Source organism: Streptomyces sp. MI02-7b, from assembly GCF_033793585.1.
Taxonomy (GTDB): domain Bacteria; phylum Actinomycetota; class Actinomycetes; order Streptomycetales; family Streptomycetaceae; genus Actinacidiphila.
Genome location: NZ_JARAWX010000015.1, coordinates 112,940 through 169,230, shown reverse-complemented (window position 1 = coordinate 169,230; position 56,291 = coordinate 112,940). Strand labels below are relative to the sequence as shown.

At 71.9% G+C, this 56,291-nt stretch carries 53 protein-coding genes and 2 tRNA genes; 24 read left to right on the top strand and 31 right to left on the bottom strand.

The genetic code is table 11. From position 1 onward, the window contains the following. Positions 1-183 precede the first annotated feature (183 nt). The 4 genes from PV364_RS24645 to PV364_RS24630 are packed head-to-tail and all read left to right on the top strand — an operon-like array spanning position 184 to position 4,222. Positions 184-2,700, top strand: a complete 2,517-nt coding sequence (locus tag PV364_RS24645) for an ATP-binding protein (RefSeq protein WP_319662431.1) — start codon at positions 184-186, stop codon at positions 2,698-2,700. Then, positions 2,697-3,158: a roadblock/LC7 domain-containing protein gene (locus PV364_RS24640; RefSeq protein ID WP_319662430.1), complete on the top strand. Its 462-nt coding sequence runs from the start codon at positions 2,697-2,699 to the stop codon at positions 3,156-3,158. The genes PV364_RS24645 and PV364_RS24640 overlap by 4 nt, the downstream gene beginning before the upstream one ends. Before the next feature lie 37 nt (positions 3,159-3,195). Continuing rightward, positions 3,196-3,633 (top strand): DUF742 domain-containing protein, encoded by a 438-nt coding sequence (locus PV364_RS24635; protein ID WP_319662429.1) that lies wholly within the window; start codon positions 3,196-3,198, stop codon positions 3,631-3,633. Next, the gene (locus tag PV364_RS24630; RefSeq protein ID WP_319662428.1) at positions 3,620-4,222 is read left to right on the top strand and encodes a GTP-binding protein; all 603 of its coding nucleotides are present in this window, start codon (positions 3,620-3,622) and stop codon (positions 4,220-4,222) included. Before PV364_RS24635 ends, PV364_RS24630 begins: the two co-directional genes overlap by 14 nt. Positions 4,223-4,303: 81 nt before the next feature. On the opposite strand, the gene PV364_RS24625 is transcribed toward PV364_RS24630, so the two are convergent. The 4 genes from PV364_RS24625 to PV364_RS24610 all read right to left on the bottom strand — a co-directional run bounded on the left by PV364_RS24625 (position 4,304) and on the right by PV364_RS24610 (position 7,832). After that, positions 4,304-4,972, bottom strand: a complete 669-nt coding sequence (locus PV364_RS24625) for an ABC transporter permease (RefSeq protein WP_319662427.1) — start codon at positions 4,970-4,972, stop codon at positions 4,304-4,306. Continuing rightward, entirely contained in the window at positions 4,969-5,622 is a 654-nt protein-coding gene (locus PV364_RS24620) for an ABC transporter permease (protein WP_319662426.1), read from the bottom strand. Before PV364_RS24620 ends, PV364_RS24625 begins: the two co-directional genes overlap by 4 nt. Further along, positions 5,619-6,767, bottom strand: coding sequence for an ABC transporter ATP-binding protein (locus tag PV364_RS24615; RefSeq protein ID WP_319662425.1), 1,149 nt, complete (start codon positions 6,765-6,767; stop codon positions 5,619-5,621). Before PV364_RS24615 ends, PV364_RS24620 begins: the two co-directional genes overlap by 4 nt. A gap of 156 nt (positions 6,768-6,923) precedes the next feature. Then, positions 6,924-7,832, bottom strand: a complete 909-nt coding sequence (locus tag PV364_RS24610) for a LysR family transcriptional regulator (protein WP_319662424.1) — start codon at positions 7,830-7,832, stop codon at positions 6,924-6,926. A gap of 529 nt (positions 7,833-8,361) precedes the next feature. Here PV364_RS24610 and ssuE point away from each other — a divergent pair. The 3 genes from ssuE to PV364_RS24595 are packed head-to-tail and all read left to right on the top strand — an operon-like array spanning position 8,362 to position 11,299. Beyond that, positions 8,362-8,919: an NADPH-dependent FMN reductase gene (gene ssuE / locus PV364_RS24605; RefSeq protein ID WP_319662423.1), complete on the top strand. Its 558-nt coding sequence runs from the start codon at positions 8,362-8,364 to the stop codon at positions 8,917-8,919. Next, a complete protein-coding gene (locus PV364_RS24600; protein WP_319662422.1) occupies positions 8,916-10,112 on the top strand; it encodes an SfnB family sulfur acquisition oxidoreductase in 1,197 nt (398 codons plus the stop codon). The genes ssuE and PV364_RS24600 overlap by 4 nt, the downstream gene beginning before the upstream one ends. 26 nt (positions 10,113-10,138) lie before the next feature. Further along, a complete protein-coding gene (locus PV364_RS24595; protein ID WP_319662421.1) occupies positions 10,139-11,299 on the top strand; it encodes an LLM class flavin-dependent oxidoreductase in 1,161 nt (386 codons plus the stop codon). Between the two features lie 28 nt (positions 11,300-11,327). Here the strand turns inward: PV364_RS24595 and PV364_RS24590 are convergent, their stop codons facing one another. Then, positions 11,328-11,810: a MarR family winged helix-turn-helix transcriptional regulator gene (locus PV364_RS24590; RefSeq protein WP_319662420.1), complete on the bottom strand. Its 483-nt coding sequence runs from the start codon at positions 11,808-11,810 to the stop codon at positions 11,328-11,330. Positions 11,811-11,871: 61 nt separating this feature from the next. Between PV364_RS24590 and PV364_RS24585 the strand changes: the two genes are divergently transcribed. Continuing rightward, a complete protein-coding gene (locus tag PV364_RS24585) occupies positions 11,872-12,759 on the top strand; it encodes an alpha/beta fold hydrolase (protein WP_319662419.1) in 888 nt (295 codons plus the stop codon). A gap of 629 nt (positions 12,760-13,388) precedes the next feature. On the opposite strand, the gene PV364_RS24580 is transcribed toward PV364_RS24585, so the two are convergent. Continuing rightward, the gene (locus PV364_RS24580) at positions 13,389-13,610 is read right to left on the bottom strand and encodes a hypothetical protein (protein WP_319662418.1); all 222 of its coding nucleotides are present in this window, start codon (positions 13,608-13,610) and stop codon (positions 13,389-13,391) included. Between the two features lie 57 nt (positions 13,611-13,667). On the opposite strand from PV364_RS24580, the gene PV364_RS24575 reads away from it, so the two are divergent. After that, positions 13,668-14,915 carry a hypothetical protein gene (locus PV364_RS24575; protein WP_319662417.1) on the top strand — a complete coding sequence of 416 codons (1,248 nt, stop codon included), beginning with the start codon at positions 13,668-13,670 and terminating at the stop codon, positions 14,913-14,915. 39 nt (positions 14,916-14,954) lie between these two features. Here the strand turns inward: PV364_RS24575 and PV364_RS24570 are convergent, their stop codons facing one another. Both PV364_RS24570 and PV364_RS24565 read right to left on the bottom strand, forming a co-directional pair. Then, on the bottom strand, positions 14,955-17,243 hold the full coding sequence (locus tag PV364_RS24570) for a hypothetical protein (RefSeq protein ID WP_319662416.1): 2,289 nt from the start codon (positions 17,241-17,243) through the stop codon (positions 14,955-14,957). A 3-nt stretch (positions 17,244-17,246) separates the two neighbouring features. After that, positions 17,247-17,318: transfer RNA gene (locus PV364_RS24565), tRNA-Pro, on the bottom strand. 245 nt (positions 17,319-17,563) lie between these two features. Between PV364_RS24565 and PV364_RS24560 the strand changes: the two genes are divergently transcribed. Then, on the top strand, positions 17,564-19,774 hold the full coding sequence (locus PV364_RS24560; RefSeq protein WP_319662494.1) for a HelD family protein: 2,211 nt from the start codon (positions 17,564-17,566) through the stop codon (positions 19,772-19,774). A gap of 13 nt (positions 19,775-19,787) precedes the next feature. Here the strand turns inward: PV364_RS24560 and PV364_RS24555 are convergent, their stop codons facing one another. The 4 genes from PV364_RS24555 to ribB form a co-directional block, all read right to left on the bottom strand. Further along, positions 19,788-20,081, bottom strand: a complete 294-nt coding sequence (locus PV364_RS24555) for a hypothetical protein (RefSeq protein WP_319662415.1) — start codon at positions 20,079-20,081, stop codon at positions 19,788-19,790. Positions 20,082-20,438: 357 nt separating this feature from the next. Continuing rightward, positions 20,439-20,512 (bottom strand) — tRNA-Met (locus PV364_RS24550). A gap of 178 nt (positions 20,513-20,690) precedes the next feature. Next, positions 20,691-21,383, bottom strand: coding sequence for an HAD family phosphatase (locus PV364_RS24545; protein WP_319662414.1), 693 nt, complete (start codon positions 21,381-21,383; stop codon positions 20,691-20,693). A 4-nt stretch (positions 21,384-21,387) separates the two neighbouring features. Beyond that, positions 21,388-22,044, bottom strand: a complete 657-nt coding sequence (gene ribB, locus PV364_RS24540; protein ID WP_319662413.1) for a 3,4-dihydroxy-2-butanone-4-phosphate synthase — start codon at positions 22,042-22,044, stop codon at positions 21,388-21,390. Positions 22,045-22,347: 303 nt separating this feature from the next. Between ribB and PV364_RS24535 the strand changes: the two genes are divergently transcribed. Continuing rightward, a complete protein-coding gene (locus PV364_RS24535; protein ID WP_319662412.1) occupies positions 22,348-22,725 on the top strand; it encodes a nuclear transport factor 2 family protein in 378 nt (125 codons plus the stop codon). Between the two features lie 165 nt (positions 22,726-22,890). Here PV364_RS24535 and PV364_RS24530 read toward each other — a convergent pair whose 3' ends face one another. Then, positions 22,891-25,056: an OmpL47-type beta-barrel domain-containing protein gene (locus PV364_RS24530; RefSeq protein ID WP_319662493.1), complete on the bottom strand. Its 2,166-nt coding sequence runs from the start codon at positions 25,054-25,056 to the stop codon at positions 22,891-22,893. A gap of 47 nt (positions 25,057-25,103) precedes the next feature. Further along, the gene (locus PV364_RS24525; protein ID WP_319662411.1) at positions 25,104-27,401 is read right to left on the bottom strand and encodes a ThuA domain-containing protein; all 2,298 of its coding nucleotides are present in this window, start codon (positions 27,399-27,401) and stop codon (positions 25,104-25,106) included. A gap of 7 nt (positions 27,402-27,408) precedes the next feature. On the opposite strand from PV364_RS24525, the gene PV364_RS24520 reads away from it, so the two are divergent. Together PV364_RS24520 and PV364_RS24515 are read left to right on the top strand one after the other, a co-directional pair. After that, the gene (locus tag PV364_RS24520; protein ID WP_319662410.1) at positions 27,409-27,579 is read left to right on the top strand and encodes a hypothetical protein; all 171 of its coding nucleotides are present in this window, start codon (positions 27,409-27,411) and stop codon (positions 27,577-27,579) included. A gap of 217 nt (positions 27,580-27,796) precedes the next feature. Continuing rightward, positions 27,797-28,810, top strand: coding sequence for a multicopper oxidase domain-containing protein (locus PV364_RS24515; protein WP_319662409.1), 1,014 nt, complete (start codon positions 27,797-27,799; stop codon positions 28,808-28,810). A gap of 234 nt (positions 28,811-29,044) precedes the next feature. On the opposite strand, the gene PV364_RS24510 is transcribed toward PV364_RS24515, so the two are convergent. Then, positions 29,045-29,572: a GNAT family N-acetyltransferase gene (locus PV364_RS24510; protein WP_319662408.1), complete on the bottom strand. Its 528-nt coding sequence runs from the start codon at positions 29,570-29,572 to the stop codon at positions 29,045-29,047. A gap of 268 nt (positions 29,573-29,840) precedes the next feature. Then, positions 29,841-30,401 carry a hypothetical protein gene (locus PV364_RS24505; RefSeq protein WP_319662406.1) on the bottom strand — a complete coding sequence of 187 codons (561 nt, stop codon included), beginning with the start codon at positions 30,399-30,401 and terminating at the stop codon, positions 29,841-29,843. A gap of 167 nt (positions 30,402-30,568) precedes the next feature. On the opposite strand from PV364_RS24505, the gene PV364_RS24500 reads away from it, so the two are divergent. Both PV364_RS24500 and PV364_RS24495 read left to right on the top strand, forming a co-directional pair. After that, complete coding sequence (locus PV364_RS24500; RefSeq protein ID WP_319662405.1) at positions 30,569-32,071, top strand: MFS transporter; 1,503 nt, start codon at positions 30,569-30,571, stop codon at positions 32,069-32,071. After that, entirely contained in the window at positions 32,068-32,631 is a 564-nt protein-coding gene (locus tag PV364_RS24495; protein WP_319662404.1) for a TetR/AcrR family transcriptional regulator, read from the top strand. Before PV364_RS24500 ends, PV364_RS24495 begins: the two co-directional genes overlap by 4 nt. Positions 32,632-32,677: 46 nt before the next feature. On the opposite strand, the gene PV364_RS24490 is transcribed toward PV364_RS24495, so the two are convergent. Further along, positions 32,678-33,175, bottom strand: a complete 498-nt coding sequence (locus PV364_RS24490; RefSeq protein ID WP_319662492.1) for a signal peptidase II — start codon at positions 33,173-33,175, stop codon at positions 32,678-32,680. Positions 33,176-33,280: 105 nt separating this feature from the next. Next, positions 33,281-33,769: a hypothetical protein gene (locus PV364_RS24485; RefSeq protein ID WP_319662403.1), complete on the bottom strand. Its 489-nt coding sequence runs from the start codon at positions 33,767-33,769 to the stop codon at positions 33,281-33,283. Between the two features lie 348 nt (positions 33,770-34,117). Between PV364_RS24485 and PV364_RS24480 the strand changes: the two genes are divergently transcribed. Together PV364_RS24480 and PV364_RS24475 are read left to right on the top strand one after the other, a co-directional pair. Further along, positions 34,118-34,573: a MarR family winged helix-turn-helix transcriptional regulator gene (locus tag PV364_RS24480; protein ID WP_319662402.1), complete on the top strand. Its 456-nt coding sequence runs from the start codon at positions 34,118-34,120 to the stop codon at positions 34,571-34,573. Then, positions 34,570-35,448 (top strand): aldo/keto reductase, encoded by an 879-nt coding sequence (locus PV364_RS24475; RefSeq protein ID WP_319662401.1) that lies wholly within the window; start codon positions 34,570-34,572, stop codon positions 35,446-35,448. The genes PV364_RS24480 and PV364_RS24475 overlap by 4 nt, the downstream gene beginning before the upstream one ends. Here the strand turns inward: PV364_RS24475 and PV364_RS24470 are convergent. Beyond that, the gene (locus PV364_RS24470) at positions 35,442-36,023 is read right to left on the bottom strand and encodes a helix-turn-helix domain-containing protein (protein WP_319662400.1); all 582 of its coding nucleotides are present in this window, start codon (positions 36,021-36,023) and stop codon (positions 35,442-35,444) included. The two genes, PV364_RS24475 and PV364_RS24470, sit on opposite strands and share 7 nt — an antisense overlap. Positions 36,024-36,173: 150 nt before the next feature. Here PV364_RS24470 and PV364_RS24465 point away from each other — a divergent pair, with 150 nt between their 5' ends. Together PV364_RS24465 and PV364_RS24460 are read left to right on the top strand one after the other, a co-directional pair. Next, a complete protein-coding gene (locus PV364_RS24465; RefSeq protein ID WP_319662399.1) occupies positions 36,174-37,082 on the top strand; it encodes an NmrA family NAD(P)-binding protein in 909 nt (302 codons plus the stop codon). 101 nt (positions 37,083-37,183) lie between these two features. Next, complete coding sequence (locus PV364_RS24460) at positions 37,184-37,942, top strand: SDR family oxidoreductase (protein WP_319662490.1); 759 nt, start codon at positions 37,184-37,186, stop codon at positions 37,940-37,942. Positions 37,943-38,072: 130 nt separating this feature from the next. Here the strand turns inward: PV364_RS24460 and PV364_RS24455 are convergent, their stop codons facing one another. Then, the gene (locus PV364_RS24455; protein ID WP_319662398.1) at positions 38,073-38,960 is read right to left on the bottom strand and encodes a helix-turn-helix transcriptional regulator; all 888 of its coding nucleotides are present in this window, start codon (positions 38,958-38,960) and stop codon (positions 38,073-38,075) included. A gap of 194 nt (positions 38,961-39,154) precedes the next feature. Here PV364_RS24455 and PV364_RS24450 point away from each other — a divergent pair, with 194 nt between their 5' ends. Further along, on the top strand, positions 39,155-39,982 hold the full coding sequence (locus PV364_RS24450; protein ID WP_319662397.1) for an SDR family NAD(P)-dependent oxidoreductase: 828 nt from the start codon (positions 39,155-39,157) through the stop codon (positions 39,980-39,982). A gap of 123 nt (positions 39,983-40,105) precedes the next feature. Here PV364_RS24450 and PV364_RS24445 read toward each other — a convergent pair whose 3' ends face one another. After that, positions 40,106-43,276 carry a discoidin domain-containing protein gene (locus PV364_RS24445; RefSeq protein ID WP_319662396.1) on the bottom strand — a complete coding sequence of 1,057 codons (3,171 nt, stop codon included), beginning with the start codon at positions 43,274-43,276 and terminating at the stop codon, positions 40,106-40,108. Between the two features lie 361 nt (positions 43,277-43,637). On the opposite strand from PV364_RS24445, the gene PV364_RS24440 reads away from it, so the two are divergent. Both PV364_RS24440 and PV364_RS24435 read left to right on the top strand, forming a co-directional pair. Then, positions 43,638-44,228 carry a TMEM175 family protein gene (locus PV364_RS24440; protein WP_415924601.1) on the top strand — a complete coding sequence of 197 codons (591 nt, stop codon included), beginning with the start codon at positions 43,638-43,640 and terminating at the stop codon, positions 44,226-44,228. Between the two features lie 43 nt (positions 44,229-44,271). Beyond that, positions 44,272-44,772, top strand: coding sequence for a DUF6082 family protein (locus PV364_RS24435; protein WP_319662394.1), 501 nt, complete (start codon positions 44,272-44,274; stop codon positions 44,770-44,772). On the opposite strand, the gene PV364_RS24430 is transcribed toward PV364_RS24435, so the two are convergent. From PV364_RS24430 to PV364_RS24420, 3 genes are all read right to left on the bottom strand, one after another. Continuing rightward, entirely contained in the window at positions 44,720-45,166 is a 447-nt protein-coding gene (locus PV364_RS24430) for a nuclear transport factor 2 family protein (RefSeq protein ID WP_319662393.1), read from the bottom strand. The genes PV364_RS24435 and PV364_RS24430 overlap by 53 nt on opposite strands. Positions 45,167-45,592: 426 nt before the next feature. Continuing rightward, the gene (locus PV364_RS24425; RefSeq protein WP_319662391.1) at positions 45,593-47,737 is read right to left on the bottom strand and encodes a PQQ-binding-like beta-propeller repeat protein; all 2,145 of its coding nucleotides are present in this window, start codon (positions 47,735-47,737) and stop codon (positions 45,593-45,595) included. Between the two features lie 535 nt (positions 47,738-48,272). Beyond that, on the bottom strand, positions 48,273-49,058 hold the full coding sequence (locus PV364_RS24420; RefSeq protein WP_319662390.1) for a GNAT family N-acetyltransferase: 786 nt from the start codon (positions 49,056-49,058) through the stop codon (positions 48,273-48,275). Between the two features lie 146 nt (positions 49,059-49,204). On the opposite strand from PV364_RS24420, the gene PV364_RS24415 reads away from it, so the two are divergent. Next, positions 49,205-49,561, top strand: a complete 357-nt coding sequence (locus PV364_RS24415; protein WP_319662389.1) for a hypothetical protein — start codon at positions 49,205-49,207, stop codon at positions 49,559-49,561. Between the two features lie 55 nt (positions 49,562-49,616). Here PV364_RS24415 and PV364_RS24410 read toward each other — a convergent pair whose 3' ends face one another. Then, positions 49,617-50,801 carry a serpin family protein gene (locus PV364_RS24410; RefSeq protein ID WP_319662388.1) on the bottom strand — a complete coding sequence of 395 codons (1,185 nt, stop codon included), beginning with the start codon at positions 50,799-50,801 and terminating at the stop codon, positions 49,617-49,619. Between the two features lie 265 nt (positions 50,802-51,066). Between PV364_RS24410 and PV364_RS24405 the strand changes: the two genes are divergently transcribed. Then, positions 51,067-51,270, top strand: coding sequence for a cold-shock protein (locus PV364_RS24405; protein WP_319662387.1), 204 nt, complete (start codon positions 51,067-51,069; stop codon positions 51,268-51,270). A 400-nt stretch (positions 51,271-51,670) separates the two neighbouring features. On the opposite strand, the gene PV364_RS24400 is transcribed toward PV364_RS24405, so the two are convergent. The 6 genes from PV364_RS24400 to PV364_RS24375 form a co-directional block, all read right to left on the bottom strand. Then, entirely contained in the window at positions 51,671-52,030 is a 360-nt protein-coding gene (locus PV364_RS24400; protein WP_319662385.1) for an STAS domain-containing protein, read from the bottom strand. Then, on the bottom strand, positions 52,027-53,298 hold the full coding sequence (locus PV364_RS24395) for a PP2C family protein-serine/threonine phosphatase (protein ID WP_319662488.1): 1,272 nt from the start codon (positions 53,296-53,298) through the stop codon (positions 52,027-52,029). The genes PV364_RS24400 and PV364_RS24395 overlap by 4 nt, the downstream gene beginning before the upstream one ends. Beyond that, positions 53,298-54,107 carry an alpha/beta hydrolase gene (locus PV364_RS24390; RefSeq protein ID WP_319662383.1) on the bottom strand — a complete coding sequence of 270 codons (810 nt, stop codon included), beginning with the start codon at positions 54,105-54,107 and terminating at the stop codon, positions 53,298-53,300. Before PV364_RS24390 ends, PV364_RS24395 begins: the two co-directional genes overlap by 1 nt. An 80-nt stretch (positions 54,108-54,187) precedes the next feature. After that, complete coding sequence (locus PV364_RS24385) at positions 54,188-55,231, bottom strand: iron-containing redox enzyme family protein (protein WP_319662382.1); 1,044 nt, start codon at positions 55,229-55,231, stop codon at positions 54,188-54,190. Then, positions 55,228-55,491, bottom strand: coding sequence for a CDGSH iron-sulfur domain-containing protein (locus PV364_RS24380; RefSeq protein ID WP_319662381.1), 264 nt, complete (start codon positions 55,489-55,491; stop codon positions 55,228-55,230). Before PV364_RS24380 ends, PV364_RS24385 begins: the two co-directional genes overlap by 4 nt. After that, positions 55,475-56,149 (bottom strand): HemK2/MTQ2 family protein methyltransferase, encoded by a 675-nt coding sequence (locus PV364_RS24375; RefSeq protein WP_319662380.1) that lies wholly within the window; start codon positions 56,147-56,149, stop codon positions 55,475-55,477. Before PV364_RS24375 ends, PV364_RS24380 begins: the two co-directional genes overlap by 17 nt. Positions 56,150-56,291: the final 142 nt, after the last annotated feature.

The window sequence follows — 56,291 nt, the reverse complement described above, 5'->3', positions numbered from 1 at the left end:
GCCTCCTTGGTACGCAAATGTGGAGAGTGGACGGTCGCCTTGTAACGAACTCTTGACATGGGGCGTGGCGAACGCGGCTTCGAAGGCGCGATACATTCACCGCTGTTGCATCGGCCACAGCTGTGTGCGGGCGCCGCTTCGATGTCGTCGCGCATCATCGACCACCCCCATGAAGGAGGCCAGGTGTCCACGGTGCAGGTGGACGTACCCACCCGCCCGGCTGCCCCGCCGCGGGGCGACGGGCCCTTGGGGTTCGCCGACCGCTGGCCCTTCCGGCGCAAGCTCAACCTCCTGGTCGGTGTCCCGCTGGCCGTGGTGGCCGTGCTGCTCAGCTACCTCATCGCCGACCAGGTGGGACGGGCGCGGGACGCGGCGTCCGCGGCCCAGCTGGTCCGCGACAGCGCCCAAGTGGCGGCCCTGGCCGACCGGGTGGAGGCCGAGCACCAGCAGGCCATTCTGCTGTCGGTGCGGTACGAGGCCGCCGGCCGCGGCGCACGGCCCTCGATCGAGGCGTACCGCAAGGCGCAGCGTTCGGTGGACACCCAGGTGGCGACGGTGCGCCGGGCCTTCGGCGACCGGCTGCCGGACACCGAGGCGCAGTCCCTGCGCGAGATCGAGGGCCTGACCAGCCTGCGCGAGACGGTGGAGCAGAGCTATCTGCCCGCCGACAACATCGACCCCGCCTACACCGGCGTGGCCAAGGGTCTGATCGACGGCCTCGGCCTGGACCGCAACGCGGCGCTCGCTGCCACCTTCACGGGCAATCTGCTCGACTCCCTGCTGCGGGCCGACGCCGCGCACAGCTCCTTCGAGACGAGCGTGTTCTCGGCGACGACCGGTGACGCCAACGCCCTCATCGAGTTCAACGCCGCGGTCGGTTCGTACCAGCTGTACACCTACCAGGCCGACCGCTTCGCCCGGTTCGCCACCGTGGAGCAGGCCGACGAGCTGTCCGGTATCGAGCACAGCGACCCCCAGGGCCGGATCGCGCAGGCCTACGCCGAGCTCCAGATCGACCCCAGCTCCCTGCAGGCGGACACCCCGGCCGAGGTCCACCGGGCGTTCAGGGACGCGCTGACGGACTACCCGGCCTACCCCGCGCAGGCGGCGAACCGGCTGCGGATCACCTCCTCGCTCATCGACCAGATCGCCGACCGCGCCGACGACGCCTCGGGCGACGCGTGGTGGCGGGCCGCGCTGCTGCTGGCCGTCGCGCTGTTCGGCTTCCTGGTGTGGCTGGCGCTCTCGGTCGTGGTCCGGCGGTCGGTGGTCCGCCCGGTGCAGGCGCTCACCGCGGCCGCACAGGAGGTCTCGGCCGCCACCAGCCGTGAGCTCGCCCGGGTGGCCGACGACGACACGGAGGACTCCGGACCGCCGCGGGTGCGCGAGGTGCCCGTCACGGCCCAGGACGAGATCGGCGAGCTCGCCCAGGCGTTCAACCAGGTGCAGACGACCGCGACCGCGCTGCTGGAGCGCCAGGTGCTCAGCCGCCGCAACGTCGCCGAGATGTTCGGCAACGTGGGGCGCCGGGTCAGCAACCTGACGACCCGTCAGCTCGCGCTGATCGACTCGGTCGAACGCGGCGAGACCGACCCGGCGCTCCTGGAGCGGCTGTACTCCATCGACCACATCGCCGTGCGCCTGCGCCGGAACGCCGACAGCCTGATGCTGCTGGCGGGCATCCGGGAGACCGTCCTGGACTCGGGTCCCACCGCGCTCACCAACGTGGTGCGGGCCGCGCTCGGCCAGATCGAGGGCTACCAGCGGGTGCGGCTGTACGCCGAGACCGAGGCCATGGTCGAGCCGGACATCATCGGCGACCTCACGCTGATGGTGGCCGAACTCGTCGAGAACGCCGTCTCGTTCTCCCCGGCGGGCAGCCCCGTCGAGGTGACCGTGCGCTCCGGCGACGGCGACGCCCTGATCGCGGTGGCCGACCACGGCCTCGGCATGAGCGCCGAGCGGCTCGAGGAGGAGAACGCCCGGCTGATCCGCCGCGAGCGCCTGGACCTCGTCCCGACGAAGGTGCTCGGCCTGTTCGTGGTCGGTTCGCTGGCGCGTCGCTGGGAGGTGGGGGTGACCCTCTCCCGTACGCCGGGTGGCGGTGTGACCGCCGAGGTCGCGATCCCGGCGACCCTGCTGCTGAGCATGAGCGCGGTGGGCGGATCGGGCGGCGCGGCGACGAGCCCGGCCACCGGCGCCCCGGAGCCCTCGCCGGCCGCGCCGGGCCCCGAAGCCGCCGCCCCCGTCGCGGACACCGTCCCGTCCACGGGCCCCCACTCCGCCACCACCCCGGCCGCCGCCGGGGAAGGGGCGCCGCTCCCGCGGCGCGTGCCCCGGCGCGAGGCGGGCGGATCCGCCGGACAGCGGCCGCTGGTGCCCGGGCCCCGCAAGGAGGTACCGGCCGGCGACTCCGCCGGGCAGCCCGCGCTGCGCCGCAGGGTCCGCGGTGCCACCTTGCGGACGACCACCGGCGCGGCCGCCCAGCAGGCAGGCCTTCAGGACGCGCCCGCGCAACCCGCGGACGCCGATGCCGTACGGTCCGCGCTGGAGGAGTTCGAGGCCGCCGTCGAGCGTGCCCACCGCGACAGCGACACCGGAACCCACGCCACAGCAGACCTCCGCACCGCCACCGGTGCGGACCCGGTAACCGGGACCTCGCACCGCCCGAACGACCTCCCAGAAGGAGCCGAGCAGTGAGCACGCCGACAGGTGACACTCCGACGACCGACCTGCAGGCCGCCGCAGCCGACTTCAACTGGCTGCTGAACCGTTTCGCCACCGAGACCGCCGGCGTTGTCGACGCCATCGCGGTCTCCTCCGACGGGCTGCTCATCGCCGTGTCGGAGCTGCGCGAACGCGCTCACTCCGAGCGGCTGGCCGCCATCGTCTCCGGCATCACGAGCCTGGCCGCGGGCGCCTCGGGCAACTACGGCCTCGGCGGCCTGAACAAGGTCATCATCGACCTGGAGGGCGGCCACGTCATCGTCTCCGCGATCGGCAGCGGCGCCGTGCTCGGCGTCGTCACCGACAAGGAGGCCAAACTCGGCAACATCGCCTACGAGATGACGCTGTTCGCCAACCGCGCCGGCACCGCGCTCAGCCCACAGCTGGTGCTCGAACTCAAGAACACCGTCGGCGCCGCGTCGGCCCGCTGACCGGGCGCCCCCGGGTCCGGAGAGGAAGACACGACTTATGGCGGACGGCCGCACACCGGCCGGCGAGGACGGCGTGACGCCCGCGGGATCCGAGCCGGTCGGCCCCGCCTCTGCCGTGCGCCCGTTCCTTCTCACGGCCGGCCGGGTGGCGCCCGCGTCCGGCCGGCCGGTGCCGGTGGAGACCCAGGTGGTGGCCACCGCCGCCGGGCTCAAGACGCTCGACAAGCTCGCCTTCGAGCAGCACGACATCGTTGCCGCCTGCCGGCAGCCGCAGTCCATCGCGGAACTCGCGGCCCGGCTGCGGCTGCATCTGAACGTGGTGCGGGTCCTCGCCGAGGACCTGCGCGCCGCGGGACAGCTCACGGTCCATGTGCCCGACACCGGTGCCACCCATGACGCGTCCGTCCTGCGAAGGGTTATCGATGGCCTGCGGGCCGTCCCCGACTCCCGGGGGGTACTCCGTGACACCGACTGAACCGCTGCTCGGCGCCGGCCCGGCCGCGCAGGCCGTCGTACGGCCGCCGCTGCCGGTCAAGATGGTGATCGCGGGTGGCTTCGGCGTGGGCAAGACCACCGCCGTCGGCTCCATCTCCGAGATCGAGCCGCTGACCACCGAGGCCGCCATCACCGAGGTGGCCGCCGGCGTGGACGACCTCAGCCAGACCCCGCGCAAGACCACGACCACGGTGGCCATGGACTTCGGCTGCCTCACCATCGACCCCACCTTGAAGCTCTACCTGTTCGGCACGCCCGGGCAGGAGCGGTTCGGCTTCATGTGGGACGACATCGTGGAGGGCGCGGTGGGCGGTCTCGTCATCGTCGACAGCCGCCGCCTGGACGACTGCTACGCCGCGGTCGACTACTTCGAGCACCGGCGGATCCCCTTCGCCGTCGCCCTCAACGCCTTCGACGGACACGTCGAGCACTCGCTGGACGAGGTCCGCTGGGCGCTGGACGTCGCCGAGCACGTGCCGGTGGTGGTGTTCGACGCCCGCGAGCGCGGCTCGGTGCGGGACGCCCTGCTGGTGGTACTGGAACTGGCGCTGGAGCGCACCGGCGGCTGAGCCGCGGGCCGGCAGCGGACGGAAGGGCCCGGGGCGATCCGGCATCGCCCCGGGCCCTTCCGTCGGCCACCGCCGCGCCCGTCAGGCGGCGCGGCGCACTCCCGGGGACACCGTGAGGCGGGCGACAGCCCAGAAGACCGCGAGCGTCACCAGCGCCATCACGGCCACCAGCGTGGCGCCGCCCACGACCTTCTCGTAGTTGCGCTGGTAGAGGCCGTCGATGATGTACCGGCCCAGGCCGCCCAGGCCCACGTACGCGGCGATGGTGGCCGTGGAGACGATCTGGATGGCGGCCGAGCGCAGTCCGCTCAGGATCAGCGGGAGCGCGGCCGGGAGTTCCACGTGGAAGAGGATGCGCGACTCCTGCATGCCCGTGCCCCGGGCCGCGTCGACCGACGAGGGATCGACGGAGCGGACCGCTTCGTACGTGGTGACCAGGATCGGAGGCACGGCGAGCACGACCAGCGGGATCATCACGGGCCCCAGGCCGAAGCCCAGCCAGGTGACCACCAGCACCAGCAGACCGAAGGTGGGCAGTGCCCGGGCGGCCGTGGCGGTCATCGCCAGCGTGTTGCCCCCGCGTCCGTAGTGACCGGTGACCATGCCGATCGGCAGCCCGATGACGGCGGCGAGGGCGAGCGCCTCCAGGGAGTACCGGATGTGCTCGACGACGCGGGTGGGGATGCCGTCGTAGCCGTGCCAGTGGGCGCTGTCGCTGAAGAAGGCGTTGATGAAGTGCAGTACGTTCACCGGGCCGCGCTCTCCTTCGGCATCCAGGGGGTCAGCAGCAGGCGCAGGGCGACGAGGACCGCGTCGACCACGACCGCCAGCACGGCCGTCGTCACCACGGAGTTCACCGCGAGCTCGGGCCGGTGGTAGATCTGGGCGTCGTTGAGCAGATTGCCCAGCGCGCCCTGGTTGCCGATCAGCATGCCGACGCTGACGAGGCTGATGCTGGAAACCGTCGCGACCCGGAGCCCCGCGATGATCGCCGGTACCGCGATGGGCAACTGCACCTGGACGTAACGGCGTACGGGTCCGAAGCCCATGGCGGTCGCCGCGGCCAGGGTCTCCTGCGGCACCGAGCGGACGCCGTCGACGATGGCCGGGACCAGTACGACCAGGCTGTAGACGGCGAGCGGGATCATCACGGTCAGTTCGGTCTGGCCGGTGTAGTCGATGAGGACCACGAAGAAGGCCAGCGACGGGATGGCGTACAGCACGGTCGTCACGCCCAGCGTGGGGGCGTAGACCCAGCGGTACCGGACGCAGAGCTGCGCGATGGGCAGGCTGATCACCAGGGCCGCCAGTACCGGCAGCAGCGCCTCGCGCAGATGCAGTCCGATCAGGCCGAACCAGCTGTGCTGGAGGTCGCTCGGGATGTCGAAGAAGCCACTCATCCTGCGGCCTCTGCTCCGGCGCGGACCTGGCCGTCCTCGTGGAGTTCGGCGTGCGCGCTGCGGATGGCCTCGCCGATGGCGCGCTCCGAGACGACGCCGACCACCCGGCCGGTACCGTCCACGCCGACGGCCCAGCCGGTCGGCGACAGCACGGCACCGTCGAGTGCGGCCCGCAACGACTCCCGGCCGTGCTCGAACGGCCGCCCGAAGGGCAGCAGGCGAGCGGGATCGATGGTGCCCGCGGTCAGCAGCCCGGGCTCGCTCCAGCCCAGCGGCCGGCCGTCCAGGTCGGTGACGAGGAGGTAGGGCACGTCCGCGGTGGTGCGGGCGGCGATCTGCTCGGCGCCTGCGTCCACGGCGACGACCGGCTCGCTCCTCAACTCCAGCCGCGAGGAGGAGAAGAAGGACAGCCGCCGGATGCCGCGGTCGGCGCCGAGGAAGTCCTCGACGAACTCGTCCGCCGGTGCGGACAGCAGTTCCGCGGGCGGCGCGAACTGGGCGAGCCGGCCGCCGGTGCGCAGTACCGCGACCGTCGTGCCGAGCTTGATGGCCTCGTCGATGTCGTGGGTGACGAAGACGATGGTCTTGCCCAATTCGTCCTGGATCCGCAGCAGCTCGTCCTGAAGGCCCTTGCGGACCACCGGGTCGACGGCGGAGAACGGCTCGTCCATGAGCAGCACCGGCGGGTCCGCGGCGAGCGCCCGCGCCACGCCGACGCGCTGCTGCTGGCCGCCCGACAGCTGGTACGGGTAGCGCTTGGCGAGCGAGGTGTCGAGCCCCACCCGCTCCATCAGCTCCGCCGCCCGTGCCCGCGCGCGCCGCTTGTCCCAGCCGAGCAGCCGGGGCACGGTGGCGATGTTGTCCAGGATGGTGCGGTGCTGGAAGAGCCCGGCGTTCTGGATGACGTAACCCATCGACCGGCGAAGGGTGTTGACGGGTTGCTCCCGGATGTCGACACCGTCGAGGAGAATCGTTCCCTCGCTGGGTTCGACCATCCGGTTGATCATCCGGAGCGTGGTGGTCTTGCCGCAGCCCGACGGTCCCACGAGCACGGTGATGGAGCGGTCCGGTATCTCGAGTGAGAGCCGGTCGACTGCCACCGTGCCGTCCTGGTACCGCTTGGTAACTGAGTCTATCCGTATCAAAACGCCGAATACCCTTCGGGTCTGGCAGAAGCTGCCCGCTCTCGGCCACGGTCGCGCGGGCCGTTGCGGGGAGAGTGTAGACGCCCTTTGTTGCGGCACTTCGGCGCGGATACCCGTGCGGGCCGTCCGTACGCCCAGGGCGGAGACCGCGGCGGCTCAGGAAGCGGCCTCGTACGCGGCGGCGTTGCGCACGAACAGCTCGTGGAGATCGCGCACGGCCCGCGGTACGGCACCGGAGTGGCGGCGCAGCAGGACCAGCAGCACCTCGGTCGTGTCCCCGGCGAGCGGCCGTACGGTGATCGCGCCGCGCCGCTCCAGCGGGTCGCCGACGACACTGAAGTCCGGGAGCACCGTGGCACCCAGACCCTCGGCGACCATCAGCTTGCCCATCTCCGCCCCGTCGGTGGAGTACGAGAAGGCCGGTGTCCGGCCGCCCAGCAGACGGTGCACGAAGCGGTGCATGACGTAGCCGGACCGCATCACGACCAGCGGCCCGGCCAGCAGGCTGTCCGCGTCCACCGCCTCCAGGGCCGCCAGAGGGCTGTCGGGGCGCACGCACACCACGGGCCGGCCCCGCAGGAGTTCGGTGCTCTCGAAACCGGGCGGCATGTCGTCGCCCTGGAGGTGGTTCACCATCCCCAGGTCGAACGCGCCCTCCAGCAGTCCGCGGTGGATGTCCGCCTGCTGCGCGCCGACCACCTCGACCTGGGTGACCGGGTGCGAGGCACGGAACTCGCGCACGGTCGGGATGAGCAGCGGAACAGTGGCGGTGTTGACCGTGCCGAGCCGGACCATGCGGCTGATGCGGTGCTGGTCGCCCGCCGCGTCGCGGAGCCGGTCGACCGCGTCCAGCACGCTCATGATGTGCGGCAGCAGCTCCGCGCCCTCGTCACTGATCCTCGCCCCGGTCCGCCGGCGCTCCAGCAGGTCCACGCCGAGCTCGCGTTCCAGATTGCGTACGGTCTCGCTCAGCGCGGGCTGGGACAGGTGCAGTTCCTCGGCGGCGCGCCGCAGCGACCCCAGTCGTGTCACGGCGGCGATGTACTCCAGCTGTTCGATGCGCATCACTGGAGACTGCCGACCGCGCCGCGTCGAGTTCAAGGGAAACCCTGTCACGACCTCGTGAATACCGACTCTCAGCATGTGGAATCACTGCTGGGCATTCTTGACCGCCCGGACCGCACGCTGGTTGTATCGATGACATGAAGCGACAGGAGCTCACGCGGCGACGCCACGTAGATCTCGGGCGTGTCTCCAGCGCCCGCTGTCGCCGTTCGGCCTGAGCGCACCCGAGGGAAACCCTCGCACACGCGCCTGTTTCTGTTCATGACGTTCACCCGGGGCCGTTCGCCGTCGCGATGAGGGCCCGCCGTGTGCCTGCATTCCGGTCACCGCGTTCCCCCGCTTGCGCGCCGTCGCCTCTTGGCTCTTCCGCCGACCGGGGGCCGGTCGTGAGCAGCGGCGTGGTCGGGCCGGCGACACCCGCGGGGCAACACCTCGTGCCACCGGGGGGCGTACCCGCCGCGGACAGGCCCGCCGTCACCTGCAGCACCCCTTGCCGACCGCATCCGACATCCCCGTGAGAGGTCCCCGTATGGCCGCCGTCCTGTCCGTCTCCGGAAGCCCCTCCGCCGCCTCGCGCACCGCGCGTCTGCTGCGTCACCTGGACAACCGCCTCAGGGCCCAGGGCCACGACGTGATACCGCTGGACGTCCGCTCGCTGCCGCCCGAGGCACTGCTGCACGCCGACATCGGCCATCCGGCGATCGTCGAGGCCGTCGGCTCGTTCCAGCGGGCGGACGGGGTCGTGATCGGCACACCCGTCTACAAGGCGGCCTACTCCGGGCTGCTCAAGTCGCTGCTCGACCTGCTCCCGCAGTACGCGCTCGCGGGCAAGACCGTCCTCCCGCTGGCCACCGGCGGCACCACCGCCCATGTGCTGGCCATCGACTACGCGCTCCGCCCCGTACTGAGCTCCATGGGCGCGGCACACATCACGCCGGGCTGGTTCACGCTCGACAAGGACATCTCGGTGGACGACAAGGGCACGCTGACCGTCGCGCCGGCCTCGGCCGAGGCGCTGGTCCAGGTCACGGACCAGTTCTCACGTGCGCTCGGTGGGCGCCCCACCCTGCTGGCGGCCACCGCATGAGCGACGCGGCCGTGATCACCGGCGACGCCGAGGCCCTCGCCGTCGCGACCGAACTGGCGGCGGACTTCCGCAAGGGGGCGGCCGAGCGGGACGCGCTGCGCCGGCTTCCGGAGGCGGAACTGGAGCGGCTGTCCGCCTCCGGCCTCCTCGCGGTCACGGTGCCCGCCGAGTTCGGCGGTGCGGACGTCGGCACGGAGACGCTCGCCCGGGTCTTCCGGATCCTGGCCGCCGCCGACGCCAGCCTCGCCCAGATCCCGCAGAGCCACTTCGTGTACGTCAACGTGCTGCGCCGGCAGGGCACGCGCGAGCAGAAGGAGTTCTTCTTCGGCGAGGTGCTGCGGGGGAGACGGTTCGGCAACGCGCAGTCCGAGGCGGGCACCAAGCACGTGCAGGACATCCGTACGCGGCTCGTGCGCATCCCGGACGGCGGATACGTCCTCGACGGTGTCAAGCACTACTCCACCGGGGCCCTGTTCGCCGACTGGATTCCGGTCCTCGCCCGCGGCGAGGACGAGAACCTGCACGTGGCGTACGTGCCGCGGCACGCGCCCGGTGTGACGGTCGTCGACGACTGGAACGGCATGGGGCAGCGCACGACCGCCAGCGGCACCGTCCGGCTGGAGTCGGTGCCCGTCCCCGCGGACCGGGTGGTGCCGCACCACCTCACCTTCCAGGGCCCGCAGCTCCACGGCGCCGTGGCCCAGTTGCTGCACGCCGCCATCGACGCCGGTATCGCCTTCGGTGCGCTGGAGGAGGCGGCGGAGTTCGTCCGCACCAAGAGCCGGCCGTGGTTCGAGAGCGTCGACGAGGGACACGGGACGGCGGCACAGGACCCGCTGCTGATCCAGCGGTTCGGTGAACTCGCGATCCGGGTGCGCGCCTGCGACGCGCTGCTCGACGCCGCTGCCCGGGCGGTGGACGCCGCCCGGGCCGATCTCACCGAGGACTCGGCGGCCGAGGCCTCGATCGCGGTGGCCGCGGCCAAGGTGACGGCGGGAGAGGCCGCCGTGGAGGTCGCCAGTGCCCTCTTCGAGGTCTCGGGCACCCGCTCGGCACTCGACTCCCTGGGCCTGCACCGCCACTGGCGGGACGCCCGCACCCACACCCTGCACGACCCGGCCCGCTGGAAGGTCCAGCACATCGGCCGGTACGTGCTCAACGGCACCAGGCCGCCCCGGCACGGCCTGCTGTGACGGACAACCCCGAACGGAGACCTCAGGTGCCCCTCACCTTTCACTGGTTCCTGCCCACCAACGGCGACAGCCGCCACGTCGTCGGCGGCGGCCACGGCACCCCGGCCACCCGGTCCGGCCGCGACCGGCCGCCGACCGTCGCCTACCTGAGCCAGATCGCCCGCGCCGCCGAGGACCTCGGTTTCGTCGGCGCGCTGACCCCCACCGGCGCATGGTGCGAGGACGCCTGGCTGACCACGGCCATGGTCAGCCAGAACACGGAGCGCCTGAAGTTCCTGGTCGCCTTCCGTCCCGGCTTCGTCTCACCGACGCTGGCCGCGCAGATGGCGTCCACCTTCCAGCGCCAGACCGGCGGACGGCTGCTGCTCAACGTCGTCACCGGAGGCGAGAGCCACGAGCAGCGGGCCTACGGCGACTTCCTCGACAAGGACGCCCGCTACCGCCGCACCGGTGAATTCCTCGACATCGTGCGGAGACTGTGGGAGGGCAAGTCCGTCGACCTGCGCGGGGAGCACCTCCACGTCGAGAACGCGCAGCTCGCCCAGGTGCCCGACCCGGTTCCCGAGGTGTACTTCGGCGGTTCCTCGCCGATCGCCGGCGAGGTCGCCGCCCGGTACGTGGACGTCTACCTCACGTGGGGCGAGCCGCCCGCGCAGGTCGCCGAGAAGATCGCGTGGATCCGGGGACTGGCCGCGGAACAGGGGCGGACCGTGCGCTTCGGCATCCGGCTGCACGTCATCACGCGTGACACCTCGGAGCAGGCATGGGCCGAGGCCAACCGCATCCTGGACGGCTTCGACCCGGAGAGCGTCGCGGCCATCCAGGCGGGGCTGGCCCGGAGCGAGTCGGAGGGCCAGCGGCGCATGCTCGCCCTGCACCACGGTGGGAGCCGCGAGCGCCTGGAGATCCACCCCAACCTCTGGGCGGGCATCGGCCTGGTGCGCGGCGGCGCGGGTACCGCGCTGGTCGGCAGCCACGACGAGGTCGCCGAGCGCATCAAGGAGTACCAGGCCCTCGGCATCGAGGAGTTCGTCCTCTCCGGCTATCCGCACCTGGAGGAGGCGTACTGGTTCGGAGAGGGCGTCCTGCCGAAGCTCCAGGCCCAGGGCCTGTGGCAGCACCCCGACGGCAAGCAGGCGGCCCACTCGGCGCACGTACCCTTCGCGGGGGCGGGCAACCCGCGCTGACCCGTGTGGTCACCGACGACCCGGGGGCTCACGACGCGGGCGCCGGCCCGTGGTCGTCCTGCGCGCCGGTGAGGGCGTCCAGCAGGTGCTGCAGGGTGCGGCACGCCGCCGTGAAGTCCCCCGGTCCCACAGCCTCGGACCAGCGTTGCTCGATCTCGGCGACCCGCCCGCCGGCGTCGTCGAGGGCCTGCCGGCCGCGCCCGGTGGGGAAGATCAGTTTCGCCCGCCGGTCGCCGGGGTCGGGGCGGCGCTCCAGATAGCCGAGTTCCTGCAGCTCGTTGACCAGTTCCGAGGTCGCCGCCAGGCTCAACTGCGCCCGTGCCGCGAGGTCGGTGAGGCGGATCCCGTCCACACCGATGTTGCCGAAGATCTGCAGGTGCGGCTCCCGGAGATCGGCATAGCCCCGTTCGGCGGCCGGGGCGAACATCTCGGTCCTGAACTCCCGGAGCAGGCGGACCAGGAGCTGGCCGATGGCGAGACGGTCGACCGGCAGATCGCTTGACGAGGGCATAGCCCCGAAGGATACTTCGGTTGCCGAAGCTTCGGCTACCGAAACGTTTTTGGAGGGCACCATGGACCGGCCTTCGACCGGTGCAGTCGCGTCCGTCCCCACCCGGCTCGGGCCACTGGGCGTCGAGACGGTCGGATCCGGCCCGCCGGTCCTGCTGTGGCACAGCCTCTTCGTCGACTCCACCACCTGGGTGCGCGTCAGGCAGCCGCTGGCCGCCACGCGCCGGCTGGTCATCGTCGACGGCCCGGCCCACGGCCGCAGTGCCGCTCCGCGGCAACCGTTCACACTCGACGACTGCGCAGGAGCCGCGCTCGACGTCCTCGAACACCTCGGCATCGACGAGCCCGTGGACTGGGCCGGCAACGCATGGGGCGGACACGTCGGCATCACCTTCGCCGCCGCCCACCCCCGGCGCCTCCGCAGCCTGGCGACCATCGGCGCGCCCGTCCACGCGCTGACCGCACCGGAACGACGGCAGATCAACCTGCTCGTCCCGCTCTACCGTGCCGTCGGCCCGATCCGCCCCGTGCTCGGCGCCCTCACCACGGCGCTGCTGGGCGCGGCCGCCGATCCCGAGGCGATCACCCTTGTCGCCGAGGCATTCTCCGCCCCCGAGCGGGGAGGCATGGCCCGCGCCATCCGTTCGGCGAGCCTCGACCGGCAGGACCTGACCCCGACCCTGACCTCGGTCCCGGCACCCACGCTGTTCGCCGCCGGGGCCGACGACACGGCCTGGACGCCCGACGACGCGGCGGCCGCCGCCGCCCGACTGCCCCGAGGCGGCTGGGCCGTTCTGCCCGGAGCAGGACACGTCGCTCCCTTGCTGGAGGCCGCACCCGCTGTCGTCGACCTGCTCACCGCCTTCTGGCGCGACCCGGACGCGGTCGGCGCCCTGCACAGGGACTCCGGCGCCCGATCCGGCCCGCAACAGCCCCAGTCCACGTCCTGATCCGGCCGCGACCGCCAGGGTTCGCGTTCCGGTCCCGACGGGCGGGGGCCGACCCTCCGCCCGTCCCCGCTCACGTGGGCAGCGGCCGGGAGCCCGGCGTCTCGTCGTATCCCAGCGACCACCGCCCAGGGAGCGTTTCGCAGATCCCGTCCAGATCCGCCCGGGTCGGCCCCGGACGTGCAGCCGGCTGTGGACGTCCGAACCGTCCTGACGCAGCAGCTTGCCGGGCGCGGTGAACCAGCGCACGGGAGAGTCCTCCGGCCCGGTCCACGACGGGTAGTCGGGCAGCGGCACCCGCCGGAAGCGAACGGGCACCATATCGGGCAGGTCCGCGGGCAGCTCGCGTGCGTTGTAGAGCCGCCCCCCACCCGCGAACAGCGCTTCGCTCAGGACGAGCTCGACGCAGGCCAGGGACAACCTGCCCAGGAACGGCACCCGGCCCTGCCGCGCCTCGACGAGCACCGGCGGATCGTCCCGGTCGAGATCCGTCAGGCGCACACCCCAGAAGGCACAGTCCTGGTCCTCCGTACGGAACACGAGGACACCGTCCGACCCGTCGTGCACGAACATCTCATGAAGCGGGAGCAGGGGGTCCTGGTTGGCGACGAGGCACCCAGGCGGCGGCGAAGCTACGGACGAACGCCCAGGCCCGCTCGCGGTCGTGGACCCCCGCCGTCCAGCGCACGGGCAACGTCGAAGCCGTCGATCACGGCACGAACCTGTCGGAAGCGGCAGCGGCCGGTGAGCGCGGCGAAGGCGAGCAGGATCGGCTCCGTCACCCTGGAGCTCAGATCGATGAGGGCGCCGGTCGACGACCCGGACACCACCGAGTCGATGACCACCCACGTCACTTCGGCCCCTCGACGTCCGCCCGGCGCTGTGTCGGTGCCGCGCTCTAGCCTGACCGCATGCCTCTCGATGACGCACTGGCGGCCCGCATGGCCGAACCGGACTTCTGGCCCGTGTATCTCTTCGACGACGACGCGCCCGACGTCTACTGCGACGATGCCGAGGACCAGGAGTCGCACGTCACGCGGTTCGGCACCGGTGGGGGTTTCGCGTTGGTCCTCGAGCTCACCCTCGCTCTCGAGTACGTCGATCTCGACCTGGAGGCACCCGGCCTCCCTGAGCCGGCGAACGTCGGCTGGGACGACCAGGCCCACTTCCATCCGCATGTGATGCCCTGGCGGGAACTGGATCTGCTGTGCCGCGCCGTCGCCCTCCACGACGCGGAACTGCGCCACCCCGGCCCGATGCTGGCGTTGCTGTGCCGCTTCGCCTTTCTGGCCGAGAACGACGACCTGGACACCGTCACGCCTCTGGTGGACGCGGCGTTCGAGGCGGTGCGCCCCGGCGCCGCCGGCGGCGGCAAGGTGCGTGCGGAGACGCGTGAGTGGTTCGACCTGCGGAATCTGCGCGGCACCGGGCTGGTGTGGACGACCCGGGCCGACGGGTACGACGCGGTCGGCCAGGACGGCACCGACGGTCTTCCGCTGTACTCCCTGCGAACGCCGTCCTCGGAGGAATTCCCGTTCGCCGCCTGGTCGGCGCTCCTGACATTCGCCCGTGGACGTACGGCCGCGGCGGCCGCCGATCCCGTCCTCGCGCGACCCGCGGTGCGCGAGGCCCTCGACCGGTGCCTCGCCGCCGACGGACACGAACACCTGCGGGCACTGGCCGACGCGCTTGCCGCAGCCGGCTACGGCAACCGCGTCCTGCTGCGCGCGGTCGCCGACCCCGTGGACCGGGCGGAGGCCTGCTGGGCCGTGGAGACCCTGGCCGGGCTGCCCCAGGGCGAGCTCGTGGCCCGGTGGTTCGGTCCCAGCCCGCTGTCGGGCAGCCGGTCCTGGCGGTTGTCGCTCAGCCTCCCGGTGCGGGGACGACCGGAGCGCTTCGGCCCGCAGGCGGCCGAGCAGCTCAACGCCGCCCTCCAGGCGGCGAACCTGGGCAGCGCCGGCCTCGGTGGCAGCAGCCTGCACCCGGAGGACGGCGGCTACGTCCTGGCGGAACAGCACCTCGACATCCTGATCCGCGACGACCTCGCCCGCGGCGTCGAGGTCGTCTCGCGAGTCCTGCACACCCACGCGGCAGCGGGGACCGCCACGTTGCGTCCTCAAGGCAAGCCGGACGTCATCCCCCTGCGTCCGCCGACCTGACGAGATCCACCACGGTCCTGGCGGTGCCGCGGGTTCGGCTCATCGCAGCCAGTGCCGGGTCGTGGTCCAGCCGAGGAACCGGCGCCCGGTGCCGTCCTCGGCGGTGCCGCCGGCGGCGACGTGCCGGAGGCCGGTGAGGGCGGGGGCCAGGCGGGCGGCGACGTGGCCGGGGTGACGGGCCGCTTCGCCGTCCAGGTGGGCGATGAATTCCGCCTGCACGTCGGGGCCGCACAGCGACAGGTAGAACAGCATCTGCCGCCACGCGTAGGCGGCGTCCTTGATCGTGGGCAGCGGCCGCGGGTTGTTGTGGACCCGGGCCGTGGTACGGCACACGGTGGTGAAGCAGCGACGGGCCAGGACGTCCCAGCCGGGTTCGGGCGTGATGCCGACGTGGCCGACGAGGGTGGCCAGATTGTGCGTGGTGAGGATCTGGGCCTGCTCGATGACCATGCCGTTGGCCGCCACTGACCGGCCCCCCGTGCCGGCGCGGCCGGCCCGCTGGGCGCACAGCTCGGCGAATGCCGGTGAACCGGCGCCGAGTCGGGCACCGGCACGTGTGAGCGCCTTATCCGTCTCCGTGATCGCGAGGTTGCGGACGGCCGCGTAGTCGATGGCGTAGTACCGCTCGTAGAGGGAGCCGCCGAGGAGCTCCGCGGCGACCCGCGCCGCCGTGAGGAACTTCGGGGTGAAGGTGCCCTCGAAGATGTCCGCGGCCAGTTCCTCGACGAAGGGCGCACCGGACTCGGCCTGCCGGGACAGCACGCCCAGCTCGCGGACCAGGGGGTTGGGCACAAGCGTGCCGGGAAAAGCCTGTACGGCCAGTTCGCCCAGCTCACGCAGGACGATCTCCGCCGGCTCCCGGCTCTCCTCCGGCGCTCGGTGCCCCTCCACCGCCCGTACCCAGGGAAGTTCCTCGACCCGGACCTGATGGGCGAGGCCGAGCAGGAGCAGCGAGCGGCGGTTCCGGAACGCCCGGTAGTCGGCGGCCACGAGGTGCCGCAGCGCCGGGTCGGGGTAGGCCCGCGCCCTGGCCGCGGCGACGAGTTGCGGCACCAGTTCGGCCAGGACCTCGGCGGAGGGCACCACCCCGCGTTCCACGAGCGTGCGGATCGGTGCGCTCAGAGCCGCTTCCACGACGCGCCGGATCGCCGGCGGTAGCACCGTGCCCGCGGGCAGGCCGCTTTCCCGTGCCTCGGGCTCCGTGACATCCGCGATCAGCTGTGCCGTGTCGGCCGTGCCGGTGTCCTGGGGGAGTGCCGACAGCCTGCGCAGGACGAGTTGGGCCAGGGCGTGGTGCGAGGGCAGGGCCGCCTGGACCGCTTGCCGGGCGCGCAGTCGTGTGTGCCGTTCCGAGCCGGGACGGTCGCGCCGGCGCACCATGGACTCCACCGCGTGCCGCAGCAGCCCGAGTTGCCGCGGGTTGAGCGGCCGCCCGGCGGCGGTCTCCTCCAAGGCGCCGCGCAGGATGCCCAGGTTCTCCTTCGGGTCGCGGTGCTTGGTGCAGCGGGTGTGGATCGCGGCGAGATCCTGGTAGCGGCGCAGGAGCGCCGCGCCTCGTTGCCGCCAGGCGTCGTCGGGCAGGTGGTCCAGCACGCGGCCGGTACCGGCGGTCTCCAGCCAATGGGTGAGGAGTTCGTCGCCGAACGGCTGCCAGACGCCGAGCGCCTCACGCTGCGTCTCGACGGCTGAGTGGGGCCGGCGGCGTGCCAGCAACGCAGCGGCGTCGCCGACCGTGCGGCGGTGCACGCCGCGGGGGTCCGGCGCGGGCCGGGCCGAGGGCCGCGGCGTGAACCGGAGCCGGCCGGCGAACGGTTCGAGGACGCGGACCAGGCCGACGGCGGCGGTCACGTCGCCGGCCCGCACCAGCCAGGCCACCGTGAGCAGCGCGGCCTCCTCAGGAATGGCCACCTCGTAGCGGCCGCTGTCGAGCAGCGCGTACAGGCGGTCCAGTCCCCGCTCGGTGAGGCAGTACGCGAAGAGTGCCGAACGCTCGGCCGGCACCCCCGCCGACCGTGCGGCGTCACGCTCGTACGGAAGCAACGGACCCCCGGCGCTCGCGTGGGGCGTGGCGAATCCACCTCGCAGGACCTGCGGGGTCACCCAGGCGGGCAGCCCGGCGACGGGGGTGCGCGAGCCGATGGCCAGGCGCCCGTCGGCCATCCCGTCGATCACCGCCCGCCAGCCCCGGACGCGGCGTCGCGCACGGCTCCGGGTCCCGGCGTCGTCATGCGTCAGGGCGGTCAGGAAGGCCCGGGTCAGCCTGCCGTGCTGGTAGGTCACGGATCCGTCGGACCCGGCGGAAAGCTGCTGCTCAGCGTCATCGTTCATACGCCGACGTGGCAGGTGCCGCCCCTGCGCCCTCCGGGTCCCGAGCCCGGTGCTCTGCTGCTGAGCTACACGCCGATGCACCGGAGACTAGAGCCCGCCCGGCACCCGGCCAAGCGATTTCCGCGCGGCGCCGCCGGCGGGGTGGTCGCCGCGGGGAGGCGCGCGGAAACGGCAATTCCCCGCTCCGCAATTGCGGAGCGGGGAATGCGTCACGTATATTGGGTCGTTCTGTGCACTCACAGAAAAAGCCCCTCACCGGGGGCTACAAGGAACACCATATCGGGCAGGGAGCCGTTTTGTCAACTCGCGGGGACGTCGAATTGCAGCGGGAACAGGAATTCATCGACCGGGTATACGACCGGGTCGACATCCTGCGCGGGGTCGCGGCGCACGGTGTCGAGGACGCGTTGACCCCGGTGGGGAACGGTCTGCAGGCACGCCTCGAACGTGATGTGCTGGTCGCGGAGCGTTCGGGGCTGCTGGCGGCCCTGAACGCGGTGGACGGTTCGCTGTGTTTCGGCCGCATTGATCTGCGCGACGGCGCCGTGCACCATATCGGCCGCATCGGAATTCGTGAGGACGATCCCGACCGCACGCCTTTGCTGATCGACTGGCGGGCACCGGTGGCCCGGCCGTTCTATCTCGCCACCGGGCACACGCCGATGGACCTGCGCCGGCGCAGGCACATCACCACCGAGGGCCGGACGGTGACCGAGCTGCACGACGAGATCCTGGATCTCCACGACGCCGAACGCAGCGGTTTCGAGGATCCCAGTGGCGACGCCGTCCTGCTGGCCGCGCTCGACTCGGCCCGTACCGGCCGCATGGGCGACATCGTGCGGACCATCCAGGCCGAACAGGACCGCATCATCCGTGCCCCGCACCGCGGGGTCCTCGTCGTCGAGGGCGGCCCCGGCACGGGCAAGACGGCGGTCGCGCTGCACCGTGCGGCCTACCTGCTGTACGAGCACCGCGAGCTGCTGTCCAAGCGCGCGGTGCTGGTGGTGGGCCCCAACGCGGCCTTCCTCGGCTACATCGGCGAGGTGCTGCCCGCGCTCGGCGAGACCGGGGTCATGCTGGCCACGCAGGCCGAGCTCTTCCCCGGCGTCCACGCCCGCGGTACCGACACCGCCCGCGCGGCCGCGGTCAAGGGCGGGGCGGAAATGGCCGAGGTCCTCGCCCTGGCCGTGCGCGACCGGCAGCAGCTGCCCGAGCCCGGCGCGCCGGTGGTGATCGCGCACGACGACGGCGAACTCGTCCTGGACTGGGAGATCGCCTACCAGGCCCGGGAAGCGGCCCGCGAGACCCGGCTGCCGCACAACCTCGCCCGCCCGTACTTCGCGTTCCACGTGATCGACGCCCTCACCGCGCAGCTCGCGGAACGGATCGGCGCCGACCCGTACGGCGGCCCGAACTTCCTCGGCGCGGACGACATCGCGCAGCTCGGCAAGGGCGTCGCCGCGAGCCCCGAGGTGCGCGCCGCCATCGCGGACCTGTGGCCGTTGCTCACTCCCGAGGAGTTCGTCACCGGCTATCTGGCCGAACCGGTGTACCTGCCCCAGGGCGACGCCGAGGCCATTCGGCGCGGTCCCGGCGACGGTGAGTGGACCCCGGCCGACGTGCCGCTCCTGGACGAGGCGGCCGAGCTGCTCGGAGCGGACGACAGTGCCGCACGCGCGGCGGCCGAGGCCGAACGCCAGGAGCGGGTCGCCTACGCGCAGGGCGTCCTGGAACTGTCCCGGGGTTCGGAGACGTACGAGTTCGAGGACGAGGAGTCCGAGCGTCTGGCCGCCCACGACATCATCGACGCCGAACGGATGGCCGAACGGCACGAGGAGGCCGATCACCGCAGTGCGGCCGAGCGCGCCGCGGCCGACCGGACCTGGGCGTTCGGGCACATCATCGTCGACGAGGCGCAGGAACTCTCGCCGATGGCCTGGCGCCTGCTGATGCGCCGCTCACCGACCCGTTCGCTGACCCTGGTCGGCGACCCGGCGCAGACCTCCGAGGAAGCGGGCGTCGGTTCGTGGGAGAAGATCCTCCGGCCGTACGTCGGCGACCGCTTCGAGCACGTCAGGCTGGGGGTCAACTACCGTACGCCCGCGGAGATCATGGAACTCGCCGCCAGGGTCGTGCGGGCGAAGGACCCCTCGTTCGAGCCGCCCGGCTCGGTGCGCTCCACCGGCGAGAAGCCGTGGACGCGCGACGCCGGAGCGGACCTGGCGGGCGCGGTGGCGCGGGCCGTCGTGGAACTGACGCCCGAACAGGGGCGGCTCGCGGTGATCGCACCGCGTGAGCTGCACGAGGAGATCGCGGCACCCCTCGACGGGGTCACGGCCGGCGCCGAGCCCGACCTGACCCGTCCGGTGGTGCTGCTGGGCCCGCGGGAGGCCAAGGGCCTGGAATTCGACCACGTCCTGGTCGTGGAGCCGGGGCGGCTCGGGACCAGCGACCTGTACGTCGCGCTGACCCGCGCGACGCAGCGCCTGGGCATCGTCCACCGCGAGGAGCTGCCGGAGTCGCTGCGCTGACCGCCGCGGTCCGTCAGGCGGGCGCCTGCGGGCCGTGACCGGGCAGGAAGAGCCGCAGCGCGCAGTGGTCCTCGGCCTCGACGCGGACCTCGCACCCCCAGTGGGCGCTCAGGCGCTGGGCGACGGCGACCAGCCGTCGCCGCTCCTCCCGCGAGTAGGCGGGAAAGCGCACCCAGCCGCGATCGGCGATCACACGGCCGAGGTCGAGGAACAGCGTGTTCCGCGCACGCTGTTCCTCCTCCTCCGTCAGCGGGGTGGGGGCGTCCTCCGCCGGCACCAGGCGGACGTTGTACAGCTCTCGGGTCACGAATGCCTCGCGTTCTGCTCGATCGGCCGCTCCACAGGGTAGTGGGACACGGGCGAACGGGGCCCTGCCGGATGGTCGCTCCCAACCGCACGGGCTGTGGCTTTTGCACGATGCGCCGCGAGGCCCGCGAGGCCCGTGAGGACGTCTGCGCCGAGGTGACGGAGCGCCGACTCCTCGGGTTCGGCAGGGAGGTTTGCGCCGGCGGCCCGACCGGCGCCTCGGTGGCCGCACTTCGGGAGGGCCACCGCCGTCTCCGTCCCGGACGGTCTCGGCCCTTTTACCGCCGATGGTTCTCCGAAGCACGGTGAACCACGTCAACGGCCCTTTGCGACAGCGTCGGAGAGGGCCGGATGTTCGTAGCGGGCACGGGATGTGAACCCGCGACCTCTGGGTGATGAGCCCAGCGAGCTACCGAGCTGCTCCACCCCGCGTCGGTGGGACCCCCTACGGCCGTGCGGGACGGGCCGGCCGGCAATGACCGCAGGGGAGCTCAAAGGGCGTCGTCCAGCCTCGTCCCCGTGGCTCCTTCCGCCGTCGTCAGCAGGTGAACCGGCCCGCGGCCGGGGGCCGCGGGCCGGTTCTCGGCGTGCGGTGGGGGCCTCAGGCGTGTCAGGGGCCGGCCTCGTGGACCAGGGGTCCGGGTTTGCGGTCGGCTGTGAGGAGCCGGGTCAGGAGGGGCAGGGCCGCCGCCGCGTCGGGTGCCTGTGCTGCGGGCAGGTGGGCGACGCCGGCGGGGAGTGGTGTACCGCCGCGTGGGATGGCGAGGACGGGCATGCCGGCCGCGGTCGCCGAGCGGATGCCGTTGGGGGAGTCCTCGACGGCCAGGCAGTCGGACGGCGGGACGCCGATCCGGGCGGCGGCGAGCAGGTACGCGTCCGGTGCCGGCTTGCCCCGGGTCACCTCCTCGCCGCACACGGCGGCACGGACCCGTCCCGCCAGGCCCAGCGCGTCGAGGACCGCAAGAACGTAGCGGCGCGGGCTGGCCGTGGCCAGTCCGACGGGCCCGTGGCGTCCGGCCTCGAGGACCAGGTCGACCGCCCCGGGCAGGGCCGGGACACGGCCCGCGGCGACTTCGCCGGTCATCGCGGTGGTGCAGGTCTCGACGACCTCACCGGGGCTCGCCGCTCCGCCGCACAGCCCCGCGACGAACGTCGCCCAGCCGCCGTTGCCGTGCAGGGCCGCGTCGTCCTCGGGCTTCCATCGGTGACCGTGGCGGGCGGCGAAAGCGGCGCATACGCGAGACCACGCATGGCCGCTGTCGATCAGCGTGTCGTCCAGGTCGAAGACCGTCGCGCGGTGCATCCGGTCACGCCGTCGAGACGCCGGCGAGCCGCAGCCGGCTCGACAACTGCTCGATCGAGACGAGCGTCAGACCGTGCTCGCCGGCGAACGTGCGCAGCCGGTCCGGTCCGGCGACCGAGCCGTCGTCCGTGCACACCTCGCTGATCATTCCGACCGGCGACAGCCCGGCCAGGCGCAGCAGGTCGACGGTGGCTTCGGTGTGCCCGCGCCGCTCGGCGATGCCCCGGGAGCGGGCCCGCAGCGGGAACACGTGCCCGGGCCGGATCAGCTGGTCGGGGTGGGTGGTGGGGGCGGCCAGCGTCCGAGCGGTGAGCGCGCGGTCCGCGGCGGAGATCCCGGACCCGACACCTGCCGCGTCCACGGACACGGTGAAGGCCGGGGTGTCGCTGACGCTCCCGGTCCCGCGCGGGACCATCAGCGGCAGCTTCAGGGCGTCGGCGATCTCCGGCGCCATGGGGGCGCAGATCAGGCCGCCGGTGTAGCGGACGAAGAACCCCAGTGCCTCCGGGGTGGCGAACTGCGCCGCCATGACCAGATCGCCCTCGTTCTCACGGTCCGCGTCATCGACCACGATGACGGGCCGGCCGGCCTGCAGGTCCTTGATGGCGGCCGCCACCGTGTCCGGGCGCGCAACTGACTGCGGCGTCGATGCAGACGTCACAGGAACCAACCTTCCTCGAATCCCCCCTTCCTGCGGGGTGCATCGGCAACCGAAAGCGAAAGCTTGAGAAATCTGTACGCCGAACGGGCTTTCACCCGGTCCCGCGTTTGACCCGCGAGGCCGACGGGCCACCGCTCACGCGAGGGACAGGTTCACGGGGGGTTCCTCGTCGCCACCGTCCTCATCGGGACCGCCCGCGGCGGGGGCCGGTGGGTGCGGACCGCCGGTGGGGCCGCGCCGCAGATGGCACACGCGGGTCGCTGACACCCGGTGCCTGTCGGTGGAGGGTGCCAGGATGCGGCCATGGACCCTTCGGAGATCGTTCGTGCGCTGTGGGAGCGGATGCAGGCCCGGGACTGGGCCGGGCTGAGCCAGTTGCTGGCCGAGGACCTGGTGGTGGAGTGGCCGGTCAGCGGTGAGCGGATCGTCGGGCGGGAGCGGTACGTGCGCATCAACGCGGAGTACCCCGAGGGGTGGTCGGTCCGGGTGCTGCGGGTCGTCGCCGACGGCGAGCAGGTGGTCTCCGAGGTAGAGGTTCCGCACGAGACGATGGGGCTGCATCGCGTGGCGTCGTTCTGGACGGTGCGGGACGGAAGGATCGCGTCCGGCCGTGAGTACTGGAGCGAAGTGGGCTCGGATCCGTCGCCGGAGTGGCGGGCCGGGCTGGTCGAGCCGTTGTGAAGGAGCCGGCTCTCGAACGCGGACGCGTCGGCGCCTGACCTGTACGCCGTCGATGTCGGCGGGGGATTCCGGCTGACCGGCCTGAGTGCCGGACGCGTGCGCACCGTTGACGGACACCGCCTCGCCGGTGTCCGTCAACGGTGCGCGCCCCCGCGGGGGCGGGGGTTACAGCTCCTTGATGCGGATGTCGCGGTAGGAGATCACGTCCGTCGTGCTGTGGACCTGGAGGCCGATGTAGCCGGTGGCGTACCGCCGGCCGTCGGTGCCCGGGTCACCGGCACGCGGCGGGGCGAAGACCTGTCCGCCCACGTTGTCGAACTCGTTGATCACGACGCCGTTGCGCAGGACGGTGAAGTGCTGGCCCTCCGCGCGGATCTCGTAGTCGTTCCAGGTGCCCTTCGGGGTCACGCCGGCACCGCCCAGGCCCACGCGGTCGAAGCCGTAGACCGAACCGGTCTTGTACATGTCGCCGGCGGGGCTGTCGAGAATCTGGATCTCGTGGCCGTAGTTGATGGCGACCCACTCGGGGCGGGACTCCTCGGGGTGGTCGTGGACGTTCGGGAAGCGGACGAAGACACCGCCGTTGGCGTTGCCCGTGCCCGGGGCGTCGTCACGGAACTGGAGCTTCAGCGAGAAGTCGCCGTACTTGCGCTCCGGGAACCACAGCATGCCCATGCCCGGAACCGTCGTGCTGCTGGTGATGGCGCCGTCGCCGGACAGCGTGAACCGTCCGCCACCGACCTGCTCCCACTTCACCAGGGACGCCTCCGTGCCGTCGAACAGATCGCGGTAGCCCTCGGTCTGGCCGGGCTTGCCGATCCCCGACTGCTTGGCGGCCTTGGTGATCTTGTTGAACTCCCGCTGGTCGATGACGTTGTCGGCCAGCAGCTTGTCGAGCACGCCGTCGACGTGCTTGAGGAACAGGGCGTGCGAGGACCAGTCCTTCTCGTCCTCGATCAGCTCGTTGATCGTGCAGCGGCTGCGGGTGAGCCGGTTCGGCACCCCAGAGTCCACCGTGCCCACGATGACGGTCAGCCGCTCGTCGTACTCGGGGCAGTTGGGCGCCGGAACGCCGCCGCCCTGCGCGATGGTGAACCTCACCTGCTGGGCCGCGGAGGTGTTGCCCGCCTGGTCCGTCGCCCGGTGGGAGAACGTGTGGTAGCCGATCCGGTCGACGATCACGGGGGTGGTGTACGCGAGGTACGGGCCGCCGTCGAGGGAGTACTCGGTGCGGTCCACGCCGGAGCCCGAATCGGTCGCGGTGACGGTGACCTTGGCGCTCGTGACGTACGCGCCGTTGGAATTCCTGGTGCCGGCCACCGTCGCGGAGGTCTCCGGCGCGGTCGTGTCCTGCGTGGGCGGTGCCACGACGGTGAAGGAGACGGACTTCTCGGCCGCCGCGTTCCCCGCCTTGTCGGTCGCGCGGTAGCGGACCGTCTGGGCGCCGAGCTGATGCACCATCACCGGACCGGTGTACGCCTGCCAGGCGCCGCCCGTCCCGACGGCGTACTCGATGGTGTTGACGCCCGACCCGGTGTCCGAGGCGGTGACGGTGACCGTGGCCATGGTGAGGTAGTTGCCCGCCGCGTCCTTCTCGCCGCTCACCGTCGCCGAGGTCTCCGGCGCGGTCGTGTCGTCGGTCGGTGGCGCGACCACGGCGAAGTCGACGGACTTCTCGGGCGCGAGATTGCCCGCCTGATCGGTGGCGCGGTAGCGGACGGTGTGGGAGCCCACCTGGTCGACGACCACCGGGGCGGTGTACGGCTGCCACGGGCCGTCCGCGCCGACCGCGTACTCGGTGGTCTTCACCCCCGAGCCCGAGTCGGTCGCGGTCACGGTGACCGTGGCCGAGCCGACGTAGGCGCCGTCGGCGTTCTTCTGGCCCGTGACCTCGGCCGCCGTGGCGGGCGCGGTGGTGTCCTCGTCGCCCGGCTCGGTCACGGTGAGGATGCCCTGCATCTGCCCGTGGCCGGGGATGCTGCAGAAGAAGCGGTAGCGGCCGGGTGTGAGGGTCACGTCGACGGTGTGCCTGCCGCCGCTGTCGTCGCTGGGGTTGGCCAGGATGTTGACCGGCACGTCGTGGTTGTACTCGGGGTCCGACACGTCGAAGGTCAGCGTGTGCGGCATGCCGATGTCGTTCCCGGTCGCCGCGCTGTTCTCGAAGACGAGGGTCGCCGGGCCGGCCACCGCCGTGGTCGGGAAGCTCGCGTACCTGTCGGTGCGCGAGCTCGCCGTCCAGGTCAGCACCTGGGCCGCGGCCGCGGTGCCGTCGGACGCCGCTCCGGCGCCGGTTCGCCCGTAGGCGGCCGTCGAGGTCAGCCCCACGGTCATCAGCAACGCGCCGAGCAGGGCCGTCCACAGGCGTAGGGATCGCTGTCTCACTGTGCCGCCTTCCTGGCCAGATCCGCGGCGGCGGGAGTGGCCTCGCCGCCCTTGTACGTCACACGCCACAGCGCGGACTGGGAGTCGGAGGTGAAGAAGCCGCGCCCGTAGTCGAGGACGTAGAGCGAGCCGTCCGGGGCGAACTTCCAGTCCATGAGGTTGCGTATGCCGCCCTGGCCGACCGGGATGATCTTCTTCAGCGACTCGGCGGTGACGGGCAGTCCGCCCTTGCCGACGGTCTTGGGGTCGGTCAGCACGGCGTGGCGCGGGTTGTCCGCGTCGTAGAAGTCACCGACGAACCACTTGCCGTCCCAGTACTCCGGCCACGCGTCGGCGCCCGCGGTTGTGGCGTCGTAACGGTAGACCGGGCCGTCCATGGTCGCCTGGCCACCGCCCTTGAGCCACGGCAGGAGGTAGGTGGCCTCCTCGTTCTTGTAGCTGGGGACCCCGTTGGCGTCCCGCGGGAAGTCGGGGGCGCCGCCCTGAGGGGAGTACCAGATGGTGTTGCCGGTGACGGGCGGGAGGTTCACCAGTCCGTCGTTGTTCGGCGACTCGTTCTTCGGGGCGTCGCAGTCGTACCAGCCCAGCGGCTTGCTCGGGTCCGGCAGATTGCGGTCCCGGTAGGGCTGCTTGTTGCCCATGCAGAACGGCCAGCCGTGGTTGCCCGCCTTGGTGATCGCGGCGAACGTGTCGTACTTCGCCGGTCCCCAGGTGGTGCTGGGAGCGCCCGCGTCGGGGCCGACCCAGCCCGCGTAGAGGATGTCGGTCTTCTTGTCGACCGAGATGCGGGCCGGATTGCGCACGCCCATGACGTAGATCTCGCCCCGGGTCTTGCCGCCGCCCTCGTCCTGCTCCGTGCCGGTGAACAGGTTGCCCTCGGGGAGCGTGTAGGTCCCGTCCGGCTCCGGGTGGATGCGCAGGATCTTGCCGTTGAGGTTGTTGGTGTTGCCCGCCGTGCGCCGGGCGTCCGAGAACGACAGGCCCTTGAAGGCGGGCTGCGGGTTGTTGCCCGAGTAACCGTCACTGAATCCGGACGAGTTGTTGTCGCCGGTCGCGATGTAGAGGTTGCCCTTGGAGTCCCAGGCCATCCCGCCGCCGGCATGGCAGCAGCTGTGGACCTGGACGGGCCACTTGAGCAGGACCTTCTCCGAGGTGAGGTCCAGCTTGTCGGTGGTGAGGTCCAACGTGAAGCGGGACACGCGGCGTTCGGCGACGTGCCGGTCCCGGTCGAGGCCGGAGTGCGGGGTGTAGTGCAGGTACACCCAGCCGTTGCTCTCGAAGCCGGGGTCCAGCTCGATGCCGAGCAGCCCCTCCTCGACCTTGGTCAGTTCGTCGCCGCCGCCCTTGTTGCCGAAGACGGTCAGCGCACCGGCGAGCGTCACCTTCTTCGTCGCCGGGTCGTACACGTGGATCTGGCCGAGACCCTTCCCCATGTCGGGGCTGTTCCAGTCGGTCACGACCGGCGCGCCGTTCACGCCGCCGCCCCGGCCGATGTACAGCACCCGTCCGTCCGGCGCCACGACCAGACCGTGCGGCTCGCCGATCTGGTCCTGCTGACCGGGCTGGTTGGGCTGGGTGACCCGCACCGCGGAGTAGTTGGCGTCTATGGTGGCCTTGCAGTCGGCGCGCGAGAGCCGGGTCGTCCAGAGCAGGGCCCCGCGCAGGTGGTCGCGGAAGTCGGTCTCGGCGAAGGACTCCACCGTGCCGCCCATGCCGGTGTAGAAGGACCGGCCGCCGTCGTAGTCACGGCACCAGGAGACGGGGTGGTCGACGCCGTTGGCCCCGGGTCCCGGCTGGTAGCCGGCCTCCCTGACCTTGGCGACGGTGTGCACCTTGCCGGTCGGGTTGGCCGCCCAGTTGATCCACTTGTCGGGCCGCTTCCACTCCACCGGCAGGTTCCTGGTGGCGGGATGGACCCGGTCGGGCACCTCGACCGTGGCGCGCTGCACTCCGGCCGGGCTGGTGGCGGCGGGCCGGGCGCCGATCAGCCCGGCGAACCAGTCCGAGTAGGGCTCCGTCCTGGCCGCGTCGTGGATGCCGAGGAAGCCGCCGCCGGCTTCCATGTAGGCCTCCAGGCCGGCCTCCTGCTCGGGGTCGAGCACGTCGCCGCCCCCGGTCAGGAAGACGACCGCGTTGAAGGTGCCCAGCCGCTTCGCGCTGGTGAAGACCGAGGCGTCGTCGGTCGCCACCGTCTTGAACCGCTGTGCGGCGGGTCCTGACAGGCCGATGGCCTCGATCGCCTCGATGCCCGCGTCGACGGTCGGCGACTCCTCGGTGGCCGACGCGTGGAACACCAGGACCTTGACGTTCCTGCCGCCCGGTGGTGACGGCAGGGATAACGATGTCGATGTCGATGTCGATGCCGGCTCCGGATACGGCCTGGCCGTGGCGGCGGTGCCGCTCAGCAGGGACGCCGCCATGGTCCCGGCCACCAGGACAGCGGCTGCGGCGCGGCGCGATCTCGACCGGTGATGTGGTGCGCTCTGCATGGTTCACACCCCTCTTGGGTCACAGGAACAGCGCCTGAAGCTAGACGGCTTTGCGTGGTTCGCCAATAGCTATGGGCGGAATCCCACCATCTTTGTCCCGGGTGTGGATAAACGAAGATCCCTGCTCTACCGTGTGGCCGTCCCCGGGGACCCTCGCGCCCCATCCGCTTCCTCACGGCACTGGAGTGTCCGGAATGGCCATGGACAGAAGGAGCTTCAACCGGCGACTGCTGGCGGGTGGCGTGGTCGCCGCCACCGGGACGGCGTCATTAGCCGTGGCGTCCGCGCCCCCGGCCTCGTCCGCGGAATCGCCACCACCCACCGCACCGGCCGGAGGCCAGGTCCGCCATCTCAGGCTCTACGCCGAGACCCTGCCGAACGGTCAGATGGGATACGGCCTGGAGAAGGGCGGGGCCACCGTGCCGGGCCCGCTGATCGAACTGACCGAGGGCGACACGCTGCACATCGAGTTCGAGAACACCACGGACGTGGACGCCAGCCTCCATGTCCACGGCGTGGACTACGACGTCGCCAGCGACGGCACGCGCATGAACCACGGCCACGTGGAGCCCGGCGGCACGCGGACGTACACCTGGCGCACGCACGCGCCGGGCCGGCGCAAGGACGGCACCTGGCAGGCGGGCAGCGCGGGTTACTGGCACTACCACGACCACGTCGTGGGCACCGACCACGGAACGGGCGGGATCCGCAAGGGCCTCTACGGCCCGGTCGTGGTGCGCAGGAAGGGCGACATCCTGCCGGACAAGCAGTTCACGATCGTCTTCAACGACATGACGATCAACAACAGGGCCGCTCACGAGACCCCGAACTTCGAGGCGACGGTGGGCGACCGAGTCGAGATCGTCATGATCACGCACGGCGAGTACTACCACACGTTCCACATGCACGGTCATCGCTGGGCGGACAACAGAACGGGCCTCCTGACCGGCCCGGAGGACCCCAGCCGCGTCGTCGACAACAAGATCACCGGACCGGCGGACTCCTTCGGCTTCCAGGTCATCGCGGGCGAACACGTGGGCGCCGGCGCCTGGATGTACCACTGCCACGTGCAGAGCCACTCGGACATGGGGATGGCCGGTCTGTTCCTGGTCGCGAAGCCGGACGGCACGATCCCGGGCTACGAGCCGCACCACCCGGACCACGCCGCCGCGAAGGGCGCGGACGCGCCCGCGGGACACCACGCGCACCACTGAGCCGGTCCCCGAAGCGGGCGGGGCGGCCCAGGTCCACCGCCGGTCAGGGTCCCCGCCGTCACCCGTCAGGCGTCCCCGGCGTGCGCCCGCCGGTGGGACGGGAGAGGCTCGGGGACGGCAGGCACACCGGCTGGGCCCTTCCGTGCCGTAGCCTCCGGGACCCCCGCCGCTGGGAAGCGACGGGGGTCCTGGCCATGCCGGAGCCGGCCGGCGGACGGGGCCAGGGCCTGGGGCCTACAGCGTGATCCAGTAGCGGCGCTTGAGGCCCGCGCCGGTGGCGCGGACGTCCTCCAGGACGCCACCGTTGTGCTCGATGCTCCGCGCCGACCCGATGTTGTCGTCGTCGCACGTGACGAGGACCCGGTCCAGGCCCAGCGCACGCGCCTCGGGGAGAACCGCCCCGAGGGCCCACGTCGCCAGTCCGCGTCGCCGTGCGGAGGGCCGGATGCTGTAGCCGATGTGCCCGCCGACGTCGAGCAGAAAGGCGTTCAGGTAGTGCCGCACGTCGATGGCTCCCAGATAGCGGTCGTCCTCGACGATCCACCAATGCGTGGCGTGAACGCGCTCCTCTCCCACGGGAACCGACGTGTCCGACTGCTGTCGCAGCCGCGCGACCCACTCCGAGAAGACCTCGGGGCTGCCGAGGTCGCCGTCAGGCGCGAGGCGCAGGCCCGACCCGTCCTGGTGGGCACCGGGCCACTCGTCCCACGCCGCCAGCCATGAGGACTGCAACCGGCTTGTGGGGGCGATCAGTTCAGGCATGCGGCGGACGCTAGCACTTGTTCGTCGTCCGTGATCACCCATCGCTCGGGCCGGTACGGACCGTTGACCGCCCGGTTGGCCGCCGGCGGTGTCCGGCCGGCGGAGTGCGCCGGGGATGGTGCGTGGCCGGGCAGGCGGTCGAGGACGCCGAGCGGTGCTGCTTCGCGAACGCGTGGATCGGTGCGGAGAAGTCTGCGAAGCGCGCGGCGACCTGTCCGACGTGCCCGCTCAGGCCCGACCCGCCTGAGCGTGGCTCCGCCTCCCCGGGTCAAGGCTGTCCACCGAGACCCAGTTTCCGCACACCGAATGGCGAGAAGATCATGTGGCGGGCCCAGCCGTTGTGGATCAGCGCCACCTGAGACGGCAGCCGCACCACCGGATACAGGGCCCTGCCGCGCGACCAGTTCGCCAGCGGTCCCTCGGTGGTGTCGACCGCGGAGACGACCATCGTCACCTTCATCCGATCGTCGTCACCCCAGGTGTTCCACAGCGCCCAGCCCTCCGGCCTCGCCTCGACGCCGAGCCGGGTGCATGCCGCCTCGTAGCTTTCGGCCATGCCCGCCGGCATGACCTCCGGCCGGAGCAGTACGACGCCCGCGAGCCTCAGGAGCGGCCGATCCGCCTCTTCACCGAGGCAGCCGTCGCCTTGGAAATGGTAGCGGCGCAGCCCGCGGGCCAGCGCGTTCACCGTCCGTTGCAAGGCGGTGGCGCTTCCTTCCTCGGACGAGTACGAGAGCAGGCCCTCGCTCGACGCGGCGTCCCTGACGGCACGGGCAAGCCGCTCGATCTCGCGCAGATGGTCGAGCTCGGAGACCTCGGGTCGTGTCACGGGGGCCAGTGTTCCAGCGGCCGATCGGCCCGGCACCCGGTTTTCCCGTCGGGCCGGACAGCGATCCGGTGGCTGCTGAAGGCGGTGCGCAGGGGCGAGCCGCGACGTTATGGGGGCGCCGGGAATAAATGTCATCATGCGATGTCTTCAGTTGGTGACGTCGACTGATGACATCGAGGAGAGTCGTGGGCAATCCCGCAACAACGGAGCCGCGGTCCGGGCGGCAGCGGGCGCTGGTTCCCGTGCTGGTCTCGCTCGGCATGCTGGTCGCCGTGGTCAGCAGCCTCGGCGCCCCGCTGGTGCCGACCATCGCCGCCGAGGAGCACGTCTCCCCCAACGACGCCCAGTGGTCGCTGACCGTCACGCTGCTGGTCGGCGCGGTGGTCACGCCGGTGATGGGCCGGCTGGGCGACGGTCCGCGCCGCCGGCCGGTGATCCTCGGCGCTCTGGCCGCGGTGCTGGCCGGCTGTGTTCTGGCGGCGCTGCCGCTGGGCTTCGGCGCCCTGGTGACCGGGCGCGCACTGCAGGGACTCGGACTGGGCCTCACCCCGCTGGCCATCGCCACCGCCCGGGACGCCCTGCCGCCGGAGCGGGCGCGCCCCGCGGTGGCCCTGCTGTCGATCACCACCGTCGCCGGCGTCGGCCTGGGCTACCCGGTCACCGGGTTGATCGCGCAGTCCTTCGGGCTGTACGCGGGCTTCTGGTTCGGTGCGGCGGTGAGCGTCGCCGCGCTGGTGGCGGCCGTCGTGGTCCTGCCGCCGTCCCCGAGCCGTGCCGCGCCGCGGCTGGACGTGGCCGGCGCGGCGCTGCTGGGCGCAGGACTCGCCGGTTTGCTGCTCGCGCTGAGCGAGGCCGAGCTCTGGGGCTGGAACTCGGCGCGGCTGCTCGTCCTGGTCGGGGTCTGCGTGCTGCTGCTCGGGGCGTGGGTCGTGCACGAGCTGCGGACCGCGCAGCCGTTGGTCGATCTGCGCCTGACCAGGGACCGTACGGTGCTGACCGCCAATGCGACCGCGCTGGTGGCCGGCCTCGGGATGTACCTGCTGCTGTCGCTGGTCACCCGGTTCGTGCAGACGCCGCGCGAGGCCGGCTACGGATTCGGTGCCTCCGTTGCCGTCACCGGGCTGGTGCTGCTGCCGTTCTCCCTCGCCGGCATGGCCGCCGGCCGGATGGTGCCGTTGCTGGCCAGGCACGCCGGGACCGCCCTCGTGCTGCCGCTCGGGTGCGCGGTCTCGCTGGCCGCCGTGCTCGCGTTCGCCCTCGTTCGCGGACAGCTCTGGGAGCTGTTCGCCATCATGGCGGTGGCCGGATTCGGGATCGGGTGGATGTTCGCCGTGATGCCCGGAATGATCGTGGGCTCGGTGCCCGCGCACGAGACGGGCAGCGCTATGAGCTTCAACCAAGTGCTGCGCTACGTCGGCTACTCCACCGGCAGCGTGCTGAGCGCCACCGTCCTGCAAGCCCACACGGCCGCCGGGAGCGTGCTGCCCACGGGCGACGGTTACCGGACGGCCGCGCTGCTGGCCTGCGGGGTGTGGGTGGTCATGATCGTGGTGACCGCCGTCCTGCCGCCGCGGCACCGGCGTGGTGCGGTCGCGGCGACGGCACCGGGGGCGGCCGCCGCGCCTCGAACCGCAGGTGACGACGCGGCCCGGCAGAAGGCGGCGCGATGACCGACGGCACACCGTCCCGCAAACGGGACTCCGCGCGCAGCCGCGAACTGCTGCTCCGGGCGGCGGGCGAGCTCTTCAGCGAGCGCGGCTTCGACCGGACCACCATCCGCGACATCGGGGAGCGTGCGGGTGTCGACCCGGCGCTGATCGCCCGGTACTTCAACAACAAGAGCGGCCTGTACCTCGCGGTGCTGCGCACGGAGCTGGGCGACGCCACTCCGCCCGATCTCCTCGGACCCGAACGGCTCCGCGCTCTCCTGGAGCGTGCGGACCGGCGCGGCGCCGGCCCGGTCTTCCGGTCGACCGTTCAGGCCGAGGGCGACCCCGCGGTACAGGACGCCGCCCGCGCCCAGCTGTACGTGCGCCTGGTCGATCCGCTGCGCGAGCGGTTCGCCGCGAGCGGACTGGACCGGCCGCAACTGCGGGCCGAGATCGCGGTATCCGCCTTCATCGGGGTGCTGCTGGCCCGGGGCACGGGGACGCTCGACGAGCTCGCGGCAGCGGACCTCGACGACCTGGTGCCCCTGGTCCGCGCGACCCTGGAGGGCTTGGACACCTGACGGCAGGACGGGGGACAGCCGGGGGCGACGGGTGTGCGCCGCGGGCTCACTGCTCCAGCGGGCGGCTGCCGGGCGGGCTCGCCACCACGGTGCGCAGCGGAACGCCGCGGAACGTCTGGATGAGCACGATCAGCGCACCGGCGGTCACGCACTGGTCGGCGAGGTTGAAGATCCCCGAATCGCCGAACTGGATGAAGTCCAGCACGGCGCCACGACCGAATCCGGGGGTGCGGAACACCCGGTCGGCGAGGTTCCCGCCCGCGCCCGCGAAGATCAGCCCGAGTCCGGCCGCCCACCCGGTGGACCGGACGGAGGGAGCGACCCGGGCGATGAGGACGAGCACGACGATCGCAAGGAGCGTGAACACCAGGGTCGCGCGGGGTGCGAAGGAGCCGGCCGCTCCCGGGTTCCGGAACGCGGTGAAGGTCAGCGCACCGCCCAGGGCGTGCCTGGGTTCATGCCCCTCGACGACGACCGCGGCGATCGCCTTCGTGATCTGGTCCACGGCGAATCCGGCCGCCGCAACCGTCCACAGCAGATACATCCGCCGCACTGCCCACCTCCTGATCGCCGACCGCCGTCCGTCGAGCGTACGCGCAGCTCGGGGTGAGGGGGGAAGCGCCCGGAGGAAGCCGGCGGCGGACGGGCCTCACCACGTCAGGGTCAGCGAACCCCCGACCGGCAGCGCGTGCCAGCGGTCGGCGTACTCGTCGAACCGGGACACGATCCGGTCGACCTCCGCGGGGATCTCGCCTGCAGGCACGTACGCGGGCAGCTCCCGCGCGTGGCCGTGCCGGACCTCCCACACCGGCAGGGCGATGGCCGCCAGCTGCTCGGACCGGGCCATGTCCGCCTGCGCCCGGGCGGACGGTCTGACCGGGTTCGACTTGCGGCGCCGCGCGGCCTTGGCGCGCTCCGCGGGGTCGGCGGGCCAGAACATGCCGTTGTCACCGGCGGCCAGCCTGCCGTACACCCCGAGTCCGATGCCCGCCTCCGACTCGACCAGGAAGTGCACCAGGTCGTGCGGCAGATACCGGTGACCGCCGGGGCCGTTGCGCGGGGCGAGTTCCGCCCCGGTCTCCCGGTGCACCGCGATGCCGTAGCTCGTACCGGGTCCCTTGGTGAAAACGACGCGCATGCCGGAACGGTAGGAGGTGGCGGCAGCCGGACGCACCTGGTTTTCGGCGGTGCCGGGGCGAGCCCCACCCGCCGCAAGCCGGTCGGCGTGGGTGACGCGTCGAACCGATGTGCGTGCGGCTGAGCACGACGGGTACGACGACCGTGACCACGAAGACGCGGCCCGGCGGTCCGAACGGGCAACCCGGTTCGGCTGGGCGGCGATCGCCGGGATCACAGGGGTGCTCGGCCGTGCGCTGATCGCCATGGCGGTCGTCTGCGCGGTCGCGGCCGTCGCGGGTCTCTACGTCGTGTTGGCGAGTCACCAGCGCTGGACGGCGGGCGCAGGCGCAGCACATAGGGTGGTGAGGTGGCCGATCAGCGAGACGACGCGCCCCGGACGGAGCGGCGGCCGGCCTGCTTCGCGCCCACCGAGGCGGTCGGCATGCCGCGACACACCTGCGGCCGGCAGGCGCGGGCCGGAGGCGGCCTAGGGTGCGTGCGGTTCCGGCTTCCGGCCCGGCTGTCCGGCGCCGTGGGCAGCCTCACGACGACCGAACTCGCCGACGGTGTCGTCCACGGCCGCGGCGGTCTCACCTGCCAGGCGGACCTGCGGGATGAGGCCGGTCCGATCACCCGCGCGCCCGGCCCCGACGACGAACGCCCCGCCCTCGTCACGATCACCCACGTCGGCCGCGCCTGTCCCGCCCGCGTCCTGCCCGGCCCCGTCCAGGTCGCCCGGCAATCCCGCGAGAAGGACCGCGCCGCGCGCGGGGTGCCCGCTGCCGGGCCGGCCGGTCACGGCGAACCGGAGGGGACGGCATGAGCCCGGCACCGCGCCGCATCGGCGCGACCGAGGTCCACCCCGTGGGCCTCGGCCTGGCGGCCCTGTCCTTCGACCGGGCCCATGATCCCGAAAGGGCGGCCCACGCCGTCACGGCGGCCCTCGACGCCGGCATTCGGCTTCTCGACACCGCCCGCGCCTACACCACGGCGACCGAGGACCGCCACAACGAACGCCTCGTCGCCCGCTCGCTGCGTGGCGTCCCCCCGGGCGACCGCCCGGTGATCTCCACCAAGGGCGGCCACTACCGCAGCGGGGACAGCTTCCCCGTCGACGGCCGTCCCGAGACGCTCCGCCGCGACTGCGAGGGCAGCCTCCGTGCCCTGGAGGTCGAACGGATCGACCTGTACCACCTGCACTGGCCCGACCCGCACGTCCCGATCACCGAAAGCGTCGGCGCCCTGGCCGAACTGCAGCAGCAGGGGAAGATCGGCCTGATCGGCCTGTCCAACGTCGACCTGGGGCAACTCATCCTGGCCCAGGACGAGGCGCCGGTCGCCGCCGTGCAGAACCCCTGGTCGGTCTTCGACCCCGGAGACCGCGAGGTGCTCGCGTACTGCGAGCGGGGCGGCATCGCCTTCCTCGCCTACTCCCCACTGCGGGGTATGAGCGCCGCCGGGCCCCATCTCGCCCGTGTGCTCGAGGACGTGGCGGCTCAGCACGACGCCACCACCGCGCGGATCGCCCTGGCCTGGCTGCTCGCACGGTCGCCGTCCCTGCTCGCGGTCTCCGGCGCCACGCGGCCGACGACGGTGCGCGACTCGGCGGCCGCCGCAACGACCACCCTGGCGCCGGATCACCTTCAGCTGCTGAACGGGGCCGCCGACGGGCCTGCGCGGGAAGGGCCCGGCTACTGAGCGACGGTGGTGCCGCGGGGTTCACCGGGTTCGCCTGACGGACGCGTCCGCGAGGCCGTCACCGGTTCGAGGAGCCGCCGCGGCCCGTTGAGCAGCGCGGACACAGGATCGCGCGCCGAGTCCGCCGCCGCGTCGAAGCCGGGACCGGGTTCGATGCGGATCTCCGGGACCGCCGCGACGGAGCCGCACGCCTGGCAGCGTCCCTCGTGGTCGAGCGGGCCTCCGTCCACGTCGTGGCGCAGGGCGCGCTTCACTCCGGCGGGGGAGTAGAAGGCGTCGCCCCAGGCCATCATGGCCCGCACGATCGGCCACAGGGCGATGCCCTTGTCGGTCAGCCGGTACCCGACGCTTCCCGCTCCGTCGTCGTCCCGGGTGAGCACGCCCTCCCGGACGAGGAGCTTGAGCCGGTTGGTCAGGACGGCGCGGGGGATCCCCAGCTGCGTGGCCAGGTCCCCGAACCGGCTCACCCCGTAGAAGGCGTCACGGACGATGAGGAGGGTCCACCGCTCGCCGATGACCTCCAGCGCTCGTGCCAGCGAGCAATTGGAATCGGGGTAGGTGCTGGGCAGGGTCATGTCCCCACTTTACCGCCGCATGGTTCACTCACTGAACTGCATGGGGTTACGGTGAAGGAGTTCAGTGACTGAACTGTCAACGTCCCTCCTGCTCGGAACCAGGGGCTGCGGGCACGGAAGCATGCGGCCGGCAGCCGGGAAGGTGTTCTGATGACCAACGACGACAGGCTGTTCCTGATCACCGGTGCGGCCGGCAAGACCGGCGTCGGAACGGTCGACCTGCTGCTGGAGCGCGGACACCGCGTCCGTGCCCTGGTGCGCCGCGAGGACGAGCGTTCCCGCAGGCTGGCGGAGGCCGGCGCCGAGATCGCCGTGGCGGACCTGCACGACCTCGACGGCGTGACCGCGGCTGTGCAGGGCGTCACCGGCGCCTACCTGTGTCATCCGATCCTCCCGGGCCTGATCGAGGCGACCGCCCTTTTCGCCCGGGCGGCGACCGGGGCGGGCGTCCGGTCCGTGGTCGACATGTCGCAGATCTCCGCCCGCCCCGATGCGGGCAGCGACGCCGCTCGGGAGCACTGGCTGGCCGAGCGCCTGCTGGACCGGACCGGCCTGCTCACGGCGCACATCCGGCCGACCTTCTTCGCCGAGTGGCTCCCGTCGTGGTGGGAGCGGCGCGAGGGGGAGGGCCGTCTCCGGCTCCCGTTCGGCGACGGGCGTCACGCCCCGATCGCCGCGGCTGACCAGTCCTACGTGATCGCCGCCCTGCTGCTCGACCCCGAGCCGTACGACCGCGCGATTCTCACCCTGCACGGCCCGGTCGAACTCGACCACCACGCCATCGCCCGGACCATGTCCGGGACGCTCGGCATCCCGGTGCGCTACGAGCCGATCAGCGTCGAGGAGTTCGCCTCGGCCATGACCGAACGCGGGATGCACCCGCACACCGTTCAGCACCTGAGCAACGTCGCTGTCGACTACCGGAACGGTGTCTTCGCCGGAACGAACGACAACGTCGAACGGATCGGTCACCGTGTGCCGCTGTCCGTCGAGCAGTTCACCGTCGCGCACAAGCACGACTTCGAGGCCAGCGGGCCCTACTTCGTCCCGGCCCCCTGACCGGGCCGGGCGATGCGACCCGCCTCACCGAGCCGGGTCACCGCGTCGCCCGCGTCGCGGGAACAACGAACGTGTCCATGAGGAGAAAAGCCTTGTCTTCCGTGCTCATCACCGGCGCTTCCCAGGGAATCGGCCGGGCCGTCGCCGTCGAACTGGCCCGTCGCGGCCATCGGGTGATCGCCACCGCTCGCCGGCCGGAAACGCTGGCCGACCTCCCCGTGGACCAGCGCCTGCGCCTCGACGTCACCGATCAGGACAGCGTCGACCAGGCCGTCAATGCCGCCGGCGAGGTGGACGTGCTGGTCAGCAACGCCGGATCGACGGTGCGCGCGCCGCTGGAGAGCGTCCCGCTCGCGGAGGTCGAACGGCTCTACCAGCTCAACACCTTGGGCGCGCTGCGCGTCGTCCAGGGGGTGCTGCCGGCGATGCGGGAACGAGGATCCGGCCGCCTCGTCTTCGTCTCCAGCATCCAAGGACGACTGGTACTGCCGATCATCGGCCCGTACGGCGCCAGCAAATGGGCGCTGGAGGCGATGGCGGAGACACTGGCTGTGGAAACGGGCCACTTCGGCATCAAGGTGAGCATCGTGCAGCCGGGGGCGGTGTCCACGAACGGCGCCCAGCAGGCCCCGTCGTTCATCGCGGAGGACAGCCCGTACGCGCCTCTGTACCGGCAACTCGCCGCTCTGCGCGGCGAGGTCATCACCCCGGAGGAGGTGGCCGCCGTCGTGGCCGACACGATCGAGCAGCCCGAGCCCGCCCTGCGCGTGCCCGCCGGCGCCCCCGCCGAACGAGTCCTGAAGGCCCGCAAGGAGGCGCCCGAGAGCGAGCCGTTCATGCCGGCCGCCATCGACTGGTAGCAGCCGGGGCGGGGCCAGGAGCATCACGCGGGTGAGGTTCGGCGTGCGGGGACGGGAGGGCGACCGGAAACGGTGTACGCCGTCCCGTCCCCGCCGAAGCGCCCGGCGCGCCCGCGGGCGGGCCGCCGGCTCACTTGTGCGAGACGGCCCGGGCCGATGCCCCGTCACCCGCGCGACCGTGGTCGGTGGCCCACGCGGACAGCAGCGTCAGGGCCTCGTCCGACGGCGAGCCGGGGTCGGCGAGGAATGCCAGCAGGGTCTGGTCCGCGTCGCCGGGAAAGGCCAGCGCCTCGGTGCGGAGCACGAGGTGGCCGACGACCGGGTGGTGCAGATGCTTGGTGTGGTGGCTGAACTGCACCACCTTCTGCGCGGCCCACCACCGGCGGAAGCGTTCGCTCTTCATCGACAACTCGCCCACCAGGTCGGCGGTACGGGGGTCCTCGGGATGGCGGGCGGCATCCATGCGCAGAGTGCCCACGAATTCGGAGGCGACCTTCTCCCAGCGCTCGCCGAACAGTGATCGCGCCGTCTCGTCGAGCACGATCCAGCGCGTGGCGTTGCGCTGCCGGGCGGGCATCGCGTCGAAGTCGGCGAGCAGCGCACGCCCCATCCGGTTGACCACCAGGATGTCGGTCCGGCGCCCCAGCACCAGGGCCGGGGTGTCCTCGAGCCGGGCGAGGAGCGCGTGGATCCCCGGGCGTACCTTCTGCACGGCACGCGAGGTCCGGCGGCGCCCTCCGGTCACCGGACGGGCCACCGCGTTCAGATAGCTGCGTTCCGCCGGGTCGAGCCGGAGGGCGTTCGCCAGGGCGTCGAGGACGGAGTCCGAGGGAGTGATCGGCCGGCCCTGCTCCAGACGCGTGTAGTAGTCGACGCTCACACCGGCCAGCGCCGCGAGTTCCTCCCGGCGCAGCCCGGGGACGCGCCGTGGCGCCATGTCGTGCAGACCGAGTCGCTCGGGATCCATCGCCGCGCGCCGGGCGCGCAGGAACTCGCTGAGCCCTTCGTTCCGCTCCATACCCCCATGGTCCCTCCCGCCGGGGCGTCGTGTCCCGGCGAAGGTGGTCCTGCGGATCCCAGGAAGCGGCGGGCCGGTCCGGCGGCCCTCACGGCCGTCCGCCGGCGTTCTGCTGGAGTACGCGGACGCCGGTCCCTCGGTCCCGCATTCCAAGCCGCCGTGCGCAGCGCACGGCCTTCCACAGGGAGTTCCCCATGACTTCGACCTGGCTCATCACCGGCGCGACCTCGGGCTTCGGCCGCATGGTCGCCGAGCGAGCGCTCGCGGGCGACGCCCACGTCATCGCCGTCGGGCGCCGCGGCGACCGACTCGCGGAGCTGGCGGACCACGCCCCGCAGGGGAGGGTCACCACAATCCGGCTGGACATCACCGAACCCGTCGCGGAGCAGGTGATCGCCGACGCCGTGCGGACGGCGGGCGGGCTGGACGTCCTGGTGAACAACGCCGGCTACGGGCTGTTCGGCTCCGTCGAGCAGATCGACGCGGACCAGGCGCGCGCGCTCTTCGACACCAACGTCCTGGCCAACTTCGCCGTCCTGCGCGCCACCCTCCCGGCGCTGCGCGCGTCCCGCGGCAGGGTCGTGCAGATCTCCTCGGTGAACGGCCAGTGCGCATGGGCCTCGTCGGGCCTCTACTCGGCCTCCAAGGCCGCCGTGGATCTCGCCGGCGAAGCACTCGCCCGTGAACTCGCCCCCACGGGGGTGCGGGTGAGCATCGTCGAACCCGGCATCTTCGCCACCGAGTTCGCCACCAGCCTCCACGTCGTCCTCCCGGACGACGTCTACGCCCCGACCGTCGGGAAGTTCCTGGCCGACTTCTCCGCGCTGCCCCCGTCGGCGTACGGCAACGCCGAGAAGGTGGCGGACGCGATCATGACGGTCGCGACGATGGAGGAGCCGCCCCTGCGCCTGGCCGTCGGCGCGGACGCCGTGGAGCGGATCCGGGAGTCGCTGCGCGCCCGCCTCGCCGAGCTCGAGCGCTGGGAGTCGTTCTCGACCGGACCGGTCGGCCGGACCGTCTGACGAGGGCCGGGCCGGCACGGGCCGGGCCGGCGGTGACGGGGGAGCCCTCCTGCCCCGAACGCACGGGAGCGTCCGGGGCAGGAGGGCCCGGCGGCGGGTTCCGGCCGTGGGTTCCGCCGCGCGTCAGGTGGCCCAGACCTGGAACTCCGAGAGCTGACCGGCCGGCCAGCCGGTGTTGGCGCCGATGGTCAGGCGGAAGTAGCGCTGGGTGGTGGCGGGGAAGGTGATCGTGACGGTGTTGTCCGCCGCGGGGTCGAAGGTGTAGGCCGCCGAGGACGTGACGGTGGTGAGGTTCGAGCCGTCGGTACTGCCCAGGACGGACAGCGTCTGGGTCCGCGCGCCCCAGCCGGCGGGCAGTTGCAGCACGATTCGGGACGCGCTGCGAGCCGACCCCAGGTCGACCTGGACCCACTGCGGGAACGCGTTGTTGGCGCTCTCCCAGTAGGTCGACCGGGAGCCGTCGGTCACGTTCGACGAGGGATAGACGTCGGTGTGGCTCGACTCGCTGGTCGGGCGTCCCGCGGCCAGGTTGACGTTCGTGCCGCCGGTCCCGGTGCCCGACAGGGGGACGGTGGTCGGGCTGTTGGCCGCGTTGCCGGTGACGGTGACCGTACCCGTGCGGGTGCCGGTGGCCGTCGGGGTGAAGGTGACGCTGACCGTGCAGGAGGCCCCGGCGGCGAGGGACGATCCGCAGGAGTTGGTCTGCGCGAAGTCACCGCCGGCGGTGATCGAGGTGATCGAGGCCGCGGCGCCGCCGGAGTTGGTGACGGTGACCGACTGCGCGGCGCTGGTGGTGTTCAGCGCCTGGCCGCCGAAGGCGAGCGAGGCGGGGGAGGTCGTCAGACTGGCCGGCGGGGAGCCTCCCGCCGCCGTGAAGGTGAGGGAGTTGACGTTCCAGCCCCCGTTGTCCTGGTTGAGCGTCAGGACCTGGCGGCCCGCGGGCAGTGTGACCCGTGCGGTGACGGTGGACCAGATCTGCCAGTCGCCGGTGGCGGGCACGTCGACGGCGCCGCTGAGATCGGCACCGGAGGCGTTGGACAGGTGCAGGGCACCCGCCACCGCCGAGGGGGCCGCCAGACGCAGGCCCACCGTGTACGTCCCCGCCGCGGCGACGTCGACGGTGTAGCGGAACCACTGCCCGCTCCCGGTCCAGCCCAGGTTGTGACCGCCGCCGGTGTCCGAGGTGGTCTCGAGGTCGACGCCGTCGGCCCGGTAGCCGTTGGCGTTGCCGTTGACGCTGGTGACGTTGTAGGCCACGCCCTGGCCGCCGGTGTCGTAGTTCTCCGCCTGCACGGTGCCGGGGATCGCGGCGGGGGTGCCGCCGTAGGGGCCCTGGGGTGCGGAGGGCTCCCAGTTGTTGCCGTTCAGGGTGGCCGAGAAACCGGCGGAGTTGTTGACGAAGGCCGTGGCGCCGGGGTGCAGGCCCGTGACGGTGTTGCCGGTGATGGCGGCGGAGCCGCTCGGCGCGGGGTAGAACGGCGGGGACACGGCGATGCCGTTGCGGCCGGGGCCGGTGACGGTGTTGCTCTGCAGCAGGGTGTTCGTCGACGTGGAGAAGCCGATTCCGTCGTAGAGCGAGTCCGCGACCGTGTTGCCGGTGGCGGTGACGTGGTCGACGATCCCGGTGTTCTGTCCGTCGCCGCCGTTGCCGATGTGCAGGGCCGGCTGCCCCTGGCTGTAGGCGTTGCCGCCGGAGCGGACGACGGTGTTGTCGGAGACCGTCGCGGACAGCAGGTCACTGCCGTTGACACCGAACCGGCCGGCGCCCAGGCCGATGTAGCGGGCGGTGTCGCTGATGTAGTTGCCGGTCACGTGGTGGCCGCTGCCGCCGTAGATCCCGATGCCCTTGCCGCCCCACGGTGCGATCGAGGTGTTGTTGCTCACCGTGACGTTCGTCATGGGCTGGTAGAACGTCTGGGAGCCGTCGCCGTTGGTGTTGTAGTGCACGGAGTTGATGGCGATGGCGTCGTCCCCGGTGCCGCGGACGAAGTTGTTCGTGACGGTCAGGTTGTTGCCGGTGTCGGCGCCGAGCGACACGTTGTTGACGTTGATGCCGTCCGCCCAGATCGCCGTCAGCCTGCTGTTGCGGACGGTGCCGCCGGTGCCCGAGGCCCAGAAACCGGACATGGTGTGCTGGGTCCAGATGCCGTCGGCCACCCAGTTGGTGCCGGTGGTGTCCATCGCGCCGCCGTCGCCGCCGATGGTGCTGCGGCTGATCGCGTTGGCGTCGACGTGGAAGTTCTGCACGGTGCAGGAGGTCACGTCGAACAGCGCCGCCAGCGGGGTGCTGTTGGGGACCGGTACATCGCGGTAGACCGTGCTGTACCACATGCCCGCGCCCGCGATGGTGATCCCCTGCGCGGTCAGGCCGGCGGTGCCCTTCACGTAGAAGGTGCCCTGCGGGATCCAGAGGATCTTGCCCTGCGACTGCGCCTGGTTGATGCAGTTCTGGATCGCGGCCCGGCTGTCCACGGCCTGGCTGTCGGCCGCCCCGTTGGTCGGGTTGGTGTCCGGGACCGCGCCGCAACTGGTGATCGAGACCGAGTTCGCCGGCTGGGAGAGCGGCGCCGGCGGGTTCTCCACGTCGACGGAGTCCACGTCGTAGAAGGACGCGCCGTTGGCGGCGTCCTTGCGGAGCGAGAAGGTGGCTCCGGCCGGGATCGGCGCGCCGGTGACGAAGGCGTGCGACTCGTCCCAGAAGACCCGGGGACTGCCGTCCGCCGGGTTCTGGTTGTCGCTGGTGTTGTAGTTGTTGTTGCCCTCGTACACCCAGGTCTGCTTGGAGTTGAGGTTGAGGGCCTGCCGGAAGACGCCGTTCACGTACAGGTTCAGCGTCGCCGTCGTGCCGCCGCCGGAGGCCGAGTCGGGGATGCTCGCACGGACGTTGAGGAAACTGATGGGCGCTCCGGTGGTGTTCGTCCACTGCACGGAGCTGCCGGTGCCGGTCAGGTGCGCGTACGCGTGGCCGGATGCTTCGAGGGCGGCGCTGGAGTACTGCGTCGTGGGGGGTGCCGTCAGCGACGTGACGGTGGCACCGCCGCCGGTCGCACCCGCTTCGGCCTCGTAGATCCGGAACGCCGTGGTCGCGCCGGCCGTGGCGGCGGCGTCCGAGGCCTGCCGGGCCGCGGACGCCGTGTGGCCGGCCCGGGGGGTCTCGGGCGCCGGGGCGCGGTGGGGCGCGGCAGCCGCGGGTAACGCCGAAACGCACACAGCGGCGACCGCTGCGAGAGCGATCGCCGCCAACCTGTGCCCGGCGTGGTGGGGGCCACGCGAAGGTCTGGGGATCGCCCGCATCTGAAGCTCCTTCAGGAACGTGGAGGACCGGCGTCCCGAACGTACAGACCGCCCTCGGCCCCCGCAAGGTTCTGAGCAAGCAGGGCAAAATCCCGGCACATCGATGAAAGATTGACACCCACGCCCCGGTGTCGGAGCCGGCCGCCGTCACCGGGTCGGCGGAGCTGACCGGCAAGTGCCGTCCATGACACGGGTGTTCATTCGAAGGCAGCGGACGGTGCACTCATGCGGCGTGGGTAGACTCCGGCGAACACATGCTGGGACGACGAGTCGGGGCGGGTGGCTGTGTCGAAGGGGTCCGGGCCGGGCGAGTCCGTGGTCGTGCGGGAGCACGAGGAGGCGGCCCCGGGCGAGGAGACGCATCCCACCCCCGGCGGCCGAACGCATCCTGCTGTTCACCGACGCCGTGGTGGCCATCGCGATCACACTGCTCGCCCTCGAACTGCCGCTGCCCCACGGGCAGACGAACTCGGAATTGTGGCACTCGGCCGGCGAGGGCCGCAGTGAGTACCAGTCGTTCCTGATCAGCTTCGCGGTCGTCTGGGCCCACTGGTCGTCACACCGCGGGATCTTCCGCGCGGTACGGGGTTTCGACAGCGTCCTCAGCGCGCTCAACGGCCTGTGGCTGCTGATGGTCGTGCTGATCCCCTTCGCCATGAAGGTGCTGGCCGCGGACGGCGCGTTCCAGGCGCGGTTCGGCTTCTTCGCGGTGATCCAGACGATCGCAGCCCTGCTCTTCGCCCTGATGGCCCGGCACATACCGCGAGCCGGGCTGGCCGGCCCGGGGGTGCCGCCCGGGACCTTCCCCCTCTCGGTGGCGAAGAGCATCGCCATCGCCGCGTGCTTCGCCGTGTCGGTGCCGGTCTCCCTGACCGGCGAATGGGCCTATCTGTGCTGGGGAGCGGCGCCGTTCGCCACCCGCCTGGTGGCGCGTTGGCGATCACGAGCCTGACTGTTCCGGAGCGCCGGGGGTGAACCCGTGACAGCAGGCACTGATGCCGGCCGCGGCGGCGGGAAGTAGGCTGCCCCGGCTCGGCCTTGTCACATGGGCAGGCCTGCCGGGGGCGGTCGACCTGATGGCTCGTCAATATCCGGTGGCCCGCCGGGTCGGCAGGGCACTGACCGTGGTCACGGCTGCGGCGGTCGCCCTGACGCTGGTGCTGCTGTCCCCCTTCGCGCCGGCGGAGGTCTCCGGCTCCAAGGACGTGGACTGGAACCGGCTGAGCCAGATCGGCGCGGCGTACGGTTTCGCGTCGGCGATCGTCTCGGCGCTGGCGCTGGCCGGCGTCGCGGTGTCACTGATCGTTCAGAACCGGGTTCCGGGGACATCGCAGGTGTGGCGAGCGGCGGCCGGCGCCCTGGTCGGCCTGGGTGCCGGATGGGCACTCGGATCGCGGATGCGCCTCCGGCGCCAGGGCCTCATCGGCGGCTTGCGGCACGTCGTCAGAAACCGGGCATCGACTCCACCCACTGGGCGCGCCAGGCGGGGCGGGTGAACGGGTCCGCGAAGTACTGGGTCTCGTGGACGACCTTGCCGTCACGGAACTCCATGATGCTGACGGTGGACGCGGGTTTCCCGTCGTAGTCGATCACGTATTCGGTGATCCAGAGATCGCCGTTGCCGAGAATCCTGCGGATGGTGAAGTCGAGCTCGGCGGGATGGTGCGAGCGCAGCGCCTGCAGATTGGCGCGGCCGTGGATGCGCTCGCCGGACTGGGGATAGTCGGTGATCACGTCGTCGTGGTAGATCTCGTGCTCCGCGTCCTGGTCCCCGGCGGCGGACGCCGCCCAGTGCCGGTCCAGCGCCGTGCGGGTCTCCCGGTCCCCCATCGCGTTCCCTCCGATCACAACGGTGTCGGACGAGATCCCTTCCCGAAGTCCCAGCCTCATCGGTCACCAGCCTACTCTCGCCCCACAGCGGTCGCGCGGTGTGCGGCTCCCGCTCCCACGTTCCAGGCCGGCGCACGGAGCCGTCGCCGACGCGGCGCGTCACCCGCGGGGCGCCGTCGGTCGCGGCGGCCCGGCGGCCGCCTTCGACCGCCGTCCGTTCCGGGCGCCGGCTCGGGCGAATGAGCCGACGAGGCCCACCGGCGGATGGATGCGGGGGAGGCCACCAGGAGCCTGGTCCAGACAGTGTGAGCCTTCCTGACGGGCTGCCGGGGACGTCCTCGAAGCCGATGTCCTGGCGCCCGACGATGCGTCACCGCGACCCGGGGTGTCCGGGGTGCTCGTCGGCGTTGTGCCGGACGAGGCGGCCTTCGGTGAGCTGGAGCACCTCCACGAGGTGCCGGTGGTCGGCCGACGTAAAAGCTCGCTCTACGGCGTGTCCTCGACGGCCAGGGCGTACATCTTCCTGTCCTCACCGGCCACATAGACGATGCCGTCGGCCACGGCGGGTGCCGAAGTGACATCTCCGTCGAGCGCGTAGGACCACCGGACCTTTCCGGAGGCCGCATCCACCGCGTACAGCCTGACGTCGCCCGCGTAGACCGTGCCGCCGTCCACTGCGGGGCCCGTCGCGAAGGCGTCATCCGTGAGCCGGGCGAGCCACCGCTTGTCACCGGTGGCGGCGTCGATCGCGGCGAGCTTCCCGGCCGGCCGCGTGTCCCCGACCGGCCCGGCAGCCCGGCCGAACACCACATCGCGGGTGGCCGCCTGCACGTCGACGTCGTCGTTCGCCCACTTGAGTTCGCCGCTGGCGGCGTCCAGGGCGTACGAGGTGTGACGGTAGTCGCTGTACACGTACACAGTCCCGCCGGCGACGGTGGGGGTCGTGTCGAGATAACTTCTGGTGTTGTACGCCCACTTCTTGGCACCCGTGGCCGCGTCGAGCGCGTACAGGCGGTAGTCGTAGCTGCTGATGTAGACCTGACCGCCGGCCACCGCGGGGGAGGACTCGATCTTCTCGGCGGTGCGATAGGTCCATTTCTCCTTGCCGGTGACGGCGTCCACCGCGTGGAGCTTGCCGTCGACGGTCCCGAAGTACACCACGCCGTCGGCCACGGCCGGAGTGGAGTAGACCCCGAAACCCGTGAAGAATTTCCACTTCGGCCGACCGGTCGCCGCGTCCAGTGCGTACAGATCCCCGTCCTTGCCGCCGGCGTACACGGTGCCGTCGCCGACCGCGGGCGACGCGTCGTGCCAACTGGGGGCGGCGTAGGTCCACTTCGTCCGACCGGTGGCCGCGTCCCAGGCGTACACCTTGCCGTCGTCAGCGTTGGCGTACACGATCCCGCCGGCCACCACTGGCCTGGCCGACACCTTCCCCTCGAGAGCGGCGGCCCACAGTCTCTTCACGCGCGGCTTCTTGACGGTGTCCACGGCGGTCGGCTGCTCGCCCTTCCGGTGGTCACCCCCCGCGACCCAGGCGGCGACCCCCACACCCGCACCGACCGTCAAGAGCGCCACCGCGCAAGCCGCGACCAGGCGACGCGACGTTCGCCGCGAGGAATCGTCCCGCGCCGCCCGCTCCGCGCCGGGGGGCACCACTTCGCTGCCCGCACCCGCCTCATCAGTGGCGGCCGGATCCGACGACTCCGCCCCGTCCGACGCGACGCCTTCCGGGGCATCCCCGCCCGCATCCACCTCGGTGAGCGGCGCCGTGCGTGCCGCCCGCGCCTTCACCGAAACCGCCGTCGACGTCGCGGCCCCGGCGGACACCACGGCCCGAAGCCGGTCGCGAACCTCGCCGGCGGAAGCAGGCCGGTCCTCGGGCTTCTTCGCCAGCAGCTGCGCGACCAGCGCATCGAGAGCCTCGGGCACCTCCGGCCGCCGAACGCTCGGCGCATCCGGGACCCGGTGCACATGGGCGAACATCAGGGCACTCGTCGACAGGTCCCCGAACGGACTGCTGCCCGTGAGGAGCTCGTGCAGAACGCATCCGAGCGCGTACAGGTCGCCCCGGGCGTCCTGCCGGCCGTTGTCGAACCGCTCCGGCGGCATATAGGCCAAAGTGCCCATGACGCGGGTGTTCGACAGAGTCCCCGTGTCGAGATGACGGGCGATACCGAAGTCCAGGACCTTCACGCCCCCGGACTCGGTGAGCATCACATTCGCCGGCTTCAGGTCCCGATGGACGATCCCCGCCGCATGCGAGGCCGCCAGAGCGTCGGCGATCCGGGCGGTCCACTCGACCGCCTCGGCGATCGAAGGGGTCCCGGTCTCCCGCAGCACCTGCCCGAGGTTCCGGCCCCCCACGAGTTCCATCACCAGGAGCAGCGTCCCGTCGGCGTCCTGGCCCAGATCGAAGACCGTGACCACACCCGGATGATTGAGCGCGCCGGCGGTCCGCGCCTCCCGGAAGAACAACTGCGCCGCGTCGTCACCCGTCAGATGCGACTGCAGCAGCTTGACCGCGACCTCACGACCGATGACCCGGTCATGGGCGGACCACACCTCGCCCATGCCGCCACGGCCCAACCGGGACCGCAACTCGTATCGGCCCGCCAGAACACGCCCCACACCAACCCCCACCGGTCACCCCCGTCCAGCTCCACCGGACTCGGAAGCCGGACCACGGCATGGTATCGGCCACGTCGTCCTGAAGGCCCCGGAGGACGGACAGCGACCGGTCCTCCGGGGAGGCGGCAGGCAGCATGGATCGTGCTGGTCCGGAACTGTATCGTCGCCGCATGCCCGAACGGATCGCACCCACGGTGCGACTGCACTCCGCCTGGCTCGAGGCCCATCGCGACTGAGGTCCCGATCCGTACGTGGGGGCGTGACCATCGCGGCGGCATAAGTCGATGCGGGAGCTGGACCGCAAGCACGGTGTGAGGTGGCGGACGGTCCGGAAGGCGCTGGATTCGTTCTGGCCGGATACGCGCAGGAAGCCGCCGCCAGAGCCACCACGCCGGACCAGTACAAGTCGGCTGCCTGATCGGGGACTCCGGCACCGGCACGTCCTTTCCCACATGCTCATCGCCCTGGGCACCGACTCCTACCGCCTCGCCACCACCCGCGCACAAGCCGAAGAGCCGGCCAAGGCCGGCTGAACTCAGGGCGACCACACATACGGCGTCGTCGTGGTGACCGCGTGCAGCCCAAGGCGGGTGAGGATCGGGGCGCTGTCAGCTGAGGCGTCGACATAGACGTAGCGGACATCGCGGGCAGCAGCGAGTTGTGCTCGGTGGGCGACCATGGCCCGATAGATGCCGCGCCCCCGCCATTCCTTGAGCGTTGAGCCGCCCCACAGGCCACCGAAGTCGACGCCGTCCTTGAACACCAGCCAGGCGGCGCAGACGACTTCGGCGCGTGCCTCGGCGACGAGGACGATGGTGTTCTCTGGGGCGTTGTCGATCCGCGCGGCCAGGTCGTCGGCGAGCCAGCCCCAGTCCTCGCCCCAGACGGTGCTCTCCATGGCGGCGATGCGCTGGAGGTCTGACCTGGCGGTGACACGGCGGAGGGTCACGCCGTCGGGCAGGACAGGGTCTGCGGCAAGGTCTGCGGACCGCCCGACAAGCACGGTCTCGCTGTCCTCGGCGAAGAAGCCGGCGGCCGTGAGCCGGTCGGTGAGGTCGGCAGGGAGATCATGGCCGCGAGTCTTCCATTCGACCGCCTCACCACGGGCAGCGTAGAAGTCTCGCTGCCGCGCTATGAGCGTGTCGAGTTCCGCTCCGCGCACACCGAGGTCGCGTGGGCCCGTGACGAAGCCACGGTGCCACCCGACGACACGGGTCAACGGGCCGTCCTTCTCGATGCGAGCACTGCCGCCAGGCGGGGTGACACCACGGAGCTGGGCGTCATACGCAGTGCGGAGTTCGTCGATCAGAGTGTCCTTCACCCGAACACCGTACGGACCGGGTCAAGCGATTAAACGCCGGCCGAGACCACGCGAACATCGGGGGCTTCACTCTCTCTGCCACTACCGGCCTTGACGGCCAGCCGCCCTGCGGGTGACTGGCCGTCTCCCACGTTCGCATCCCCACAGTGCCGTCGTTTCTCATCCACATTCCAGAGCCGGTTGATCACCAACCGCCTCCGGAAACCCTTGGACAAACGCTGTCCTCGGAGATCAACGAAGCCAGGTGCGGCCACATCGGCTACGGCATCCGGCCGTCCTCACGCCGCCGGGGACTGGCCGTATGGGCACGTGGCCGGATGCTCGACGAGGCACGCGTACGGGGCCTGGGGCGGTCGCTGCTCCTCTGCGGGGCCGGCAACATTGCGTCGGCGAGGACGATCGACCGCAACGGCGGCGTGCTCGACGGCGTCCGGGACACCGAGCACGGTGCCGTGCGACGGCACCGGATCACCTTCCCGCCGGAGATCCAGCCGCCGCGCTGATCCACAAGGGAGCACATCCCAGCACGTCGCCGGGGCCGTGGGCCGGGCTCCCGCCTCAGCCCTGGTCGTCCCAATCCTCGTCTTCCTCGTCGTGCCCGGCCCACATCTCGTCGACGCTCGGCGTGCACACCCACCCGGCGTTCAGCACCAGCCGCGAGGTCCTGTGCACCGCGAGGAAACCGATCGGCCCGGCGAACTCGACGGCCACGCGCTTCGCTGTCGCGGGCGGCACGCCCCCGGCCGCGAAGCCGAACGCGGTCACGGCGGCGGATCGGTAGCCGAGGGCGGAGAAGGAGGCCGCCACCGTCTGACCCGCGGCGCCCACGGCCAGGGGATTCCTGCTGATGCCGGGGAAGTGCCCGCGGGAGGTGTCCACGGCCAGGGCGAGCCCGAACAGTTCGGCATGGTCGAGCAGATCGTGATGTGCCGTCACCTCAAACGGGACCACGGTCACGTCCAGGGACGGCTGCCGGTCCCAGCTGCACACGCGGGAGACCGTGACCCCGGGGCCCGGCTCCCCGTACGGCAGGCGATCGCCGGGAACGGCCGGGTGGGCACGCCGCAGGGCTCCGATGCCCGCCGCCAGCACCTCGCCGCCGCCCGTACCCGCCTCTCCGCGCAGCAGGTGCACGTCGATCCCACCGGTGCCCAGCACCTTCAGTACGGTCACCGGACCGCAAGGAGCCGCCACGACCTCGGTCCGGTCCAGCAGCGCGGTCTCGCGGTAGAGGACACCGCTGACCTCCGTGAACGGCCGGAGCCAGTCCGTCCTGACCGTCAGCGCACCGGCCAGCACCAGCTCGGTCTCCTCGTCGAAGGGGATCGGCAACCCGGGGACCAGACCGCCTGTCCGCTTGTCGGCCCAGGCGTCCATGGCCGCGCGGTCAGCGGCCACATCCCCGCTGAGCATCCCGTGCGAGGCCGGCGGAAGCATGCCCACCCACCCGGGCTCCAGCGGCAGGGTCGCCTTGCTCCACAGCCCGACAGCGGCGGCCACGCCAGGCAACCCGTCCATGCGCGCCAACAGCCGGCCCGCGGCCTCGGCGGCCTCGCCGGCCCCGATTCCGGTGGCCCGTTCGAGGTCGTCCCGCGCGGGCCCGCCCGACCCCGCCGCCAGCAGGGCCAGGAGGGGCCACACCCCCGCGGCGGAGAGCACCGTCTCCCGGCCCGGCCGCAGCGCCTGACCCGCCCACCCCGCGGTCAGCGCGTTGACCGCCCGGACCGCCGTCGCATCTCCCATGGCTCGCGATCATGGCAGCATCTCGGACCCGCCACCCCGGTTCCCGGAAATCGGAGCGGCCCCACTGCCTCCGGCGGCGCGGGATCGCCGCCCCTGAGAACGGTGGCGTTCGAGGCTTTTGCGGCGAGTGTGGGGCGCGACGCGGCGTATGTGGTGGCGGAGGAACTGGATCATCGGGTAAGTAGATACCCGGGGGCCCAGCAACGGGGTCCGCCGACGCACCGTGCCGGTGCGTCGCAGCAGCATGATGTGAGGGACGAACACAGTGGCTTCAGGCGTCGTGAAGTGGTTCAACTCGGAGAAGGGCTTCGGCTTCATCGCTCAGGACGGGGGAGGGCCGGACGTGTTCGCCCACTACTCCAACATCTCCGGCAACGGCTACCGCGAGCTCGTCGAGGGTGAGCAGGTCACCTTCGACGTGACGCAGGGACAGAAGGGCCCGCAGGCGGAGAACATCGTCCGCGGCTGACTCCTGCCCCTCCGGGCGGGACCCGGCGTGGGGCCGTCCCCTTCGGGGGACGGCCCCACGCCTGCTCCCCAGGTGCGGGCGGACCCGCCCGCCCGACCCCGCCGTCGGCGGCCGGAGACCTGCGCGCCGATCCGGACGCCCGGGTCGCGGGCGGACGTCCCCGAGGCGACCACGCACCGCACCGGTGGGGGCGGACCGATCGGGCACAGCAGCGCCAGGAGCCGGCTCATCCGCTGGAACCGCTTCCGGATCAGCGGCTCCAAGGCCCGTCCAGCCCGTCGTACGGGAACGCGCCGTCGACCAGCCAGTGCGCGCCGGCGACCGCCGCGCCGCAGGTGATGTGCCGCCATCCGGTCCCCCTTCGGCGCTCGCGGTTCTCGGCCCGGTCGACGCCCGCCGATCAGCTCGCAGGGGACTGCCAGGCGGCTTCGGCCGCCTGGGCGGTGGGGTGGGTGGGGAAGACCTGTGCCAGGCCGACGATGTGGAAGATCCGGCTGACGCGGCCGGGGACGGCGGCAAGGGCGATGCCCGCATCGGCTGCGAGGGCGTGGTTCCGGGCCGCGAGCAGCGCGGTGACGCCGCTGGAATCGCAGAAGGTGAGCCCTCCGAGGTCGAGGACGAGTTGCTGGCCCCGGCGCAGCCCGAGTCCGGGCAGTGCCGCGCGCACCTCGGGCGAGGTGTGGTGGTCCAGTTCCCCGGTGAGTTCGATGACCGCCCCTGCGGCGGTGGCGCGGACCTGGACGATCAGATTTCCGTTCACAGCTGCTCTCCGCCGGTGTGTCGGGGCACATGGATGGCCAGGACGGCGGTGTCGTCGTCCACGCCGGTGCCGAAGGTGTCCAGCAGGTCGCGAATCGCCTCGGTGGTGGCCGATGCGGTGGTGGGGGCCAAGGCGCGGCCGAAGTCGAGGAGGGCGTCGTCGCCGTAGCGTTCCTCGCCGCCGACGGTGGCGTTGATGTGGGCTTCGGTCAGCCCGTCGGTGTGCAGCAGCAGGGTGTCGCCGGGGGCCAGCCGGACGGCGGTGGTGGCGATGTGGGCGTCCGTCAGCACACCGATGAGCTGGCCGCCGGGAGTGGGCAGGTAGTCGGCGGTACCGTCCGCGCGCATCAGCAGAGCGGGAGGGTGGCCCCCGCTGGCCAGGGTGACACGGAAGCCACCCAGGTCGTGGTCCGGTGTCAGGAGGCCGAAGATGACGGTGCAGAAGCGGGGGTCGGTGCCGTTGTACTCGTGGTTCAGGACCGTGTTGAGGTTGGTGAGGACGGCGGCGGGGTCGGGGTCGTAGACGGCGGCGGCGCGCAGGGTGTAGCGGGCCAGGGAGGTGACGGCCGCCGCCGCGGCGCCCTTGCCGCAGACGTCGCCCAGGAACATCCCCCAGGTCCCGGCGGCAAGGGGGAACAGGTCGTAGAAGTCGCCGCCGACCTCGTCCACGGAGGCGATGTGGTAGTACGCGGAGACGTCCAGCCCCGGCACGTTCGCCAGCGTCGGTGGCAGCAGCGTCTTCTGCAGCGTGGTGGCCAGACGCTGCAGCCGGTCGCGCTCCAGGTCGGCTTCCTTGCGGGCGCGCAGCAGCTCCGTCTCGTAGGCGCGGCGGTCGCGGGCGTCGAAGACGGTGGTCCGGATCAGCAGCGGCTGCCCGTCGCTGCCGGTCTTCACCGTGGAGGTGACCAGGACCGGCAGACGCGAGCCGTCGGCGGTCGTGAATTCCAGAGCGATGCCACTGACCTCGCCCTGCATCCTCAGGAGCGGGGCGAAGTGGGTCTCGTGGTAGAGGCGGCCGCCGACGGTCAGCAGGTCGGAGAAGTGTCTGCGGCCCACCAGGTCACCGCGCTCGTAACCGAGCCAGTCCAGCAGCGTGGTGTTGACCTTCGCGATCCTGCCGTCCAGCAGGGTCGACAGGTAGCCGCAGGGCGCGTGCTCGTACAGGTCCTCGGCACTGTCCTCCAGCAACGCCGAGAACTGGGCCTGCTCGTCCGCCGGGACCCCCTCCTCGCGAGGGTCCTTGCCTTCGTCGTCGTCGGTCTCGCACATCATCCGGCGGCTCCCGCGAATGCGGCGATCGCCGCGGCGGTCTCCTCCGGGGCGGCGAGCTGGGGGCAGTGTCCCGTCGCGTTCAGCGTGACCAGCCGGCTTCCCGGGATCTGCGCATGGACGAACGCCCCCACCTCCGGCGGGGCGATGGCATCGCGAGAACACTGCGCGACCAGCGTGGGCACGGCCACTCCGGCCAGATCCGCCCGGTTGTCGGAGAGGAACGTCACCCGGGCGAAGACCCGTGCGATGTCCGGGTCGGTGCGGCAGAAGCTGTTGGTCAACTCCTCGCCCAGTTCGGGCCGTTCCGGGTTGCCCATGATCACCGGGGCCATGGCGCCCGACCACCCGAGGTAGTTCGCGTCCAGCGACTCCAGCAGCTCCTCGATGTCCGCGGCGCTGAATCCGCCCCGGTAGCCGGCGTCCGCGTCGTCGACGAAACAGGGGGAGGGGGCGAGCAGCACCAGCCCCGCGAACGCCCCGGGCTCCCGGCGGGCGGCCAGCACCCCCATCATCGCGCTCACCGAATGTCCCACGAAGACCACGGGGCCGAGCTCGAGCTCCCGGCACAGCTCCAGCACGTCGGCGGCATACCCGTCCAGGCTCGCGTACCGCTCCGGGCTCCAGGCCGACAGGTCCGAGTTGCCCGCTCCCACGTGATCGAAGAGCACGACGGTGAAGTCCCGCTCCAGCGCCGGAACCACCAGGCGCCACATGTTCTGGTCGCACCCGAACCCGTGGGCCAGCATCACCACGGGCCCGCCGGGGCGCCCCGTGACCGACACGTGGTTCCTGCTCCGGACGTCCATACGCCCCATCGTCGCAGACGGCGGATCGTCGCTCGGCCGTCCGCGCTGCCGGGAGATCCCGTCGGCTCCCACCGCGTGGGTCACGGTCGGATCACCGCGCCCACCGGCTCCGGCAGTGCGGTACGCAGTGCGGTGCGACCGCCGCGCCAGGCGCGCAGGATCAGATCGCCGAGGCGGTCCTCCAGCAGGCCGGTGGCCTCGATACCGAAGGCGACGTCGGCTGTCAGCTGCGGTTCGGCGGCCAGCAGCGGCGCGATCACCTCGTGGCGGACGACTTGTTCGTGAACGGCGTCCGCTTCCACGTGCTCGTCGTAGAACCTCTCCGCGGCGGGTCCGGCGCCCAGTCGCCGCATGGCCTGGGCGATGCGCCGTGAGCCGGGCGAGGAGGTCACTTCCAGCGTGGCGAAATGGCCGACCGCCGCGCCCCGGAGCGCGCGGTGCAGCCCGAAGAGGGACATCAGGTTGACCGTGGCGAGTGCTTCGCATGGAGCGGCGTCGACGTAGCGGCCGTAGGCGGTGTCCAGGTGCAGGTCCGCCATGAGATCGGCGAACAGCCGGGCGTGGATGTCCTCGGCGTGGCCCGCGCCGAATTCGTCGAACTCGACGGCCACCATCGCCGCCTTGGCGCGGCCGTGCAGGCGGGGGATGAGCCAGGCGTGCGGGTCGGCCTCCTTGAGGTGGTAGAGGGAGCGGAGGGCCGCGTACTCCCGCAAATGCGTCAGCGACCCGTGATCCCTCAGGTAGTGGCTGACGCTGTTGCCGCCGTCGCATTCGGCGGGTTCGACGAGGATGTCGGCCAGTGCGTCGTCCGCATCGCCCGCGCCGGGGACATGGGCACGCAGTTCGGAGAGAAAGCGTTCCTCCAGGCCGCGCCGTACGTCCAGCAGGGCGGGATCCCATTCGCGGTCCTCGGCCACGCCGTCGAAGCCCTGGTAGTGCAGCTCGTAGAGCACGTACAGGGCGAGCTGCAGGTCGTCGCCGTACGGCTCGCCGCTCGCGATCCGCTCGCGCCGCGGCAGGGCACGGCGGTGTCCGCGCAGGGAGGCGATGACCGCGGAGGAGACCTCTCCTCGCTCCTGGGGGAGGGCCGGGGCTGCGCTCCTCGGTTCGCGGAAGGCCGTCATGGTGTCTCTCCGTCGGCAGGGGCTGCGTCGTCGGCCCCCGGGGGGTTCCCGGCGGTACGGCGCGCCCGGGAGTGGACGCGGTGGCTGGTGTCGCACCAGGGGTACGAACGGCTGCGGCGGCAGGTGCAGACCGCGACCATGAAGCGGTCGGACGTCCGCGTCGTGCCGTCCTCGGCGACGATCGTCACGGGACCTTCCACCAGTAGCGGCCCGTGGTCCTGCACGAAGACGCGGCGGGGGCGTTCAGGAGTGCTCGGCACGGATGACCACCAGCTCTTCCTTGTCCTGGCCGTCCTCGACCAGGCCCTGTTCGCGCAGCCACGGAAGCCGTCGGCGCAGAACAGGGCCGAAGGGGATCAGTTCACGATCGGTGACCTGCGCGGACAAGCCCCTGTGCCGGAGCAGGTCGACGGTGGCCTGGACGCCGCACAGACCGGAGTGGACCATGAGCAGGACGCCGCCCGGCCGCAAGAGGTGAGGGGCGGCGGCACAGACACGGTCGACGACCGCCCGGCCGTCGGTACCGCCGTCCCAGGCCCTGGCCGTGCCGCTGCTGTCCGTGGCTCCGTTCTCGGAGGGGACGTACGGCGGGTTGCTGAGGACCATGTCGAACCGGCCACCGGCGGCGATGCCCAGATCACCCCGTCGGACGGTGATCCGCCGGCGAGCCAGCAGGGCGTTGATCCTCGCGCACCACACGGCCCGGCGCGAGATGTCGATCGCGGTCACCCGCGCACCCGACCGGGCGGCGCGCACGGCCAGCACCCCGCTGCCCGTGCCGATGTCCAGGACATCCACTCCCGGAAGGGGACCCTCGCGATTGACGGCCCGGATCAGGATGTGGGTGTCGTGCTGAGGTGCGTAGACGCCCGGCAGAGTCACCAGACGCTCGGGTTCGCTGCCCAGCGGTATCGCCATGAGTGGTTCACCTGGTCTCTGTGTCGCGCCCGGCGACAGCCCGGGCCGTCCGTTCCGCGCCATCGCCCCGAGCCACTCGGCGCAGCGACGGACAAGATGCTCAGCGGTGCTGTCCTGCCGCACGAGACCCGCCTGCCCCGAG

Excerpts from the sequence above, each read along its gene's own strand:
- PV364_RS24635 (WP_319662429.1), top strand. The coding sequence starts at position 3,196 with ATGGCGGACGGCCGCACACCGGCCGGCGAGGACGGCGTGACGCCCGCG.
- PV364_RS24620 (WP_319662426.1), bottom strand. The coding sequence starts at position 5,622 with ATGAGTGGCTTCTTCGACATCCCGAGCGACCTCCAGCACAGCTGGTTC.
- PV364_RS24610 (WP_319662424.1), bottom strand. The coding sequence starts at position 7,832 with ATGCGCATCGAACAGCTGGAGTACATCGCCGCCGTGACACGACTGGGG.
- ssuE (WP_319662423.1), top strand. The coding sequence starts at position 8,362 with ATGGCCGCCGTCCTGTCCGTCTCCGGAAGCCCCTCCGCCGCCTCGCGC.
- PV364_RS24600 (WP_319662422.1), top strand. The coding sequence starts at position 8,916 with ATGAGCGACGCGGCCGTGATCACCGGCGACGCCGAGGCCCTCGCCGTC.
- PV364_RS24590 (WP_319662420.1), bottom strand. The coding sequence starts at position 11,810 with ATGCCCTCGTCAAGCGATCTGCCGGTCGACCGTCTCGCCATCGGCCAG.
- PV364_RS24585 (WP_319662419.1), top strand. The coding sequence starts at position 11,872 with ATGGACCGGCCTTCGACCGGTGCAGTCGCGTCCGTCCCCACCCGGCTC.
- PV364_RS24575 (WP_319662417.1), top strand. The coding sequence starts at position 13,668 with ATGCCTCTCGATGACGCACTGGCGGCCCGCATGGCCGAACCGGACTTC.
- PV364_RS24570 (WP_319662416.1), bottom strand. The coding sequence starts at position 17,243 with ATGAACGATGACGCTGAGCAGCAGCTTTCCGCCGGGTCCGACGGATCC.
- PV364_RS24545 (WP_319662414.1), bottom strand. The coding sequence starts at position 21,383 with ATGCACCGCGCGACGGTCTTCGACCTGGACGACACGCTGATCGACAGC.
- PV364_RS24535 (WP_319662412.1), top strand. The coding sequence starts at position 22,348 with ATGGACCCTTCGGAGATCGTTCGTGCGCTGTGGGAGCGGATGCAGGCC.
- PV364_RS24530 (WP_319662493.1), bottom strand. The coding sequence starts at position 25,056 with ATGACCGTGGGGCTGACCTCGACGGCCGCCTACGGGCGAACCGGCGCC.
- PV364_RS24515 (WP_319662409.1), top strand. The coding sequence starts at position 27,797 with ATGGACAGAAGGAGCTTCAACCGGCGACTGCTGGCGGGTGGCGTGGTC.
- PV364_RS24510 (WP_319662408.1), bottom strand. The coding sequence starts at position 29,572 with ATGCCTGAACTGATCGCCCCCACAAGCCGGTTGCAGTCCTCATGGCTG.
- PV364_RS24500 (WP_319662405.1), top strand. The coding sequence starts at position 30,569 with ATGACATCGAGGAGAGTCGTGGGCAATCCCGCAACAACGGAGCCGCGG.
- PV364_RS24495 (WP_319662404.1), top strand. The coding sequence starts at position 32,068 with ATGACCGACGGCACACCGTCCCGCAAACGGGACTCCGCGCGCAGCCGC.
- PV364_RS24490 (WP_319662492.1), bottom strand. The coding sequence starts at position 33,175 with ATGTATCTGCTGTGGACGGTTGCGGCGGCCGGATTCGCCGTGGACCAG.
- PV364_RS24485 (WP_319662403.1), bottom strand. The coding sequence starts at position 33,769 with ATGCGCGTCGTTTTCACCAAGGGACCCGGTACGAGCTACGGCATCGCG.
- PV364_RS24475 (WP_319662401.1), top strand. The coding sequence starts at position 34,570 with ATGAGCCCGGCACCGCGCCGCATCGGCGCGACCGAGGTCCACCCCGTG.
- PV364_RS24470 (WP_319662400.1), bottom strand. The coding sequence starts at position 36,023 with ATGACCCTGCCCAGCACCTACCCCGATTCCAATTGCTCGCTGGCACGA.
- PV364_RS24465 (WP_319662399.1), top strand. The coding sequence starts at position 36,174 with ATGACCAACGACGACAGGCTGTTCCTGATCACCGGTGCGGCCGGCAAG.
- PV364_RS24455 (WP_319662398.1), bottom strand. The coding sequence starts at position 38,960 with ATGGAGCGGAACGAAGGGCTCAGCGAGTTCCTGCGCGCCCGGCGCGCG.
- PV364_RS24450 (WP_319662397.1), top strand. The coding sequence starts at position 39,155 with ATGACTTCGACCTGGCTCATCACCGGCGCGACCTCGGGCTTCGGCCGC.
- PV364_RS24445 (WP_319662396.1), bottom strand. The coding sequence starts at position 43,276 with ATGCGGGCGATCCCCAGACCTTCGCGTGGCCCCCACCACGCCGGGCAC.
- PV364_RS24435 (WP_319662394.1), top strand. The coding sequence starts at position 44,272 with ATGCCGGCCGCGGCGGCGGGAAGTAGGCTGCCCCGGCTCGGCCTTGTC.
- PV364_RS24430 (WP_319662393.1), bottom strand. The coding sequence starts at position 45,166 with ATGAGGCTGGGACTTCGGGAAGGGATCTCGTCCGACACCGTTGTGATC.
- PV364_RS24410 (WP_319662388.1), bottom strand. The coding sequence starts at position 50,801 with ATGGGAGATGCGACGGCGGTCCGGGCGGTCAACGCGCTGACCGCGGGG.
- PV364_RS24395 (WP_319662488.1), bottom strand. The coding sequence starts at position 53,298 with ATGTGCGAGACCGACGACGACGAAGGCAAGGACCCTCGCGAGGAGGGG.
- PV364_RS24390 (WP_319662383.1), bottom strand. The coding sequence starts at position 54,107 with ATGGACGTCCGGAGCAGGAACCACGTGTCGGTCACGGGGCGCCCCGGC.
- PV364_RS24385 (WP_319662382.1), bottom strand. The coding sequence starts at position 55,231 with ATGACGGCCTTCCGCGAACCGAGGAGCGCAGCCCCGGCCCTCCCCCAG.
- PV364_RS24375 (WP_319662380.1), bottom strand. The coding sequence starts at position 56,149 with ATGGCGATACCGCTGGGCAGCGAACCCGAGCGTCTGGTGACTCTGCCG.